We start from the raw sequence: 56,366 nt of genomic DNA on the forward strand, positions 1-56,366 counted from the left end.
CAGCCCGCAAAATCAACCAACTTCCCACCCAACTCAACATGCAAACCATGCAAAGGCGTGCGCTTAATATCCGTCATTTCAGGTACCTTTCGATCAGCGGGACTGGTCACGAACTACCATGACGGTGCAATGCGCATTGCGCACCACGCGTGCCAGGTTCGGACCAATTTCATAATTCGGGAAATCGCCCTTGGTCGACGCCATGACGATCAGGTCGAAGCCCTCTTTGTGAGCGAACTTCAGAATTTCGCGATAGACGCTGCCCTCTTGGACATGGACAGCTACGCCAGCAGCGCCACAATTGTCCAAAATGGTCTGAACCGCGTTACGCACATGTTCTCTGGCACCCGCGCCATAATTGGCAGGCAGGTTCGGAAGCTGGATGATCTCGGGGATGACGGCGACCGCGTGCAGTTCGGCACCGTAGAATTTCGCCTGTTCCAATGCGACCGGCAATGCCTGTTTCCAGGAACGGTCGTCAGAGTGATCAATCGGCAGCAGGATTTTCGTGGCCATCACGCCTCTCCTCGAGATAGGAATTCTGTTTCAAGTCGGGGGGCCGGAATGGCCCCCCGTAGGTTTTCAGTGCCCGGATTATTCGGCAGGCGTGCCGCCCGGCTCTTCGGACTTGCCACCGGAGGCAAAGAACTCTTTCGTCAATTTGAAGACGATTGGGCTCAGCAATGCCAAAGCGATTAGGTTCGGGATAGCCATCATGGCGTTCAGCGTATCTGCAAGCAGCCAGATAAAGCCCAGATCCGCGGTTGCGCCGAAGTAGATCATGATAATCCACAAGACGCGGTATGGCACCAAAGATTTCACACCCAACAGGAACTCGACGCATTTTTCGCCATAGAACGACCAACCGAGGATGGTGGTAAAGGCAAAGATCGACAGCGCGATGGCGATCAAGTAGCCACCAATGCCCGGCAACGACATTTCGAAGGCGGCCGAAGTCAACGCGGCACCGGATTCACCCGTGGTCCACGCACCTGAGGCGATGATTGCCAAACCGGTGATCGAGCAGACGATGATAGTGTCGATGAACGTTCCCAGCATCGCGATCAGGCCCTGGTTTACCGGACCTTTGGTTTCGGCTGCTGCGTGCGCGATCGGGGCGGAACCCAGACCGGCTTCGTTCGAGAAGACACCGCGCGCCACACCAAAGCGGATGGCGGCCCAAACGGCTGCGCCCGCAAAACCACCTTCGGCGGCCGAGGGTGTGAAGGCGTAGGTGAAGACCAACGACACAGCATTGCCGATTTCACCGATATTGATCAGCAGAACCAGCAGACCCGCGATGATATAGGCAATCGCCATGAACGGAACCAGTTTACCGGCAACGGCACCGATACGCGTGATACCACCCAGGATTACAGCGGCGGTCAGAACCATCAGCACCACACCGGTGACCGAGGTATTCAGGCCGAAATTGGCTTCGAGAACCTGTGCAACACCATTGGCTTGCACACCGTTGCCGATACCAAAGGCTGCAACTGCGCCGAACAGGGCAAATGCAACACCCAGCCAGGCCCATTTCGCACCCAGGCCGTTCTTGATGTAGTACATCGGACCACCGACAAAGTTGCCCAGCTCGTCCTTCTCACGGTATTTCACCGCCAGAACAGCCTCGGCATATTTGGTGGCCATGCCCACCAGGGCGGTCATCCACATCCAGAACAAAGCGCCCGGACCGCCCAGGAAGACAGCAGTAGCCACACCGGCGATGTTACCCGTACCAATGGTCGCCGACAGCGACGTCATCAGTGCGTTGAACGGGCTGATCTGCCCATCGCCCTGACTTTCTCGACCGGCAAACAGCAGCTTAAAGCCCGTGCCGATACGCAGGATCGGCATGAATTTCAGCCCCACCTGCAGGAAGAAGCCAACGCCAAGAATGAGGACCAGCATCAGCGGCCCCCACACGACGCCATTGATGGCCCCTACGATTGAATTTAACGCTTCCATGGTATTCCTCCCTAGCGCGTTTGGATTATGCCCCGGCAGCAATCGCCCGTTGGCGAGCTTGCTTGAGGGCGGCAAAGTCTTCGTCCGCGTGGAACGACGAACGGGTCAGCGGCGTGGCTGACACGTGCAGAAAGCCCTTTGAGCGTGCGATCTGCTCAAGCTGGGCGAATTCTTCCGGTGTCCAGAACCGTTCAATCGGGTGATGTTTTGCGGTCGGCTGCAGGTATTGCCCCACTGTCAGAAAATCGACATTCGCGGCGCGCAGGTCATCCATCACCTGCCGCACATCGCCAAGGCTTTCACCCAGCCCGACCATCAGGCCGGATTTGGTAAAGATCTCGGGGTTGGCGCGCTTGGCATCGTCCAACAGACGCAGCGAAGTGTAATACCGCGCGCCCGGACGCACTGTAGGATACAGATGCGGAACCGTTTCGAGATTGTGATTGAATACGTCGGGGGCGGCCGCAAATACCAGATCGGCCGCGTCCCCTTTGCCCAGAAAGTCGGGGGTCAGAACTTCTACCGTTGTGCCGGGATTCTGGTGGCGCACAGCACGGATGGTTTGGGCAATATGTTCAGCGCCGCCATCAGCCAGATCATCCCGGTCAACCGAGGTGATCACGACATGACGCAGGCCCAGCTTTTTCACCGCAACGGCCACACGGCCGGGTTCGAATTGGTCCAGAGCGTCGGGGCGGCCAGTGGCAACGTTGCAGAAGGAACAGCCGCGGGTACAGACCTCGCCCATGATCATCATGGTGGCGTGGCGCTTGGACCAGCATTCGCCGATATTTGGGCAAGCAGCCTCTTCGCAAACGGTAGCCAGATTATGGTCACGCATCAGGCGGCGGGTTTCGTAATACTCTGCGCTTTCAACCCGTTTCTTCCGAATCCATTTCGGTTTACGCGGAATGACACTGTCAGCCTTTTTGGCTTTTTCCGGGTGGCGAGGGCGAAGCTGGAAGGTCATCTGGCTGATCCTCGTTAAGCGTGAATCGCACGGCCCAGGGCGTCAAGGCAGGCCTCTTTGACCGCCTCGCCCATGGCAGGGTGCGCATGACAGGTTGCGGCAACTTCAGCAACTGTTGCGCCTTTGGTCATGGCCAGAACCAGCTCGGCAATCAGGTCGCCGCCATGCGCTCCGCAGATGTGCGCGCCGAGGATCTTGCCGCTGGGATCGGCCAGCACCTTGACCGCACCGTCGGTTTCGCCGGTCGAGCGCGCGCGCGAATTTGCCATGAAGGCGAACTTGCCGACCGCGTAGTCAGTGCCAGCCTCTTTCAGCGCCTCCTCGGTCAATCCTACCGAGGCAACTTCGGGGTCGGTATAAACCACGCCCGGAACAGTGTTGTAATCCACATGTCCAGCCTGACCGGCCAGTATTTCAACACAGGCGACGCCATCTTCTTCGGCCTTATGCGCCAGCATTGGCCCTGGCACACAATCGCCAATCGCATAGATACCGGGCACCGAGGTCTGGAACGCTCCATCGACCTCGATAAAACCGCGTTGGTTGATGGCAACGCCCAGATCTTCCAACCCCAGTCCGCGCGTCACAGGGCGGCGGCCTACAGCGATCAGGACCTTGTCGGCCTCGATCACTTCTTCCTTGTCCTTGCCAACCCGGTCCACGATCAGGGACAGGCCCGCGTCGGTTTTCCCGACCGATTTCAGCGCCCTGCCCAGTTGGAATTTCAGCCCGCGCTTTGACAGGGCGCGCTGTGCCAGCTTTGCGATCTCTCCATCAATGCCGGGCAGAACACGGTCGAGATATTCAACCACCGTGACTTTGGCACCCAGACGCGCCCAGACCTGACCCAGTTCCAATCCGATGACACCGGCACCGATCACCACCAGATGATCCGGCACGGTGTCCAGCGCAATCGCCCCGGTCGAGCTGAGGATATCTTGCTCGTCAATCTCAATCCCCGGCAGCGAGGTCGGCTCGGACCCGGTGGCGATCAGGATGTTCTTTGCCTCATGGATCGTGTCGCCGACCTGAACCTGCCCTGCAGCCGGAATACTGGCCCAACCTTCGATCAGGTCGATACCGTTCTTTTTGAACAGGAATCCGATCCCTTTGGTCAGGTCACCAACGATCTTGTCCTTGCGCCCCATCATCGTGCCGATGTCGATGCTGGCCCCCTCGACCTCAATGCCATGGGAGGAGAGATGGCTGATCTCGGCATATTTGGCCGAGGAGGTCAGCAACGCTTTGGAGGGTATGCACCCCACATTCAGACAGGTCCCGCCAAGAGCACCCCGCCCCTCGACGCAAGCGACATTCATGCCCAGCTGAGCGGCACGAATGGCCGCTACATATCCGCCGGGGCCACCGCCAATAACGATCAGGTCATAGGTGCTCATGATTTAACCTCAATAGATCGGATGGCTCGCGCACAGGGCGCGGACTTTTTCACGAGTTTCTTTTTCGACGGTCGCATCCCCGTCAGACGACTGAGCCAAAGCGTCCAGCACGTTGCCAATCAGATGACCGATCGTCGTAAACTCTTCGGGGCCAAATCCACGGCTGCATCCGGCAGCAGTGCCCAGACGAATACCACTGGTAATCGTTGGCTTTTGCGGATCGCCGGGAACACTGTTTTTGTTGCAAGTAAAACCTGCACGCTCAAGAGCGGCTTCGGCATCTTTGCCGGTCACGCCGATGGGGCGCAGATCGACCAACATCAGATGGTTCTCGGTTCCGCCAGAAACGATGTCACAGCCTCGCGCCATCATCACATTCGCCAAAGCCGCCGCGCTGTCGACTACGCGCTGCATGTAGGTTTTGAACTCAGGCTTCAAAGCTTCACCAAAGGCTACGGCCTTGCCCGCGATCACATGCATCAGCGGGCCACCCTGCAGACCCGGAAACACAGCCGAGTTGATCTTTTTGGCCAGTGTTTCATCATTGGTCAGGATGATCCCGCCGCGTGGTCCACGTAGGGTCTTATGAGTGGTCGACGTCACCACATGAGCGTGCCCAACAGGCGACGGATGCAGCCCAGTCGCCACCAGCCCCGCGATATGCGCCATATCTGCCAGCAGCCAGGCCCCAACCTTGTCAGCGATTGCCCGAAAGCGCGCAAAGTCGATTTTCTGCGAATAGGCCGATGCGCCCGCGATGATCAGCTTGGGCTTCTCAGCTTCTGCCAATGCCTCGACCTGATCATAATCAATCAGCCCGGCATCGTTCAGACCGTATTGCACCGGACGGAACCATTTGCCCGATTGCGCGGGTTTCGCGCCGTGGGTCAGGTGCCCGCCAGCATCCAGCGACATTCCCAGTATCGTGTCACCGGGGCTAAGCAGCGCCAGCTTGACCGCTCCATTCGCCTGAGCGCCGGAATGAGGTTGTACGTTTGCGTATTCGCACCCAAACAGTTTCTTCAACCGCTCGATAGCTTCGGATTCGACCTCGTCGACATATTCGCAGCCACCGTAATACCGGCGACCGGGATACCCTTCGGCGTATTTGTTGGTCAGCACAGACCCCTGCGCATCAATCACCGCCTGCGAGACGATGTTTTCAGATGCGATCAGTTCGATCTGATCCGCCTGACGGGCACCCTCACGGGAAATCGACGCAGAGATTACCGGATCGGCCTCAGCCAGCGACGTTTTAAACATGGTCTCCTCCCACGGTTCCGAATCCAAATTGCGAAACTTTGTTTCCTATAGTGGAATTTTCACCCTTAAGGCAACATTTTTCTTACAATGGTGAATTTGATTTTGATTGGAAATTATGCAAGCATCGATAAAACAGGGGGATTTCACGTGGCAGAAGAGAATTTAACGGATGTTTCCGGAATGGACGATCAGGACGAGGGTATGGCTCTGGGCCGCTCGATCCGCGACGCGCGCCGTGCAAAGGGCTGGACATTGGAAGAAGCCGGTCGTGCTGCCGGGATCGGTCGATCAACCCTGTCAAAAATCGAAAACAACCAGACAAAGCCCAGCTTTGATATTGTTCGGCGGCTCACACAGGCGCTTGACCTCAGTACACCGCAGCTGTTTCTACAGTCCGGTCAATCGGGTATATCAGGCCGTCGTGATTATACGCCCAAGGGCGACGGTGAGATCAAGGACACCTCCACATATATCCATGAGTTGCTGTGTTCAGAGCTGACCAGCAAACGGATGCTGCCCTATATCGCGACAATCAAGGCGCGCGACATTTCCGAATTTGAAAACTGGATTCGCCATTCTGGAGAAGAGTTCATGTTTGTCCTAAGCGGAGAGCTGACTTTTGTGTCGGAACACTACCGTCCGCTGCCGATGAAAGCCGGGGACTCGCTCTATTATGACAGTGGAATGGGGCACGGCTGTATTTCAACCAGTACCGAAGATGCCCGTGTGCTTTGGGTATCGCTGGAATAGCCCGCTAATAGAGTGACGTCACCCAACTTGCGAAAACCTGTACCTCGATGCGGTCTTCAGCGCCTTTGCGTTTAACCAGATAGTGTGAAGGTTGAATGGGCAGGCGGTAATCAAAGGGTGCCACCAGCAGACCCTGCTTAATGTACTCATGGGCAAAGCTCTCTAATACCATGGCCGCGCCCTGCCCCGCCGTGACGGCCTGCAAAGCCAAAAGTGACGAATCCATTCGAAGCGTTCTGGAGGGCGCGCCCAAATTGAGCGTGTATTGATCGGACAATCTCATCCAGTCATTCTCGGACCCTTTGATTGTGACGACCCGGCCCTGAGCCAGATTTTGAATGCTCAGATCTGCGCCAAAAGATGCCGCATAATCGGGATGGCAGACCGGCACCGCACATTCATGGCCCAGATGCGAGACGATCCCGTCATCCCAGTCACCATAGCCGAACCGGATATCAATATCGCTTTCTTCCTCGCCAAAGCGGTTCGCCCAGACGAATGTGGAGAGGTCCACTTTGATGTCAGGATGCAGGTCTTCAAACTCAGCCAGTCTTGGTGCGATTACCAGCCCCGCACATGAGATAGAGGCCCGTATTTTGACCACCCGCCTGCGGGAATTGGTGAAAAGGCCGCTGGTTGCGTCTCTTAACTCGGAAAACGTCTTTTGAACCGGCATCGCATAGGCCCGCCCGATTTCGGTCAGGGCAACCCCGCGCGGCAAGCGTTCGAACAGGGATACGTTTAGATGCTTCTCTAACAACCGTATCTGTTGACTGACGGCGGCTGATGTCAGCCCCAGCTCCTCTGCTGCCGCAGAGAAACTGTTGTGACGCGCGGCAACTTCAAAAGCCCGCAACCAGGTGACATGGGGCAGTTTCGCCATTTCTTACCTTCAATGAAAATTATGCCTAATGGGTAATATACATTGTTTGTATTGACAATCATTGCGTGCAAATCATGGGGCCAATTACCCAGAACGGTTCGAGATGACGCAGACCTTCGACTATATCATCGTGGGCGCCGGATCTGCCGGCTGCGTGCTGGCAAACAAGCTGAGCGCGTGTGGCAGCCATAAAGTATTGCTGATAGAAGCCGGTGGAACCGATCGCCGTTTCTGGATCAATGTACCGCTGGGATACGGCAAAACCTTCAACGATCCCAAGGTGAACTGGTGTTACTCTGCCCAGGCTGATCCAGGGTTGAACAACCGTCAGGCCTATTGGCCGCGCGGGCGGGTTATTGGCGGATCAAGCTCGATCAACGCCATGGCATATTTGCGAGGCCTCTCGCATGATTTTGATGACTGGGCCAAGGCAGGCGCAGAGGGTTGGAACTGGGAAACAGTACGCCAGACATATGAGGCGATCGAGACCCATGTCGAAAGAGGCCAAACACCTTCCTCCGAGGGCGGCCCCCTCGTGGTCAGCGATGTCAGTGAGGGCATGCACCCGTTTTCGCGCCACTTTCTGGAGGCCTCACGGCAGATGGGCTGGCATATTTCTGACAATCTGAACGGTCAGGACGCCGAAGGGATGATGAGGCTGCGCAGTACTGTCAAAAACGGCCGCCGCTGGTCATCAGCAGCCGCGTTCCTGCGCCCTGCCCTGAAACGCGGCAATCTGCGGGTGGTATCCAATGCTCTGGTGCAGAACGTCATTCTGGATCAAGGCAAAGCCACCGGTGTTCGCTATCGTGTCGGGGGTCAAATGGCCGAGGCCATGGCGACCCGTGAAGTTATCCTATCTGCTGGAGCCGTAAACTCGCCACAGCTCTTGCAGCTTTCGGGGATCGGGCCTGCGAACCTGTTGAAAAGGCACGGCATCAAAGTGCGCCATAACCTGTCGCAGGTTGGACAGGGATTGCAGGATCATCTTGGCATATCCCATTTCTTTCATGCGGCCGAGCCGACATTGAATAATACGCTTGGCAATCGGTTGGGACAGATGTTGTCCGGTATTCGTTATCTGTTGACCCGCAGCGGGCCACTCAGCGTCCCCATCAACCAGGTCAGCGGCTTTGTGCGTTCGGACGAAACCGCCGAATTTGCTGATATGCAAATCTATTGCAATCCGATGTCCTATAAGACCGACACCAAAGGACAGCCGGGCGTTGATACCGAAGCAGGCTTTCTTCTGTGCGCCCAGCCCTGCAGGCCGACAAGCAGAGGGGAGATCAACATCCGTTCGGCAGATCCCATGGATGCACCCGCCATCCAACCGAACTCTCTCTCCACAAACCATGACTGCGACATGGCTATCAAAGCGGGTCGGGTGTTACAGAAACTGGCGCAGACTGAGGCGATCCGCAGTGTTACGCGGACCAGGATAGAACCAGATGTTACGCGGATGAATGACGACCAGATGTTAGAGAATTTCCGCGCCAACGCCGGAACTATATTTCATCCAAGCTGTACATGTCGCATGGGGACATCGGGACAGGATTCAGTTCTGGATTCTCGACTGCGGGTTCATGGGGTGGCAGGCCTTAGGGTGGTCGACGCGTCCTCGTTTCCAAGCATCACCTCAGGCAACACCAATGCGCCTGTGATGATGCTGGCCGCGCGCGGCGCGGACCTCATTCTGGAAGATGCCACAAAGCGCATGAACGCTTGAAGCAGAGGGAAAGAAGACCATCTTACAGAATATTTGGCCTGGAAAGAGGCCTCATTCCCTGATCAGGAAAAATGCAACGCATAGACGTTGTTCAAATACTTCTGATCGTCGATCTGAAAGTGGGTCTCTCCAATGAACTCAAAACCCTTGGCCAGATAGAACTTGATGGCCGAGGCGTTTTCAGCATTGGTCATCAGCCAGACCAAATCTGCCCCCTGATCCCGGCAATGTTCCAGCGCGGCTGCCAAAAGACGACTTCCGATACCTTTTCCGTGATGGCGCGGCTGGACGTAGAATGTCGATATCTCCATGCCCCACCACCCGGAAACAGGGGCGATGCGTGCAGGGGAAACACGGATGAACCCGTCAATCCCCTGATTATTGTCGGACACCAGAACTAATTCATCCGGGTTTTGAATCTGTCCTAGGATTTTGCCTGGCGTAAATTCCGACAAGGCGAAATCCGCAAAAATCCCACTGACACCATGTTTGAGGTAGGTTCCGATCCAAACCTCAATCGAGATGGCAGCGATACTGGAGGCATCTGACTTTTCTGCAGTTCGCAATGCCAAGGCGCTTAAGTATTAAACAAGAAGTGCATCACATCGCCATCCTTGACGACATAGCCCTTGCCTTCGGCGCGCATCTTGCCTGCCTCTTTGGCGCCCTGCTCTCCATTTGCCGAAACATAGTCGTCATACGCGATCGTTTCAGCACGGATGAAACCCTTTTCGAAATCGCCATGGATGACGCCAGCTGCCTGCGGCGCGGCGGTGCCGGTGCGGATGGTCCAGGCGCGGGCCTCTTTCGGGCCGACGGTGAAATAGGTTTCCAGCTTCAGCAGGTCGTAGCCTGCGCGGATCAGACGGTCGAGACCTGGCTCTTCCAGCCCCATTTCCTCGAGGAACATCTGCGCTTCGTCCTCTTCCAGCAGGCTAATCTCTTCTTCGATCTTGGCACTGATAATGACGTGCGAGTTGCCTTGCGCTGCGGCCATTTCAGCCACACGGGCTGAATATTCATTGCCCTCGGCGGCCTCTTCTTCCGAGACATTGCAGACATAGAGAACCGGTTTGGTGGTCAGCAGTTGCAGCATTTTCCACGCCTTATCGTCTTCGTCGCTAACTTCGACCAGACGCGCGGGTTTGCCGTCTTCCAGCATGGCCTGCGCTTCGGCAAGCAAACGTTCCTGTTGCTGTGCCTCTTTGTCGTTGCCCTTCAGCTTGCGCACCAGATTGGCACGGCGCTTTTCGATACTTTCCAGATCGGCCAGCATCAGTTCGGTCTCAATCGTATCGGCATCCGCCACGGGATCGACGCGGCCATCGACATGGGTCACATCACCATCTTCGAAGCAGCGCAACACATGAGCGATGGCGTCAGTCTCACGGATGTTGGCCAGAAACTGGTTGCCCAACCCCTCGCCCTTTGACGCGCCCTTTACCAGGCCCGCGATATCCACAAATGTCATTCGCGTCGGGATGATCTGCTTTGAACTTGCAATCGCCGCCAGCTTGTCCAGCCGGTCATCGGGCACCGCCACATCGCCCACATTGGGTTCAATGGTGCAGAACGGGAAATTCGCCGCCTGAGCAGCCGCTGTCTTGGTCAGCGCATTGAAGAGAGTCGACTTGCCCACATTCGGCAAACCCACGATTCCCATTTTAAAGCCCATCTCGGCCTCCTGAAGCGATACGACGGCGTCTTCTATTCACGTCCGGGCAAATGCGCAACCCGGACGGCGGCAACAGGTCGAGTCCCAGTTGCAACATCACTTATCTGTTAATCAAACGTGTACTTCGAATACTTGATTTTGCCGCTGCCGCGTCACCAACTGACAGGGAGTTGAGAAAACCAAGAAGTACCGAGATGAAAACACTTTTCTTAATGAGCACTTTGCTGGCCACCACGACCATGGCACACGGGCAGTCCATCGTATTGGGAGCAGGATATGCGGATTTCACCCACACCAGCAGCAATGATCAGGCGGTCGTGTCACTGGAATATCAGCACAGCCCGTTTCACGAAGCCACGCGCCTCAGTGCTGGCTGGGGTGTGGCTCTGACGGTGGATGCAGAAGCCGACACGCATATTGGCGCCGGTTTGGTCGGTCTCTATACTATCTCTGACCGGTGGTTCGCAGAGGCCAGCGTGATACCTGGCTACTACAACGCCTCAAATGATGACAATGATCTCGGCGGAAATTTCCAGATCCGCAGCCTTTTCGGAATTGGATATGCCCTGGAAAATGGAAACAAGCTCTCGCTGGCCATCACCCATAATTCGAACGCGAGCACGGACAGTTTCAATCCCGGCGTCAACTCAGTGTTCATGCGTTATCACTACGGGTTCTGAAGCAATCTGACCCGGCGGGATTGATTTCCGGGCAAAGTTTCTGCACATCAGGTTCAAATCCGTATGCAAGGACCGCAGATGACCCGTATCGACGCCAAGTTCGCCGCCCTCAAGGCCGAGGGCAAAAAGGCCTTCGTATCCTACATCATGGCCGGTGACCCCGATTTCGACACTTCGCTTGAGATCGTCAGGGGCTTGCCCGGTGCCGGTGTCGACGTGATCGAACTTGGGCTGCCGTTCACCGACCCGATGGCGGATGGTCCGACCATCCAGGCAGCAGGACAACGCGCCCTAGAGGGCGGGATGACCCTGCAACGCACACTGGATCTTGCACGTGCTTTTCGGGAAACGGATGATACAACGCCTATTGTGCTAATGGGGTATTACAATCCCATCTACAGCCGCGGTGTGGAAAGGTTTCTGGCGGACGCTACTGAGGCTGGCATCGACGGCCTGATCGTCGTTGACCTGCCCCCCGAAGAAGATGACGAACTTTGTCTGCCTGCACAGGCGGCTGGATTGAACTTTATCCGCCTCGCCACGCCGACAACGGATGACAAACGGCTTCCGCGCGTTCTTCAGAACACTTCAGGATTTGTGTATTACGTCTCGATCACGGGGATCACAGGCGCAGCCGAAGCCCAGGCCACGAATGTAGGCCCCGAGGTCTCTCGTATCAAATCCGCCACGGATTTGCCAGTGATCGTGGGCTTTGGAATCAATACCCCGGAAAAATCGCGGGCAATCGCAACTGTTGCCGATGGCGCTGTGGTAGGCTCGGCCATTGTCAGCCAGATCGCCGCCGGGAAGTCGGTTGGTGAAGTTCTGGATTTTGTCAAATCGCTGGCAGATGGGGCACATTCGGCCTGATCCAACGACCAGTTTCGCAATCTTGACCGCAGTCGGCGCAACCCGGCTGCGGTTTTTCTATTGCACCTAACGTTGCGCACAGAAACGTGGCGTTGCGAGGCTTTCGAAAAATTGGTAAAGAAAAAGGACCAATCTTTCGAAAGCCGCATCTCATGCCCGTCATCACCAATATCCAAGACCTCAAACACATCTATGAACGACGCGTCCCACGCATGTTCTTTGACTATGCCGAAAGCGGCAGCTGGACCGAGCAGACCTTTCGCGATAACAGCTCGGATTTCGAAGATATCCGCCTGCGCCAGCGAGTAGCGGTTGATATGACCGGGCGCACGACGGCGTCGCAGATGATCGGACAGGATGTTACCATGCCTGTTGCCCTTGCCCCCGTTGGTCTGACCGGCATGCAGCACGCGGATGGTGAGATCAAAGCCGCCAAAGCAGCCGAGGCTTTTGGCGTCCCCTTTACCCTGTCCACGATGTCAATCAATTCTATCGAGGAGGTGGCCGAGAACACCACTGCGCCCTTCTGGTTCCAACTCTACACCATGAAGGACCAGGACTATGTCTCTCGACTGATCCAACGCGCCAAGGATGCAAAATGTTCGGCCCTTGTGATCACCCTGGACTTGCAAATACTCGGGCAGCGCCACAAGGACCTAAAGAATGGTCTGTCCGCGCCGCCAAAGCTGACGCCCAAGACCATCGCCAATCTGATGACAAAATGGGCCTGGGGCATCGACATGTTAGGCGCCAAACGGCGGAACTTCGGCAATATTGTTGGCCATGTTGATAATATCACTGATACAAGATCGCTGGGCACATGGACGGCGGAACAATTCGACCCCAGCCTGGATTGGGGCAAGGTTGAAAAGCTGATGAACCAATGGGGCGGCAAGGTGATCCTCAAAGGTATCCTGGATTCCGAGGATGCCAAGATGGCCGCCAAGCTGGGCGCCGATGCCATCGTGGTTTCAAACCACGGCGGACGCCAGTTGGACGGGGCGCTCAGTTCCATTCGTGTCCTGCCCGAGATTATGGACGCTGTCGGGAACGACATCGAAGTGCATCTGGACAGTGGCATCCGATCTGGCCAGGACGTTCTGAAAGCTCTGGCACTTGGCGCGAAGGGCACCTTTATCGGGCGCGCCTTTGTTTACGGTCTTGGCGCAATGGGCCAGAAAGGCGTGACCACGGCACTTGAGATCATTCAGAAAGAACTTGATACGACCATGGCGCTTTGCGGTGAACGCAATGTGAGCGATCTGGGCCGGCACAATTTGCTTGTCCCGAAAGACTTCGGAGGGAGCTGGACAGATTGATCGCGCGCATGGGGGCTCTGTCCTTGTCGCCGTTTGGCCGCCTCCCCCGAGATATTTAGAGCCAGTTGAAGAAAGGATTCCCTGCTTCATCTGGCCGAAAATACCTCGGAGCGCGAGACAGAGCCTCGCAAAATAGACGAGCTGCAAAAACCCCTTTCCAAACTCAATGAATCAAGCTAAGGACGCGGCTTCACGCGGGTATACAGCCTTGGAGGATACCCGCCCTAACATTGGAGAAATATCATGGCTGGAGAGATTCCTGATCTCGTAGCTCTGGAACGGACGGGGACAGGCAAGGGCGCCGCTCGTCAGGCACGCCGCGACGGCATGGTTCCGGGCATTGTTTTTGGTGGCGACAAAGAGCCGCTGCCGATCCAGATCCCGTTCAACGAACTGTTCAAGCGCCTGAAAGCGGGCCGGTTCAAGTCGACATTGTGGAACCTGAAGGTTGAAGGCCAAGAAGACGTTCGCGTCATCTGCCGCGACGTTCAGCGTGACGTTGTCAAAGACCTGCCGACCCACCTGGACCTGATGCGCCTGCGTCGGACCACCAAGATCGCACTGTTTATTCCGGTTGATTTCATCAACGAGGAAGAGGCCCCCGGCATCAAGAAAGGCGGCGTTCTGACCGTTGTCCGTCCTGAGGTCGAGCTGATGTGTACCGCTGGTGAGATTCCTGAGAAGATCACCGTTGATCTGACCGGTCTGAACATCAACGACGTTGTCACCATCTCGTCGGTCGATCTGCCTGCTGGCACCAAGCCGACCATCGACCGTGACTTTGTGATCGCCAACATCTCGGCGCCAACCGGCCTGGCTACAAGCGATGACGAAGAGGGCGAAGAGGGTGATGTTGCACCCGATGAAGTCGAAGTCGTCGGAAGCGAAGAAGAATAAGGCCGGACCCAAAGTTTCGGTTTTTGTGACGGGGCCCCATTGGGGTCCCGTTTTCTTTTGCCCGTTGGGCTGGAAAATCGGCCCCAATCCGTGCCATCAACCAGTTGCGATATCGCGCTTGAGACAAGGACATGACGATGAAGCTGTTTGTCGGCCTGGGGAATCCAGGATCAAAATATGCTCGTAACCGGCACAATATCGGCTTTATGGCCGTTGACCGGATTGCCGAGGATTGCGGTTTTGGTCCTTGGAAATCCAAATTTCAGGCCGAAATCGCCGAAGGGCGGCTGGGTCATGAAAAGGTTTTGCTGATCAAGCCTCAGACCTTCATGAACCGGTCGGGCCAATCGGTGGGCGAGGCGATGCGGTTCTACAAACTGGATTCAACGGATGTCACCGTCTTTCACGATGAACTGGATTTGGCCCCCGGCAAGGTTCGCGTCAAAGCGGGCGGAGGCCATGCGGGCCATAACGGGCTACGCTCGATCCATGAACATATCAGCCCAGCCTATGATCGGGTGCGCCTTGGGGTCGGGCATCCGGGCCGCAAAGAATTGGTATCGCCTTATGTATTGGGTGATTTTGCAAAGGCCGACGCTGACTGGCTGGAAGATGTTCTGCGCGGCGTTGCAGATGGCGCGGGGCACCTGGCCAATGGTGACGGCGGTAAGTTCATGAATGCCGTTGCCCTGCGGACGGCGCCTCCGCGTTCGTCCAAATCGCCGTCCGAGCCGCCCAAACCAACCGCCCAGACCATGGCAGAACCTGCCGAGGACAACAGGTCGGCCATGCAGAAGCTGATGGACAAGTTCAAATAGCGCGCTCTGCTGTTGCCCCTACGTCCGGATTGCGGAATTTACCCGGGCAGGCTCCAATACCGGCAATCATGGGAGGCGACAGATGAGAGCTTTGTTTAAATGGGTACTGCGCATCGCGCTGATGCTTGTGCTGGCAGCCGCCGTTGTCGGATTCTGGAAACGCGAGGAGATTCAGCGCTTGATGGCGGTGAACTCGTTGTTTGCCCCCGAAAAGATCGTCCACAATTTCTCTCATATGGATGCCGCTTTCAAAACCGTCGATCTTCCGCGCGGGGATAGAGCCACTTGGGAATTGCCGTATGGGCCTGGGTTTGACCTGCCTGCAGACACGGATCAATGGATAGAAGACCGGGCAGTCACATCCTTGCTGGTGATGCAGCGCGGACAAATCCGGTTTGAGGAATATTATCTGGGCACCACGCCAGACGACCGGCGCATCTCGTGGTCGGTTGCCAAAAGCTATCTTTCTGCATTGTTCGGCATATTGCTGGACGAAGGCGCAATCGCCTCATTGGACGATCCTGTCGTGCAATATGTGCCCAAACTAAAAGGCACGGCCTATGATGGCACGACGATCCGCAACGTGTTGAACATGGCCAGCGGTGTGACCTTCAACGAGGATTATCTGGATTACAATTCTGACATCAACCGGATGGGTCGAGTGGTCGCCTTAGGCCGAGAACTGGACGATTTCGCCGCCTCGCTGCAGGACAGTTTCGCAACACCCGGAGAAACCTGGAAATACGTGTCAATCGACACCCATGTTATCGGTATGGTGGTCCGAGGAGCAACCGGTCGCAGCGTGGCCGAACTGCTTACAGAGCGCATTGTACAGCCGCTTGGGCTGGAGCGGGATGGCTATTACGTGACCGATGGGGCCGGAGTTGCCTTTGTTCTGGGGGGCTTGAATTTCACCACCCGCGACTATGCGCGTTTCGGTCAGATGATCCTGCAAAACGGGGTTCATGATGGGCAGCAACTGGTGCCCGCCGAATGGATCGCCGCTTCGGTCCTGCCCAGTGCCCCGACCGCATCGGGCAAGATCGGCTATGGATATCAGTGGTGGATTCCCGTGGGCGCGCATGAAGGCGAGTTCATGGCCCGCGGCGTCTATGGTCAGTACATCTATTTCGACCAGCCGCGCGGGGTGCTGATCGTGTCCACCGGGGCCGATCGCAAGTTTCGAGACCCTGGCGTGAATGAGATCAACATAGAAATGTTCCGCAGGATTGCGCAAAGCCTGTAAGATGCTCTTATGCAGAAACAGGAAAGCATAAATGTTCTGGGGGGCGTGCTCGCCCCTTGCTCCCGCGATCCGCTGACCGGGTTCTTTCGCGATGGCGCCTGCAATACCTGCCCCGAGGATCAGGGCAGCCACACGGTTTGCGCGGTAATGACGGTCGAGTTTCTGGCCTATTCGAAATATGTCGGCAATGACCTCAGCACGCCGCGCCCCGAGTTTAATTTTCCCGGGCTGCGTGCCGGTGACAGCTGGTGTCTATGTGCGGGTCGCTTCCTGCAAGCCCATGACGAAGGATGCGCACCCAAGGTTCATCTTGAGGCGACACATCAACGGGCGCTGGACATCGTGCCTCTGCGCATTCTCAACCAACACGCGGTTCAGGACTAGGCAGACCGGCCCGGGATCACCCGGACCGGCCCTTATTCGGGATCAATCCCGCAATTTCACAAGGTCAGACATCAGACCCTCGGTTCCGTTATGAACCGTCAGCCGCTCGACCTTGCCGGCGATGGTTTCCAGCGCTTCCAGCTCTTTCAGTCGCAGCATCACCGGGTTTTCCGCCATCACTTTCGCGGTGTTCAGCAAAGACCGCGTGGCGTTGGTTTCTTCCCTCCGCCGGATGACCTTGGCCTCGGCCTGTTTCTCGGCAGCGACCACGGCGGTCAGGATTTCGCGCATCTCGCCGGGCAGGATGACGTCTTTCAACGCGATCTCACCCACTTCGATGCCGATCCCGGCCATTTGTGCCCGCACCCGATCCGCAGCCTCGGTGTCAACGCCCACCTTCTCGGCAAGTAGCCGGTCAAGCGTCATCGACCCAAGGGTCTTCCGGAACGCCAGTTGCAGGGCCCGGTGCAGGGCCTGATCAAAATCCTTCACCGCCCCCATCGCCTTGACCGGATCGACGACCCGGTAATCGGCGCTGAGGTTGACCCGGATGGTCACCCGGTCCTTGGTCAGGATCTCTTGACCCGTAACCTCATGGGTTCGTTGCCGCAGGTCGATCTGCTTGACCTCGACGTTCCGGCCCACTTTCCAGAAGGCATGCGCGCCGGGGTTCAGCCGATCCACCAGCACGCCATCCACCGTCAGCAAACCGACATGCCCTTCGGCAATCTCGACCCGCGTCAAGTGGATCTGCAGCCCCACCCGAACCAGCCGCTGCGCGACCGTTTTGGGCACAACCATGGACTCGGTCAGCGCGTGTTGCTCAACGGCCCAGGGGCCGGCATCCTTCCAAACTAGCGCCCGTACTTCGGAGATCAGCACTCGAGCGGGCACGCCATCCCGAAGCAGAACCAGAACCTCGTCGGGCCCTGCCCGAAACTCGGTCAGGTGCGCCTCGGCCAGTTCGGGCCGGTTCTGCATCAGCGCCCGCTCATAGGGCGACACGAAAAAGAGAGCCTCCAGATCGTGCAGCTCGGTCAGCGCATCCCTGCGTGGCAGCCGGTGTTTCCCGGGGCCGAGGATGGTGTCAATTACTCCCTTGCGCAAAACCAGCATCCGCTGGGTCTCGGTCAGGGTCAGCCGTTGATGACCGGTCAGCCGGTCGATCAGATCTTGGAATAGTGTCATTTCATTTCTCCTTTTCGTCTCGCTCTATCGTCGTCGCAAAAGCGAACTCCTTTTCATGTTTTCAGTGGGTTGCACCCCGATTGGGTGACAGGTGTGAAGCCTTCGGATAAAGGCTGTGAAAGACCGGGCATCCCCCGCGCCGTGCCCTTTTGCGAGAGGGTCAGAGAGAGGGGCGCGGGACCAATGCGCCGCCTGTTCCCAAGGGATCAAGCGGGGCGCCAATCCGGCGACACCGTCATCTGCCCTCCGGCCCAAGACCAGAGCAGCGAAGACCCCTGCCCCGCCCGGCCAAAGCCTGACGTAGCGCGGTGCCACCCCTGCTGGGGAACACCCGGACCTTAATGATTTGGACCGTTTTCACGGACCGGCGTTGAAGGCCGGTGCTGACCTAACAGCGTTTGTTCAAATGGCGGGACTCGAACCCGCTACACATCGATTAACAGTCGATTGCTCTAACCAGAATGAGCTACATTTGGAGCTTTGGAAGGAGTCGAACCTCCGCTCACAGATTTGCCATCTGCCGCTCTTCCACCTGAGCTACAAAGCATGTACCAATCCCCGGTTTCGGCCCTGGCATACGGTTTCGGCAGCGCCGTCCGCACCGAGAGAGTGATCACCTCTGCTCGCTAGGGTTCGGCCCGTTTTGACCGGTAACGGCGGGTTTAGGCGAAGGGGCAGGATTCGCTCAATGATATTCTGAGAGGTGGAAATGCACCTGTGGCGGGTGCGCAACAAAATTACCCAGCTGCGCAACATTTGAAAAGCCGCAGGCCGGAAACCAAAGCGGCGCACCGTTCAAAGGCACACCGCTTTTGTCAGAAATTTCAAATTTTACCGCCTGGTCAATCGGCGCTGCGGCCTTCGGTATCCGACATGTCGAAGTTCAGATATTTCGCCACAGTCTGAACATCCTTGTCACCACGTCCACACATATTCATGCAGATCAGGTGATCCTTGGGCAGATCCGGCGCGATCTTCATCACATGAGCCAGCGCATGGCTAGGTTCAAGCGCCGGGATGATGCCTTCGGTTGCACAGCAAAGCTGGAACGCCTCAAGCGCCTCTTTGTCGGTGATCGACACATATTGCGCGCGGCCGATATCATTCAGCCATGAATGTTCAGGGCCAATGCCCGGGTAATCCAGACCAGCCGAGATCGAGTATCCTTCGAGGATTTGCCCGTCATCATCCTGCAGCAGATAGGTGCGGTTGCCATGCAGAACACCCGGGCGGCCGCCGGTCAGCGAGGCGCAATGTTCCATCTTGTCGTTCACGCCCTTACCACCGGCTTCGACACCGATGATGTTGACGGATTTATCATCCAGGAACGGATAGAACAGACCCATTGCGTTCGATCCACCACCGATGGCGGCGATGAGCGTGTCGGGTAAACGGCCCTCAGCCTTGTGCATCTGTTCCTTTGCTTCCTTGCCGATGATCGACTGAAAGTCGCGCACCATCGCCGGATACGGGTGCGGGCCAGCAACTGTACCGATGCAATAAAAAGTATCGCGCACGTTGGTCACCCAGTCACGTAACGCATCGTTCATCGCGTCTTTCAATGTGCCACGACCTGACGTCACAGGGATCACTTCGGCCCCCAGCAAGCGCATGCGGAACACGTTCGGGGCCTGTCGCTGCACATCATGCGCGCCCATATAGACCACGCATTTCAAACCGAACTTGGCGCAAACGGTGGCTGTGGCCACGCCATGCTGCCCTGCGCCGGTCTCAGCAATGATCCGGGTCTTGCCCATGCGCCGCGCCAGAATGATCTGGCCCAATACGTTATTGATCTTGTGCGCGCCGGTGTGGTTCAGCTCATCGCGCTTCAGATAGATTTTGGCGCCACCCAGATGCTCGGTCAGGCGCTCGGCATAATATAATGGTGAGGGGCGTCCCACATAGTTGGCCCACAGATCGTCCATCTCGGCCCAAAATGTGGCATCGTCCTTGGCCTTTTCATATTCCTCTTCCAGCGCCAGGATCAGCGGCATCAGCGTTTCGCTGACAAAACGCCCGCCGAAAATGCCGAAACGGCCCTGCTCGTCTGGGCCGGACATGAAGGAATTGAAAAGATCGTTGGCCATGGGTGTCTCCATCGTCGTACCCGTTGTTCATAGGAGGTAGCGGCGGGATTTGCCATGGCAAAACGCACATGGGAATCCTTAGATGTGATACCTCAGCCGGCCCGAATTGCAGCGTCTACAAACGCACGAACCATCGCGGCATCCTTGATGCCCGGTGCACTTTCCACGCCCGAGGCGACATCGACCTGACGCGCGCCCGTCATACGGATGGCCTTGGCCACATTGCCGGGGTTCAACCCACCGGCCAGCATCCAGGGCTTGCGCCAGTATTTGCGCCCAGCCAGCAAACGCCAGTCAAACGCCAGCCCGTTTCCACCCGGCAGAACCGAGCTCTTTGGCGCCTTGGCATCTATCAGCAACTGATCGGCAACATCGCTATAAGTATCAATGGCGGCCAGGTCTTCGGCATCTGCAACACCAACCACCTTGATAACAGGCAACCCATAGCGCGCCTTGATTTCCTGCACCCGCTCGACAGATTCTGAGCCATGCAGCTGCAACATGTCAAAAGGGGCGACTGCGGTGATACTGTCCAACAACTCATCCGTGGCGTTCACAACCAAGGCGACCTTTGCAACCCCAACGGGGACATGCTCGAACAAAGCTGCTGCCTGTTGAGGCGAAACATATCGAGGCGATTTCGGAAAGAAGTTGAAACCAAGATACCGTGCACCCGCATCAGCTGCTGCGCGCACGTGATCTGGTGCAGTCAGGCCGCAGATTTTAACCGATACATCCGACATTCCGGGCCTCAGCTGGCCTCATCCAACAGGGCGAGAACTTCGTCCTGTCCTTCGTTCTGCGCTTTCTTGAGCTTCTTGACCTCACGCTCAAGCTTGCGCACTTCACCTTTGCTGGCGGTAGCATCGCGGCGGTGCTTGTGCTCGCGCAGCCATTCCCAAAGAAAGCCAATGACCAGGCCAGCGACGATGCCACCCAGAACCACCACGAACAGCGGCAACGAGGCGCTGAAATTGAAGCCAAGCAAATCGGCTATAGCCGAGGGAATAAGCGTCAGCTCAACCGCTTCGCGGTTGGCCAGAGAGACTGAAATCAAGACGATCCCGAGGACCGCGAGAAAAGCATATCGAAGGTAGCGCATCATGGCCTAGGCTTTACCGTTCAACCGGTCCCTTAGCAACTTGCCAGTTTTGAAAAACGGAACACATTTTTCTTCGACCTGCACAGTTTCGCCGGTGCGCGGGTTACGACCCACACGGGCATCGCGCTGTTTCACTGAAAACGCCCCGAAGCCTCTCAGTTCAACCCGATCCCCTCGCGCCATCGCATCCGTTACTTCTTCGAACACGGTATTCACGATTCGCTCGACGTCACGCTGATAAAGATGCGGGTTCTCGTCGGCGATTTTCTGAATCAGTTCTGAACGGATCATGTGCGTTACCCTCCCAGGCGACCGGTTAACCATGCCTATTATTCTGAACAGTATAGGAAAAAACTGGGTTCGGGGGAACGTAAACTCTGCGGGCAAAGGCTGAAAATTACAGTTAAGTAACGCGAATTTTTGCCAGTTCATGTAATTTGCCCGACAAATGCATGAACCTAAGCCCCAATTAGCCTGAAAATGCGAACATGTTGATTCGCAACAAAAACGGCCCCGCGCTTTCACGCGGGGCCGCAAATTCGGCTTGGCAGAGGCTCGGACTTAGTCGCCCGACTTCAGCGCTGCACCCAGGATATCGCCCAGTGATGCGCCCGAGTCGGAAGAACCGTACTGTTCCACGGCCTCTTTCTCTTCGGCGATCTCACGTGCCTTGATCGACAGACCCAGACGACGGGTCTTGCTGTCGACATTGGTGACGCGGACGTCGACCTTGTTACCGACCGAGAAACGCTCGGGGCGCTGTTCGGCACGGTCACGGCTCAGGTCGGAACGACGGATGAACGACTTCATACCTTCGTACTCTACCTCGATGCCGCCATCTTCGATCGCGGTGACCTCAACGGTGATGATCGAGCCACGCTTCACGCCGCCCACGGCTTCGGCGAACTTGTCACCGCCCAGGGCTTTGATCGACAGCGAGATACGCTCTTTCTCGACATCCACTTCAGACACAACGGCCTGTACCACGTCGTTCTTGTGGTAGTTCTGGATGGCATCCTCGCCACGCTCGTCCCAGGACAGATCGCTGAGGTGAACCATGCCGTCGATGTCGCCTTCGAGGCCAATGAACAGACCGAATTCGGTGATGTTCTTGACTTCGCCTTCGACTTCGGTGCCCTCGGGGTGTGTTTCTGCAAACACTTCCCACGGGTTGCGCTGAGTCTGCTTCAGGCCCAGAGACACGCGACGCTTGGCGCCATCGATTTCCAGAACCATGACGTCGACTTCCTGGCTCGTCGAAACGATCTTGCCGGGGTGGACGTTTTTCTTGGTCCAGGACATCTCGGACACGTGCACCAGACCTTCGACACCGGCTTCCAGCTCGACGAACGCGCCGTAGTCGGTGATGTTGGTGACGCGACCCTGATGAACCGAGCTCAGCGGATACTTGGCTGCAACCAGATCCCACGGATCTTCCTGCAGCTGCTTCATGCCCAGGCTGATGCGGTGGGTCTCTTTGTTGATCTTGATGACTTGAACGTTGATGGTCTCGCCGATCGTCAGGATCTCGGACGGGTGGTTCACACGGCGCCATGCCATGTCGGTGACGTGCAGCAGGCCGTCAACGCCGCCCAGGTCAACAAACGCACCGTATTCGGTGATGTTCTTGACCACGCCTTCTACGGTCTGACCTTCGGTCAGGTTGCCGATAACCTCGGCGCGCTGTTCGGCACGCGATTCTTCCAGGATTGCGCGGCGCGAAACAACGATGTTGCCACGGCGACGGTCCATTTTCAGAATCTGGAACGGCTGCTTCAGACCCATCAGAGGGCCAGCGTCGCGTACGGGGCGCACGTCAACCTGCGAGCCGGGCAGGAACGCAACTGCACCACCCAGATCGACGGTGAAGCCACCTTTGACACGACCAAAGATTGCACCTTCGACGCGCTGGTCGTCGGCATATGCTTTTTCCAGACGGTCCCATGCCTCTTCACGGCGGGCCATCTCACGTGAGATGACAGCTTCGCCACGGGCGTTTTCTGCGGCGCGCAGGTAAACTTCAACCTCGTCGCCAACAGTGATTTCAGGGGCTTCGCCAGGATTTGCGAATTCTTTCAGATCAACGCGGCCTTCCATTTTGTAGCCGACGTCGATGATGGCTTGGCCGGCTTCGATCGCCAGAACCTTACCTTTGACAACAGAACCCTCTTCGGGCGTGTCCATTTCGAAGCTTTCATTAAGGAGGGCTTCGAATTCCTCCATGGTTGTATCAGCCATCTGGCAGTGTTTTCCTTTACATAACGTTTTTGCTGGCCGAGCGGTTGTCTCCGCCGGTCTTAGTGGATTGGTCAGACGACCTGACATATACCGCAAAACAAAGAGGGCCGGTTGGTCCGACCCTGCTCGTCTCATTGTTTTATGGCTCAAATCGCCTTGTCGACGCGCGCTCTATAACGGGTTCGCACTAGCGCTGCAAGTTTTACCGTGCATATCACAAAATAACACGCAAACCCCAGCCTTGCATGGCTGAGGTCGGGTCGATTTGCATTCTTCTTCAGCTCCGAAAGGACTGAGCGCCTAAAACAGTTGCAGATCTTTTGAGCCGCTTTGGATTTCGGCAAAATTCGGCATGTTCTGGACCGCCAATGGTGCCGGGGCCGCGCCCGGCATCGCGACGGTTGGCTTCGCTGCTGCGGCCTTTCCAAAGGCTGGGCGCTCTAGCTCGCCCCGGATATCGCGCAGCAGGGTTTTGTGATCAGGCATTGATCTGAGTATCTGCGCAAGATCCACTTTCGCGCCTTTCCACCACTGGAACCAGATCGGTTTCTTCAACGGCCGCAAGCGATCGCGGATGCCGGCGCCATAGCCCGTATCATAGACCTGCTTACCCAAAAGAACCGTTTGATAGACGCGGAAATCGAAAAGCGTTGCAAACTCGATATCTCGTTCCAAAGGCAGGCGGTGCTGCCACAGTTCAAGGTTCTCGGCCAGCCGATCCGGTATCTTCATTTCGGTCCGCGCGTCGATCCAATATTGATCATCCGTGCGGTTGCCCAAGCGGTAGTGCAGACAAATGAAATCCAGAACCTCGTCATAGAGCTTGTCCATTTGCTTGTTATATCTCGCCCGCAGCGACGGTTCGATGTCCCGCGTAGGCAGATGCTCGGCGAACCAGCGCACCGCATGATCAATCATGTGGATCGCTGTACTTTCCAGCGGTTCGATGAACCCTCCGGCCAGTCCGATCGCCACGCAATTCTTGACCCAGGCATTGCGCACTCGTCCGATACGCATCGGGATCACGCGCGGCGTCGCACCTTTGCCGCTGTCGCCCAGCCATTCGAGGTATTCATCCGCCGCCTGTTCATCCGTGCGATGCGCAGATGAGTAGACATAGCCCGTGCCCACACGGTTAAAGAGTGGCACCCGCCAGGTCCACCCTGCACCAAGTGCGGTGGACCGTGTGACGCTTTCAATTTTTTCTGGATCCGGGTGCTCGATCTGCAACGCCATGGCGCGGTCGTTGGGCAGATAGTCAGAATAATCCATGAAAGGCTCGCCCAGCGCCTTGTTGATAATCAAGCCGCGAAACCCGGTGCAATCCACGACCATCTCAATGTCATGGCGGCCTTTCTTTTCCAGCATCAGATGGCTGACATTGCCCTGCTCATCCAGCTCGACCGATTTCACCTCGTCCTGGATATGCTCAACGCCGCGCTTGGTGCAAACCCTGGTCAACATGCCTGCAAACTTCACAGCATCCAGATGATAGGCATAGCCGAACCGCTGCTCAAACTCTGGCTGACCCAGTGGCCGCCCACCTTTGCACAGGCGCGCCAGATCATCATGGGGCGAGATGGACTGCGTGAAATCCCTATCGCCATTGCCAAAGCGCAGGAAGTATTCTGCGGGCTCTAACCCCTCTAACAACTGGCCATGCGCAAAAGGGTTCACGTAATCAATGCGATTGCCTTTGGCGTCCTTGTTCCAATTACAAAACTTCACGCCCAGCTTGAACGAGGCGTTGGTCTCACGGAAGAAATCCCGCTCTGAAATGCCGGCCTGGCGCAGCGTGACCGGCATCCGTGGAACGGTGGCCTCGCCGACGCCCACAGTCGAGATATTGGGGCTTTCGATCAGGCAGATACGCGGGCGATCCTTGGGTGCTGACGTGCGTGAAAACACCATTTCCAGGATCAGCGCGGTCATCCAACCTGCCGTGCCGCCACCCACAATGGTGATCTTTCGCAAACGATTATTCATATTTTCTGTCCCTGTTGGTTTTGGGGTTTTTTAGCCGCCTGCCCTTTTTGATTTTGGGGCTTGTAAAGCAGCTTTCCCTTTTTGCCTGAGGGAAACTATAACAGCTTTCCTGCATCCAGCTAGGCACTATGACGGCCGAACCTGCATACATGTCGGGTCATCAGACCCGGCAACACAGGCCGCTCGCCACTGCGCGACTTTCTTTAGGATGGTGGATGCTGCGAGAAAGGAAATGCGCAAGTACCGGCCCTGCGTCAGATATCCTCGCCTTTTTTCAGAAGCTCTTCGATCAGAGCGCGCTGAAGATCATTGCTATCGCCGCCGCCAAATTCCGCAACTCCGCTGGAATACAAGGTGCCGTAGGTGTTGGCGATGTTCACCGTCTGGGCCAGCCCCGAGATCAACTGATCCCTTTCCAGCCGCGACAAGGGGTGGATGAACGCAGCCCACAAGGTGCCATTGGCAATCGCATATCGCGCATCCAGGGTACTGTCGAAATTCGCCTGCATCATCCGTTGCATGTCCTGAGCACTCAGATCTTCGACACTTTGGATCGACACCATGGCCCGCATCCGGTCCGCATTGACGTCGGTAATCACCAGAACGGGAACCTCCGCGATGGTAAGCTGAAAGCCCGGCCCAAGAGGCTCTGTCTCGGGGTCAAGCGCAAACAATATCTTGCCCAAACGCTCGTAGGTCATTGGCGGTTCTGCCTCTTGCGCTGAAAGCGCACTGGCGAGAAAGGTAAAAATCAAAATCAGGCGGAACATCAATCACCTCCGGCAGATGTCGATACCAAGGTAATCGACGCCTCGGGCGCTGGCCAAACAAAGCTTAGTGAACAAAGTTGTGTTTGCTCTGGCAAACGGCCCTAGGGCAGAACTGGTTCGATGACCTCAATCGCGCGGGCAAGAGCCGCGTCAATGCTCAGGTCCGAGGTATCCAGTATGACCGCATCCCCAGCTGGCTTCATAGGTGCCGTGCTGCGTTCGGCATCCCGAGCGTCCCGCTCACGCACATCGGTCAACACCTGTGCGCGTGTAACCTCATGGCCGTTGGCGTCCAGTTCCAGAAACCGTCTCTCAGCGCGCACTTCGGCGCTGGCGGTGACAAACAGTTTCACCTCGGCCCGCGGGCAAATAACGGTTCCGATATCACGACCGTCCAACACCGCACCGCCCGCGCGGCGCGCAAAGGCGCGCTGAAAATCGACCAATGCAGCCCGCACCTCGGGGATAACTGCAACTTTTGAGGCCGCTTGCGCGATTTCAGCCGTGCGCAGATCACCCTGATCCAGGTCCTCGGCTGTCAGCGTTTGCGCGGCACTAACCGGGTCGGCACCTTCCAGCGTTCTGCGGCCAACCGCACGGTAAAGCAGGCCGGTATCGAGATGCGCAAACCCGAAATGGGCGGCAACGGCATTGGAAATTGTGCCCTTCCCCGCTGCTGCCGGGCCATCGATTGCTATGGTGAAACTGGCAACTGCCATCGCATTTACCGGTTGTTTCGCTGCAGCCGCGCACCAAGGCCAGCCATCAACGGTTCGAAGATCGGGAAAGACGTTGCGATCGGGCCGCCATCGTCGACCTCGACCGGATTTTTCGCCCCCATACCCATAACCATAAAGGACATCGCGATCCGGTGATCCAGAAAGCTCTCACAGGTGCCGCCGCCAGGAATATTGCCAATTCCCAGACCGTCCACCGACCACCAATCATCGCCCTCATCGACGGTGATACCATTGGCGCGCAGCCCTCGGGCCATCGCATCAATGCGGTCGCTTTCCTTGACGCGCAGCTCTTTCACGCCGCCCATCATCGTGGTGCCCGTGGCATTTGCCGCGACCACAGACAGAACAGGATATTCGTCAATCATCGACGCCGCCCGTTCCGGAGGAACCGAGATTCCCTTCATATCGGGCGAATAGCGCGCGCGCAGATCGGCAACCGGTTCGCCGCCCTCTTCACGTTCATTCTCATAGGTCAGGTCAGCACCCATCTCACGCAGAGTGGTAAACAGACCCGCGCGTGTCGGGTTCAGGCCGATGCCCGGAACCAGAACATCAGACCCGGGGGTGATCAGCGCCGCACAGACCGGGAAGGCCGCGCTGGAGGGATCACGGGGGACCGCGATCACCTGCGGCTTCAATTCGGGCCGCCCGGTCAGGGTGATAACGCGCCCCTCATCGGTATCCTCGACTGTGATTTCGGCACCAAACCCAGCCAGCATCCGCTCGGAATGGTCGCGGGTCGCTTCGGCCTCAATCACCACGGTCTTGCCCGGTGCGTTCAGACCTGCCAACAAAACGGCAGATTTCACCTGTGCAGAGGGAACAGGAACCTCGTACTTTACTGGGACAGGGTCTGCTGCACCCACAATCGTCATAGGTAGGCGCCCCTCGGTGCGTCCTACAGATTGCGCACCAAACAACGCCAGAGGATCGGTTACCCGCGCCATAGGGCGTTTGTTGAGGCTGGCATCCCCCGTGAATGTCGCGGAGATAGCAGAGGTCGCCATCGCGCCCATGATCAACCGAACGCCGGTGCCCGAGTTGCCGCAGTCAATGACCTGATCGGGTTCGGCAAAGCCACCGACGCCCACACCATGGACTGACCATTCGCCACCCCCGTGATCCGTCACCTCAGCCCCAAATGCACGCATCGCCTTTGCGGTGTCCAGAACGTCCTCACCCTCCAACAGACCGGTGATCCGGGTTTCACCCACGGCCATCGCGCCCAGGATCAGCGATCGGTGCGAGATCGACTTGTCACCAGGCACCTCGGCCGTTCCGGTCAGCGGACCGCAAGGGTGCGAGGTCATCGGGATGGGCGTGCCGTGTCCGGACATGGGGGCTCCTGTTTTCGCTATCAGTTCCCAAGCCGATTAGCGAATTGGAGGCGCTTGGTCCAGCCGCAATCAGTCGTTGCGGCGGAAGGTCAGGTAATGCGGTGTCCGCCCTTCGCGCAGGGCCTTCTGCTCATAGCGCGTGGAAATCCAGTCTTCCCAAGGCTCACGCCAATCGGTGGGGCGTTCCGCCAACCATTCGAAACCAGCGCCCGGCACCTCTTCCAACGTTTGGCGGACATAGTCGGGAATATCTGTTGCAACGCGAAAGATCGCGCCCGGTTTCAACGACCGCGCCAACGGCTCCAGATGCTCTGGGGTCACGAACCGACGGCGGTGATGCCGGGTTTTGGGCCAGGGATCGGGGTACAGAAGAAAGGCGCGTGATATGCTGGCTTCGGGCAAGACATCAAAAAGATCGCGCGCATCGCCGGGATGCACCGCCAGATTCTCGACCCCAGCCTTGCGAATCTTGCCCAACAACATGGCAACACCGTTGATATAGGGTTCAGCCCCAATGATGCCGATATCCGGATTGCTGGCCGCCTGATGCACCAGATGCTCGCCGCCGCCAAAGCCGATCTCAAGCCAGACATCCTTGCCACCGAACAGTTCCTTCAGATCCAGCGGATTGCGTTCAGGATTGCTCTCCCAGTCCACAGCACCCGGAGACAGCGCATCGAGGTCTTCGCTCAGATACGTCTTTTGGCTTTGCTTCAGGGTCTTGCCTTTGAACCGGCCATAAAAGTTTCTGCGGGGGCGTTGGGGTGTCTGGGTGCTCATGGCGGTGCCCATACTGCGGGGACGGCTCAGAGGCAAGGGGCGGCGGCAGAGCAGAATAGCCGCCGCCTCTCATACATTTCCCAAGAAATAGGCGCGCCCGCAAGGGCGCACCTATTAATACCAGTCAGATCAAACCGCCGCTTTCAACGCGTCTGCTAGATCTGTGCGCTCCCAGCTGAAACCCCCATCCGCTTCCGGCTGGCGACCAAAATGGCCATAGGCTGCTGTGCGCTGATAGATCGGCTTGTTCAGCTCCAGATGCTGACGGATGCCACGTGGGGTCAGGTCCATCACCTGGCTGACGGCTTTTTCAATCCGATCATCCGCGATCTGCCCCGTGCCATGCGTGTCCGCATAGATCGACAGAGGCCGGGAAACGCCAATGGCATAGCTCAGCTGGATCGTGCAACGCTCGGCCATTCCTGCGGCCACGACATTCTTAGCCAGATAACGCGCGGCATAAGCCGCCGAACGGTCTACCTTGGTCGGGTCTTTGCCCGAAAACGCTCCGCCACCATGAGGCGCTGCACCACCATAAGTGTCCACGATGATCTTACGACCGGTCAGACCCGCATCGCCATCCGGACCGCCAATGACGAACTTGCCGGTGGGGTTCACGTGCCAATCGGTCTGATCGGTCAGCCAACCCTCGGGCAAGGTTTCGGTGATATACGGCTCAACAATGGCGCGAATATCGGCCGAGCTCAGCGTCTCATCCAGATGCTGGGTTGACAGAACGATCGAGCTGACGCCAACCGGCTTGCTATCCTGGTAGATCACTGACAGCTGCGATTTCGCATCCGGGCCCAGCGCAGGCTCGGTCCCGTTCTTGCGCACCTCGGCCAGACGGCGCAGGATTGCATGGGAATACTGGATCGGCGCAGGCATAAGCGCGGGTGTCTCGGTGGTGGCATAGCCGAACATGATGCCCTGATCGCCAGCACCTTCGTCCTTGTCACCCGACGCATCTACGCCCTGCGCAATATGTGCAGATTGCTCATGCAGCAGGTTCGTAACTTCTACCGTCTCGTGGTGGAACTTATCCTGCTCATAGCCGATATCCTTGATACAGGCGCGGGCGATCTCGTCGATGCGGCCCATATAGTCATGCAGCTTGTCCTGATCAGACAGCCCCACTTCGCCGCCGATCACCACGCGATCCGTTGTCGCAAAGGTCTCGCACGCAACGCGTGCCTCGGGTTCTTCGTTCAGAAATGCGTCAAGTACAGCATCGGAAATACGGTCACAAACCTTATCCGGATGCCCTTCGGAAACGGATTCCGAAGTAAAGGTATAGTTCTGTCGGGACATACAAGTGCTCCATTAAGATTACCCCGTCACGCCAGGAAGCCGTTGTGATGGGCACAAGAGGGGATAAGCCCCCCGAAACTGAGGGTCAATGCGAAATCATAGGTTTCGCCGCCGCAGCCGGTACCATAACAGGCTAAACAGCACCAATAACACGGCAAAGACAGGATTATCCCCCATTCGGGAATAAGCCGTCGGAGAATGAGGCGCCGGAAGTCCGGCATCAATATAGCCCGCCTGCCCAAGCGGCAGGGCCTCGGTGATCCGGCCAAGCGGGTCAATCATGGCGGAGACGCCGGTATTGGCCGAACGCATCATGGGCAGCCCCTGCTCGATGGCGCGCATCTGTGCCTGAGCCAGGTGCTGATACGGTCCCGAGCGCGTTCCGAACCACGCATCATTGGTGATTTGCAGAAGGAAATCAGCGCGCCCCGGCGCGGATAGGACATCCTGGGTGAACACAGCTTCGTAGCAGATCAACGGCAGCGCTTTACCCAATGGGCCTGCATCCAGCAGCGCCGCCCCCGACCCGGCGCTGAACCCATGTCCGGTGGTTGCAGCCATGCCATAGATCCCGAACCGCGCCATCACGTCGCCAAACGGAACATATTCGCCAAAAGGCGCCAGATGATGTTTGTCGTACAGCCCCTGCTGAGCCCCATCCACATCAAGGTAGATCATCGAGTTGTAGATACGCGGCCCGTCGCCTCGTTGAATTCCCAGAACAACCGGCGTGCCTTGCGCCGCCTCGGCGATGGCATCCAAATACGGCTGCGCGCTGCCCAGCCAGGCGGGAACCGAGGTTTCAGGCCAAACGATCAGGTCTGGCTGTGGTTCGGCGGCAGTAAACTCGATCTGACGTGCGAAGAAAAGAGGTGCAAACTCTGGATCCCATTTCTGATGTTGCAACGCATTGGGCTGAACCAAGCGAACGATATGTCCCGTTTCGACCACAGCGGGCCGCGTCCCCGCATAGCCCAAAGCCAATGCGACCGATGCCACACTGATGCCCAAGGGTACGAATACTCCGGAACGCAGCGCCAAAGCCGCCCCTAGTGGCAGTGTCGCCACCAAGGTCAGCGCCCCAAGCCCGTAAGGCCCAAAAAGTGACAGTAGCTGCGCAACAGGGGTCTCGACCCAGACCTGCGCCAGCCCGGCCCAGGGGAACCCGGTCAGAACATAACCGCGGGCACATTCCGCCAACGAGATTGCCAAGGCGAGAAACAACGCCTGTGAAACCCCGCGCGCGCCGGGCCTGCGTGCAACCCAGAATGCCAGCGCCCAGAACAGCGCCAAACCACCAGCCATGAAGACCAAAGCAAACGGAGCCATCCAAGCGTGACGATCGGCGTCCACCAGAAACGGCTCGACAATCCAGCTGAGTGCATGGGCGAAATACCCGGTCCCAAACGCCCAACCGATCCACGCCGCACGCGCACGTGTCTCGGTGCTCTGAAATATCGGTGCGACCAACACCAACGCCAATACAGAAGCCACCCAATACCCAAAGGGAGCCAGACCAAATGCAGCCAGTCCTCCCAACAAACCAGAAAGGACAAATCTAAGCCAAATGGGCCAAGCCCGTATCAGGCTCATGCAACGATATCCGGCAGCATGACACGCAGCCGTTTGATGCGCCGCGGATCCGCATCAATCACCTCAAATTCAGGCCCTTCCGGATGCAGAACAACCTCTCCTCGTGCCGGAACCCGTCCGGACAACATGAAGACCAACCCGCCAAGCGTGTCGATCTCTTCCTCATCGACATCCTCGTGGCTGGTCAAGGAACGCCCGATCTCGGCTTCGAAATCTTCAAGGGGAATCCGCGCCTGCACCACATAACATCCAGGTTTTTCCTGAACCCAAAGTTGGCTTTCATCCGCATCATGTTCGTCCGCGATCTCACCAACAACCTGTTCGATCAGGTCTTCGATCGTCAGCAACCCGTCGACACCACCATATTCGTCGATCACCAATGCCATGTGGCGGCGCTCGGTTTGCATTTTGGTCATCAGCACACCGATCGGCATCGACGGCGGCACGAACAGCAATGTCCGCAACATCGACACCAGATCAAACTCAGTCGAGCCGCCGTTGAACCCGTGCGTCAACGCGAAATCTTTCAGGTGGATAAAGCCCAAAGGCGTATCCAGCGTTCCTTCATAAACAGGTATCCTGGACAGACCGCTTTCCCGGAAAACCTGGGCCAGCTCATCTTTGGATATCGTCGACGGTACTGACACGATCTCGACCGTGGGAATCGCCACATCCTCGACCCGCATCCGGCGCAGATTAATCATGCCGCGAGGTTGAGCCGGATCGACCTCTTGCCCATTGACCTCAGAAGCCGAGTCTTCACTCTGCGTTGAGAACGCATCCACTATTCGAGAGAAAAGTCCTGGTCTCTCAGTGACATTTTCGTTGCCGTCCTTCGGTTGCGCGCCCTGCGCCGCCATAGAACTGCCGTCTGTTTCGCCCATTTTCCCATTCCAAATGATAAGCCGAAAGGCTCGCTCTAAGCATTATATGGGTCATCAATACCCAGTTTGCCAAGTATCTCCACCTCAACACCCTCCATCAGCGTGGCGTCGAGATCACGAATGTGATCATAACCCAGCAAATGCAACAGGCCGTGAACGATCAGATGTGTGACATGATCATCCATGTTTTTCCCTGCCTCCGCCGCCTCGCGGGCACAAGTATCATAAGAAATCGCGATATCGCCCAGAGCAATTTCCCCTGAGAAATCGGGTTCAGGGAGTATCGGAGTCTGCCCGGCGGAGTCCGCAGCCAAATCTTCGGCTGGCCAGCTAAGCACATTGGTCGGTGACGCCTTTTCGCGGAATTCCGTGTTCAACTGGGCGATCCGTGCATCGTCGCATCCCAGCAGGCTAACCTCACACAGGTCCGCATCAAGATCGAAATGATCCAAAACCGCCCTTGTGGCGCGCTCTGCCAAAAACTCGAGCCCGTCCCAGCGCGTGTCTTCAACCGATAGTTCCAGGTTCATGCCACCATGTCCAAAATCCCGATACCGGGACCCAGAAGATCAACCCGTTTCACGGCCCGTATCGGCCTCATACGCTTCGATGATCGCGGCGACAAGTGGGTGCCGGACAACATCCTTGGAGGTGAAATAGTTGAAGCTGATATTTGGTATCGTGCTCAACAGCCGTTCTGCATCCGCCAATCCCGACTGAACCCCGCGCGGCAGGTCAACCTGTGACCGGTCGCCTGTTATGACCATGCGGCTGCCTTCGCCCAAACGGGTCAGGAACATTTTCATCTGCATGGTCGTGGCGTTCTGCGCCTCATCCAGCACAACGAAGGCGTTCGCGAGCGTACGGCCACGCATGAACGCCAGAGGTGCAATCTCGATGCGCTTTTCCTCGATCAGTTTGGCCAGTTGTTTCCCGGGCAAAAAATCATTCAGCGCATCATAGAGCGGCTGCATATAGGGATCGACCTTGTCCTTCATGTCGCCAGGTAGATATCCCAGCTTTTCGCCCGCTTCGACGGCGGGACGACTAAGGATGATGCGGTCGACATGCCCGCCGATAAACATCGATACGCCAACGGCCACGGCCAGATAGGTCTTCCCCGTGCCCGCCGGACCTATGCCAAAGGCCAGCTCATTGTTGAACAAGGACTGAACATAGACTTTCTGGGCGTCAGTACGCGGCTCGACCAGCTTTTTGCGGGTTTTGATCTCAACCGAACCACCCTTGAACATCTCAAGCTGATCGCCATCCCGGCTGCCGGTTCCTGTTTCCGACCCGCCCATGCGAAGTTCGCGGTCTACATCCGCTGCTTCTACGTCACGACCACCTTCCAGGCGGGTATACAGCGCTTGCAGAACTTCGATCGCCTGTTTTTGGGATTCGTCGTCACCCATGACAACCAGTTGGTTGCCACGGCGCACAATCTGTACGGTCAGCTTCTGTTCGATTTCGGTCAGGTTGCGGTCATATTCGCCGCAAAGATCTATCAATAACCGATTGTCTGGAAATTCAACAAACGCTTCCCGCTGGGGCGTTTCATTTTGCGGTGGGTTCAGGGCGCCAATGGCCAATCCGCTCTCCTGTCTGGGCGTTTCACCCCAAGCGTAGACAACATTTCTTGGTGGGCGCAAGCCAGAGATTCAAATTTTCCGTACAGAATGGTAAAACCGCCGATCAAGTTGGAGGCAACGCGAACGTTCTAAACAGGCAAACCTAGAACTGATAGTTCAGGCCAAACCGCAAACCACGGTAACGGGGCGTCGATTTGGTCGTAAACCCGTTGTCAAATTCGACGGTTTCAGAATCGAACCGGACGTATTCATATTCCCCAGTGATCGACCAGTTCTCATTCAATTTGTGCTCGGCGCCAATGCTGGCCGAGAACCCTTTTCGACTGTCTTTATCCTGAAAGGACTGGGTTGTTGCCCCGGATGTAATCGAACTGGTCGTGGTTATATCGCCATGCACGTAACCAACGGAAATAAAGTATAACACTCTGCCACTTGGGTTTGTCAGACCGTTCCGAAAGCGAATTGAGATGACATCCGAAATCTCTGAACCGCCATTGACGACCGAGGTTCCGATCTGCGTCGACACTTCATCGTCCAGAGATCCGAAATCATAGCCCAACTCGACCCCATAGACGTAGTCACGCCCGCCTTTTGCGGGCAGAAGACCGCGCCAACCGCCCCGAATACCACCGTAACTGCCGGTGAGGTCCAATTCGCCGACAGCGAACGTATCTGTAGGCGTCGTCAGGCCAAAGCGGTCCGAGCCGCTGGTCGAATAGCCGGCTGTCAAACCCAGATAGAAGGCGCTGACATCGCTGCCATACCGTGCTGACGATATTACCGGCGGTTCAGATAAATCCGGATCCAGATTCCCTGCAGCAGCGGAATTGAGTACCAGAAACAACGCGGCCATTGCGGGAAGAGCAACCCTGATATTAGGCCCTGCACTAAATCTCAAAAGTTTCACTCGCACCCTCCGTCATCCCGATCCGACACCAGGATCAGCACTGATATGCCGTTTCAGGAGGCGTTAGCCTAGGCCCCGAAAAAACCTGACTTTTCTCGGAACATAATTCCAAGTGATAAATCAAGGGTAAATCTTGGAAACAAATACCAGCGATGGTATCCGCATCACAGATAAAGGACGGGTCAGAGCAACTGCCCCGCCAGAGAATTCGCACCTGATCCGGTGATCAAAACGTCCCGCAACGCACCAATCTCCACATCCGCGTCAGAGACGTGAACCGAATGAAGATATTCAGATTTTCCCACTATCTGTCCCGGCAACCGGCCGGTTTTTTCGAACAGAACGCGGACTTTGCGTCCAACCATGGCATCCTGAATTTCGCGCTGATGACGCGTGATCAATCCCTGCAGCCGCTGTAGGCGGTCATCCGCCACCCCAGGATCAACCTGAGACCGCTCGGCTGCGGGCGTTCCCGGGCGCGTCGAATACTTGAACGAATAGGCATAGCCGTATTTGACCTGCTCGACCAAATCCATGGTGGCCTGAAAATCTTGGTCGGTTTCTTCAGGGAACCCAACGATGAAATCACCAGACATGACAATATCCGGACGCGCAGCGCGGATACGCTCGATCAGACGCAAATAGCTTTCGGCTGTGTGACTGCGGTTCATTCGCTTCAGAATGCGATCCGAACCCGACTGGACCGGTAAATGAAGATAGGGCATCAGTTTTTCGCAGGTGCCGTGCGCCTCGATCAGGTCGTCGGCCATGTCATTCGGGTGCGACGTGGTAAAGCGGATGCGCTCTAGCCCGTCGACCTTGTTCAACTCCCAGATCAGTCCCGCCAGCGACATGTCGCCGTTCGGTCCAGCACCGTGATAGGCGTTGACGTTCTGACCCAGCAGAGTGATCTCGCGCACGCCACGTTCGACCAGATCCTGTGCCTCGCGGACGATACGGTCCACCGGACGGCTGACTTCGGCGCCTCGGGTATAGGGCACCACGCAGAAGGCGCAGAATTTATCGCAGCCTTCCTGAACCGTCAGAAAAGCGGTGGGGCCACGCTTGGCCTTGGGACGATTCTTGAGCTTTTCGAACTTGTCCTCTTCGGGGAAATCCGTGTCCAGCGCCTTGGCGCCTTCGCGCGTCTTGGCTTCCATCTCAGGCAGACGGTGATAGCTTTGCGGGCCAACCACCAGATCGACCAGGGGCTGACGGCGCATGATTTCTTCGCCCTCGGCCTGCGCGACGCAGCCCGCGACCCCGATCTTGAGATCGGGTTTTTCGGCTTTCAACCCTTTGAAACGCCCCAGCTCGGAATAGACCTTTTCGGCTGCTTTTTCCCGGATGTGACAGGTGTTCAGCAGAATCATATCCGCGTCATCCGGGCTCTGGGTTTCGACATAGCCCTGCCCCCCCAGGGTCTCGGCCATACGCTCGCTGTCATAGACGTTCATCTGGCAACCATAGGTCTTGATGTACAGCTTTTTGGGTTCTGACATGGGGTTGGGCCTTTGCGTTCGCGGGATCGGCGTCATCTATACCCAACGAACGCCGCTTGCAATGCCAGCGCGATTACCCGATTTTGGCCGAAAACTCCAGTTGGACGGGGCCGGACAGGCAATGCAGTACGACAGTCTCACTTCTTTCCTTCAATCCGGCAAGGCCGCGTTGGCCAAAGGTCCGGTTGCGATGATCTTCGCCGAAGACGATGTCGAGATCGACGGCACCATCCGGCACCATCTGAACCTTGGCTTCAAATCACTGATCGTGTTTATGCCCGAGGCCTTTGCGCTGGATCCCAAACTGACCGAGCGCATCCACAGGGTGACGCTGACATGTGCACCCAGAACCGTTGTCTTTGACACGGTTAATCAGGTCATTCGGGCCGCCCCGGATCTTTGGATGTACTACTGCTATAATGCCGAATACCTGTTCTTTTCTTTCTGTGAAACGCGCACGATCGGAGAGTTGCTGGCTTTCCACACCGAAGAACGCCGGAACGCCATGCTAACCCATGTGATCGACCTGTATGCTGATGACTTGGGCGCGTTTCCAAATGGGGTTGCCCCAGACCAAGCCATGCTGGACAGCACCGGGTATTACGCACATGCCCGACACAATGCCGAAGGACACCCGCTGGAAAGACAGCTGGACATATCCGGCGGTTTGCGCTGGCGGTTCGAAGATCACATCCCCTATGAACGCCGCCGTATCGACAGAATCGGGCTGTTCAAATCGCGAAATGATCTGTTGTTACTGCCTGACCACACGTTCAATGAGCCCGAGTACAACACCTATTCCTGCCCATGGCACCACAATCTGACGGCGGCGATCTGTTCCTTCCGCGCAGCCAAGGCGCTCAAAAGCAACGCGGGGTCGACCTTCGACATCCCCAGCTTCCGCTGGCGCAACTCAGCTCGGTTCCAGTGGTCATCCCAGCAGCTGCTGGAACTGGGGCTCATCGAATCGGGGCAGTGGTTCTAGGCAGTTCAGCGTCGCAGCAGAACCGGGAACCAATCTTCCCGCAAACGCTGCCCGGGCTGCATGTCGTGGCCCGGAAACGGAGGCGAAGTGCGCCCCGGACGTTCCACATATCGCGCATCCTCCCCAACCAACCGCAAGGAAAAAGCACGGCGGCGGCTGTCAGACTGGTTTCCACGCGCGCCATGCAGCGTACGGTAGTTGAAGGCAACCGCGTCACCGGGTTCCATTTCGAATTCAACCACCCTCATACCTTCGGCATCGGGGTCGGGAATGGGGATGTACTGGCCTTCATCCGCGAAAAACCCTTCTTCCGAGACCCAACGCGTGGGCAGAACCTCTTTCTCCCATCTATGTGAACCTGCCACACAACGAAGGGTGGCCTGTGTCACCGGGTCCAATGGCGACCAGAAACTGATCGTCTGACGGCCCTCGACGAAATAGTATGGCCCATCCTGGTGCCACGGCGTTGCCATCGACGTGCCTGGTTCTTTCACCAGAACATGGTCATGGAACATTTGTACGGTTTGCGACTGCATCAGATCCGCTGCGACCTCGGCTGCCGGTGAATTGTGGATCACGTTCTGGAACTGTTCGATACGCGACCAGTTGCAGTAATCATCAAAGAACAGACCGGTTTCGCCCTGTTTTTGGTTGTCCGACGCATATGGTCCGGGTTCAGCCATATTGGCCGCGATGCCGTCACGCAGCGTATCCACGTAGTCGGCGAACAAACCTTTGATCAGAACCACGCCGTCCTGTTGGTATGTGTCAATCATCTCTTGCGTAACCAGGGGGTGTGCCATCTGCGCCTCCGTTCGAATTTAACCTGAATTTGCTCATGAAATTTTCATCTATTCAAATAATATCTTTGAAATGTATAGTTAACTTTATGTTATACGTTACCCTACGCCAATATGAATATGTCTGCGCCATCGGACGGCATGGCAGCCTGTCTGCTGCAGCGTTGCATCTAAATGTTTCGCAGCCAGCCCTGTCGAATGCGCTAACCCGGGTCGAAGACCAGTTGGGCTATCCGCTGTTTATCCGAAAGCGCGGAGCGGCTATGGCGCTGACACCGCAGGGACGTAGCTTTATTGAAAACGCCGAGGCCCTGCTGACACGTGCCGCACGTTTGGAAAATTCTGGAACAGACGGGACCGCAACCACGCGCCTGCGTCTGGGCTGTTTCGACGACCTCGCGCCTTTCCTGCTGGCAAAGGCTTTGCATAGCCTGCGACAGAACATGCCCGAAGTTGATATCACATATCGCGTAGACGAATTTCAGGGCCTGATTTCCGGCCTCGTCAATGGTGAGATCGACCTTGCCTTGACTTATGGCCTGACACTGGATGCGGCCTTTTCCACGACCACCTTGTTCACCAATCGACCAATCGCGGTTATGACAAAAGGCCACCCCTTGGCCAATCGGGCGCAGGTATCATTGCAGGATGTAATGGCCTACCCCCTGATACTATCGAACGAGGGACTATCTGCGCAGCATTTCCTGAGTCTCTTCCGTCAACTTGGGCAGAACCCCAATGTCGCACATCGGGCCGCGTCGCCCGAGATCCAACGCAGCCTCGCGGCGCATGGAGAAGGCGTTGCCATCAGCTATGCCAACATTCCTGCCAAGACCAGCTATGACGGGATGCCGTTGGTCAGCATACCTGTGTCAGATGAAATCGCAGCAGAACCCGTTGTTGTGGCACGGCATGGAACAGGCCCTATGGATCCGCATAGCGAAAAGGCACAGCACATCCTGACCGGACTGATGACGTAAGTTTACTTTTTACGCAGACGGATCACAACGTCGACTGACGCGATCTCAACCCCTTCAGGCGCGTCGGGCAGTCGCTGGATGACCAGCTGTTCGGACGGAGCATCGCTGAGCCGGCCCTCATCTTCCCAATAGAAATGCGGATGATCATGCGTGTTGGTGTCGAAATAGCTTTTCGATCCGTCAACGGTAATTTCTTGCAGAACCCCGGCATCGCAAAAGGCGCGCAACGTGTTGTAAACCGTCGCCAGAGAAACAGCATCTCCGTTCTGTTTGGCCGATTCAAACAGGCTTTCGGCGGTGACGTGGCGATGGCGGCCATCACCGACCAGCAGCTCTGCCAATGCTACGCGCTGACGCGTCGGACGCAATCCGGCGTGAACCAACCAACCTGTGGCTATGCTCTGGCAATCTGCTGTCATCAGTCCAATACCAATTTGTTGCTGTGGTATATATAAGTGCTGTAGTCAGGTAATTTCAAATGAATTTCATTCGCAGAGAATAATGTAAACACAACATGATGTAGGCCACTGCTCTTGCAGGACCTTGCATACGGGTGCTAGACGAGACCAAATTAGATGGAAAGACCCCTGGCAGGAGAGGCGCAGAATGGCCCAATTCCCAAGCAGCTTTGACAAGGACGATCTGCTGAAATGCGCCCGCGGCGAACTATTCGGCCCCGGGAACGCACAGTTGCCCGCCCCGCCGATGTTGATGATGGATCGGATCACCGAGATTTCGGCCAATGGTGGCGCCCATGGCAAAGGTCATATTCTTGCTGAATTCGACATTACGCCCGACCTTTGGTTCTTTGATTGCCATTTCCCCGGCAACCCGATCATGCCCGGCTGCTTGGGCCTGGACGGTTTGTGGCAGCTGACCGGATTCAACCTGGGCTGGCGCGGCTGGCAAGGGCGCGGCATGGCCGTTGGAGTGGGCGAGGTCAAGCTGACAGGTATGGTACGCCCGGACCGCAAGATGCTGACCTATAAAATCGACTTCAAGAAAGCGATCCAGACCCGCCGCCTGACTATGGGTGTCGCAGATGGTATCGTCGAAGCCGACGGTGAGATGATTTACGATGTCAAGGACATGAAAGTAGTTCTGTCCGAAGCCTGAGCCTGACCGGCCCCAAATAAGGAGCACGCACATGCGTCGAGTAGTTGTCACCGGCTTGGGAGTTGTCTCTTCCATCGGGAACAATGCCGAAGAGGTTCTGACCTCACTCAAGGCCGGCAAGTCCGGCATCGTGGCCAATGACCAGATGGTCGAACATGGCTTTCGTAGCCAGATCGCCGGGTCGCTCAAAATCGACGTTAGCGAACATGTGGACAAGCGCACCCTGCGCTTTATGGGTCCTGGAGCGGCCTATGCGCATATCGCGATGAGCCAGGCGATTGCCGATTCAGGATTGACCGAAGACCAGGTTGCCAACCCACGTACCGGCCTTGTCGCCGGATCGGGCGGACCGTCGACCAGCGCCATGCTGACGGCGCATCAGACCGTTCTGAAAAACGGGGCAACCAAGCGAATCGGTCCGTTTGCAGTTCCTAAATGCATGTGCTCAACCATTTCGGCCAACCTTGCGACCGCCTTCAAGATCAAGGGCATCAATTACTCGATCACTTCGGCCTGTTCGACCTCGTTGCATTGCATCGGCAATGCCGCAGAACAGATCATGATGGGCAAACAAGATGTAATGTTCGCGGGCGGCGGGGAAGAGCTGGACTGGACCTTGTCCTGTCTGTTCGATGCAATGGGTGCCATGTCGTCGAAATACAACGATACGCCCGAAAAAGCTTCTCGTGCATTCGACCAAGACCGCGACGGGTTCGTGATATCCGGCGGAGGCGGTATTGTCGTGCTGGAAGATCTGGAACACGCATTGGCACGCGGCGCCAAAATCTATGCTGAAGTGACGGGTTTTGCAGCAACCTCCGACGGTCACGACATGGTAGCCCCCTCTGGCGAAGGTGGCGAACGCGCCATGCGTCTGGCGCTGGACACCCTGCCCGAAGGCCGCAAGGTCGACTACATCAATGCCCATGGCACCTCGACCCCGGTCGGAGATGTCGGCGAAGTCGAAGCTGTACGCCGTATTTTTGGCGAGGGTAGCGTGCCGCCGATTTCCTCGACCAAGTCGATGACAGGCCATGCACAAGGTGCGGCTGGCGCGCTGGAGGCTATTTTCTGCCTTTTGATGCTGGAACATGATTTTATAACGCCGTCGATCAACGTCGACACGCTTGCCGAGGGCATCCAGCCCGGAGAAATTGCAACTCAGCTAGTTGAAAATGCAGGTTTGGACAGCGTCATGACCAACAGCTTCGGCTTTGGTGGGACGAACGGGTCCATGGTTCTTTCAAAGTATAACGGGTGAATGGAATGTCAGATCTAATGAAAGGCAAACGCGGCCTCGTTATGGGCGTGGCGAATGACCGTTCGATTGCATGGGGCATCGCAAAAGCCATGCACGAAGCGGGCGCCGAATTGGCATTCACCTATCAGGGCGAGGCATTCGGAAAGCGGCTGGAACCGCTGGCGCAGAGCCTTGGCAGCGATTTCATGGTCGATGCGGACGTCACCGATGACGAGTCGTTGGATCGCGCTTTTGACGAGCTTGCCCAGCGCTGGCCCACCATAGATTTTGTGGTCCACGCCGTCGCCTATTCCGACAAGTCAGAACTAACCGGACGGTTCCTGGACACCAGCCGGGCGAATTTCAAGAATTCGATGGATATTTCGGCCTATTCGCTGATCGAAGTGGCCCGCCGCGCCTATCCGATGATGAAAGAAAACGGCGGCACGATCCTGACGCTGACTTATCAGGGGTCTAACCGAGTTGTGCCCAACTACAACGTAATGGGTGTGGCCAAAGCTGCGCTAGAATCAGCGACCCGTTATCTGGCCAACGATCTTGGACCTGACGGAATCCGGGTGAACGCAATCTCTCCGGGTCCGATGAAAACTCTGGCCGGTGCGGCCATCGGTGGGGCCCGCAAAACCTTCAAGTTCTGCGACCAGAACGCACCGATGCGCAGCAATGCCACGCTTGAGGCTGTCGGCGGCACCGCGGTTTATCTGGCTTCGGATGCGGGGGCCTGCACCTCGGGCGAAGTTATTCGTGTTGATGGTGGCTTCCACGTTCTGGGAATGCCTCAACCGGACCATATGTGACCATTTCTTTCCCTGTCAGTGCCAAGATTTGACCATCTTTCGCAGGCAGGGATAGTTGCATGAACAAAGCAGAGCAAATCATCGCCAGCAGCAAGCGGGTTTCCCGCCGAAAACCGGGTTTTCTGGGGTTTAGGGGCCGCGTCGCCTTGATGACCCTAACAATGCTGCTGATGCTGTTTGTATTCTTCACTCAGCCGCATGTACGCGAGATCTTTGCATCATGGACCAGCCTGTTTTCAGGCTGATCCAGATCACGAAACTCAATTCACCGAAACCACTTCGATTTCGAAAATCAGGTCCCTTCCGGCCAGAGGATGGTTCGCGTCTAGCGTGACGGTCACCTCATCAGCCTCGACAACAGTTACCGGCAATGCGTGCCCTTCGGGCGTTTGCATCTGCAACTGGGTGCCGGGTTCAAGCGGGATGTCGTCCGGAATACCTTCGCGTGGTATGCTCTGACGCATTTCGGGATTGATCGGCCCATAAGCATCAACGCAGGCGATCTCGACACGTTTTTTGTCCCCGGCCACCAGACCAGGCATTGCACTGTCCAATCCGGGAATAATCTGCCCGGACCCCACCTCGAATTCCAGTGGATCGCGCCCTTGTGAACTGTCAAAGACATTCCCGTCCTGCAACGTACCGGTATAGTGGATGCGAACTGTGTCGCCCTGTTTTATCGCTGTCATTTTGGCCTCCGGCCGATAGAAAATTGAGCGGTCAAACCTAGGCAATGAAGCAACATTGTAAACCCTTAGCACTTTTGCAAACCTGCACCGAATGAACGGAGGGGAATTGATGCCGATCACAACCTGCATTTTTGATGCATACGGCACGTTGTTCGATGTGGCCGCAGCCGCAAGGCAAGCTGCATCAGAACCCGGCTTTGAGGCGTTACAGCAGAAATGGCCGGATCTGGCCAATCACTGGCGCCTGAAACAGTTGCAATACACCTGGCTGCGTGCGGTGGCCGATGCACATGCAGATTTCTGGGACGTCACGCAAGACGGTCTGGATTGGGCACTAGAGGCAACGGGGCTGGACCAGCACCCGGCCCTACGCCAGCGCCTGCTTGATCTCTACTGGGAATTGCAGGCCTATCCCGAGGTTCCCGAAATGCTGGCCACCCTGAAGGCCGGCGGGATGCAGACTGCGATCTTGTCGAACGGATCACCGCCGATGCTGGATGGTGCGGTTCAATCCGCAGGGATAAGCGGCGTTCTGGATGATATTCTGTCGGTCGAAAGCGTCGGCGTCTTCAAACCGCATGCCAAGGTTTATGATCTGGTCGCGCAGAGCTTCGGCTGCGAGCGCGACGAAGTCTTGTTCGTCAGCTCAAATGGCTGGGACGCAGCGGGGGCCAGTGGCTATGGTTTCGTCACCGCCTGGGTCAACCGAGCGAACGAACCAATGGATCGGTTGCCATGGCAGCCAACGCATGTACTGTCCGACCTGACATCCATTCCGGAACTTGCAGGACTCTGATGCCATTTTTTTCGACCAACGACGGCAAACGCCTCTATTTCGAAGACACCGGCAGCGGCAGGCCGGTCCTGTGTCTGGCAGGCCTTACCCGAAACAGCCGGGATTTCTCATTTCTTGCCCCGCACATGACCGATTGGCGGATGATCGCGATGGATTATCGCGGGCGCGGGCAATCCGAGCATGACTCGGATCACGGGAACTATAGCCTGTTACGCGAATCTCAAGACGTGATTGATCTGCTGGATCATCTTGGCCTGGATCAGGTGACCGTGATTGGGACCTCACGTGGAGGCCTGATCGCGATGACCTTGGCCACCACCCACCCAAAGCGGCTGGCGGCTGTTGTGCTCAATGATGTTGGTCCGGTCTTTAACCCATCGGGCATCGCCAAAATAATGGAATATGTCGGCAAGCAACCGGTCTCGAAAACCTATGACGAGGCAGCGCAGGCGCTTCAGCACGTGTTGGGCCCGCAGTTTCCAGGGATTTCACTGGAAAGATGGCGGCAGATGGCTGAATTTCAAAATCAGGAAACGACAGAGGGTTTGACCCTGCGCTATGATCCGGCCCTACGCACAGCGCTGCTGGAACAGGCCGCAGCCGGGGCAATCCCGGATATGTGGATGTTCTTCGAGGCCCTGCACGACATCCCAACGGGTGTCATTCGCGGTGAAAATTCCGATCTTCTGAGCACGCAGACATTGGCCGAGATGCAGAACCGGCATCCGGGGTTGATCTCGGCTACCGTGCCCGATCGCGGACACGTACCGTTTCTGGACGAACCTCAATCATTGGGCGTTATTCGCAAAGTACTGGACGCGGCATGAGCACACTTGAAATGATCGAAGCCGCAGCCCTGCGTCTGCAAGGGCACGTCAGAGAAACACCAATCCTGACCTCTCCGTTTTTGGATGAAATCGCGGGACGCCGCGTGTTGGTAAAACCGGAATGCCTGCAGCACACCGGCAGTTTCAAGTTTCGCGGGGCGTGGTCGGCCATTTCGGGCCTCAGTGAAGTAGACCGAAAGAAAGGTGTGATCGCCTATTCCTCGGGCAATCATGCTCAGGGCGTGGCTTATGCCGCCGCACAGCATGGTATTTCGGCTGTTATCATCATGCCTTCGGATGCCCCAAAGCTCAAAATCGACAACACGCGCGCTCTGGGGGCCGAGGTGGTTCTGTACGACCGCTCCAATGAAAGCCGCGAAGAAATCGGGGAGGCCGTGGCGGCCAAGCGTGGCTTGACCCTGATCCGGCCCTATGATGAACCGCTGGTGATAGCCGGGCAAGCCACAACCGGGCTGGAAATCGCGCGCCAGGCGGCTATGCTGGGCGTCGAACAGGCTGATGTGCTGGTCTGTTGCGGCGGCGGGGGGCTGACCTCGGGTATTGCGCTTGCGCTCGAGGGGCACGCACCCGGTCTGCGCGCTCGCCCCTGCGAGCCCGAAGGGTTTGACGACGTCAAACGCTCGTTGGCGCTGGGACGAATACAGAACAACGCGGCCACATCTGGCAATATCTGCGACGCCATTCTGACCCCGCAACCCGGCGATATCACCTTCCCGATCCTGCAACGGCTGTGCGGTCCCGGCCTGTCTGTGACCGAAGAAGAGGCGATGCGCGCCATGGCATTGGCCTTTCTGCGCCTGAAGATCGTGCTTGAACCGGGTGGTGCGGTTTCCCTGGCCGCAGCGTTGTTTCGCAGGTCCGAAATTCAAGGAGACGCCGTTATCATTGTCGCATCGGGTGGCAATGCGGACCCGGACGTCTTTGCCAAAGCTATGGAGTTCCTGACCTGACAATCGCCGTCGGTTCCGGCAGCGTGCCAGTTCAGCATGCAAAGACAGAGGATTTTTATGCAGATAGCTGACCTTGGGGATGTACAGCTCCATTACCGGATCGACGGCGACCCACAAGGCGCGCCGATCGTGTTCGCGAACTCGCTGGGCACCGATCTGCGCCTGTGGGATGCGATGCTGCCATACCTGCCTGATGGGCTGCGAGTCATTCGATACGACAAACGCGGGCATGGCCTGTCCTCGGCGCCTCAGGCGCCCTATTCGATGGGGGCGCTGATCCGCGATGCCGAAGGCCTTCTGGATCACCTAAAGGTCCGAGATTGCGTTTTTGTCGGTCTGTCCATCGGCGGGATGATCGCGCAAGGTCTGGCCGTCAAACGCCTGGATTTGATTCGCGGGCTGGTTCTGTCAAATACAGCGGCCAAAATAGCCACCCCGGCGATTTGGGCGGACCGTATGGAAGCCGTCCGGATCGGCGGCATCGAAATGTTAGCCGACTCAACTATGGAGCGCTGGTTCTGGCGGGCTTTCCACGCGTCGCCCCAGCACCTGCTATGGCGCAACATGATGGTGCGGCAACCTGTTGAAGGTTATCTGGGATGTTGCGCCGCCATTTCCGGAACCGATTTTTACACGCCGACAAGTGGCCTGCGTTTGCCGACTTTGGGCATTGCGGGCAGCGAGGATGGCTCTACCCCGCCGGATCTAGTAAAAGAAACCATTGATCTTATTCCTGGTGCCCGTTTCGAATTGATACGCAAAGCGGGCCATCTGCCCTGCGTCGAACAACCCATTGAATACGCGGCGCTACTAAAAGACTTTTTGACTGGCATCGGTCATATCTGAAGGAGCATTGCTTTGGCGGATTTTCTGTTGGTCCATGGCTCATGCCATGGTGCCTGGTGTTGGAGAGATTTGATCCCAGCACTTGAAACACGCGGCCATTCGGTCCGCGCAATTGATATGCCCAGCCACGGATCTGACCCGACGTCGATCGACCAGGTGACCCTGGACAGTTGCCGGAACGCCGTTCTGGCTGCGAGCAGATCGGATACGATCATCGTCGGCCATTCTTGGGGGGGATACCCCATTAGTGCCGCCGCCGAATTGAGACCGGATGCGATGCGCGGACTTGTTTTCCTGTCCGCCTACGTCCCCGAGAACGGATTGTCGATGGTCGAGATGCGCCGGAAATCACCGCGGCAAACAATAGTTGATGCCGTCGAAAAATCGACTGACGGGCTGTCCTATACGGTCAAACCCGATAGCGTGAAGGCCTTGTTTTACCACGACTGCCCGGAAGAGGTCCTGCTTTATGCGCTGGCTCGGCTTTGCCCGCAGGCCATTGCACCTCAGGAGGCACGGCTTACCCTGACAGAACATTTTCAGGATATGCCCAAAGCATATATCCGAACACTCGACGACCATACCATCCCGCCTGAATACCAGCACATCATGAGCCTCAGCATGCCCGAGGGAATGCGCCATTCCATCCAAAGCTCTCATTCGCCATTCTTTTCGCACCCTGAAGAACTGGCCGATCTATTGGACGACATCGCGCAGGGCTTTGATACTCTTGACTGATCTGCGAAATCTTGCGGCTTTCCTCTGAACCTGACCCCCGATAGGGTGCCCGAAACTTTCTTTGTCGGTTCCCATGCGCTTACCTTTCCTGTTTGTTCTTGCCACTGTCATGATTGATGCAATGGGGATTGGCCTTGTGCTGCCCATTATGCCCGAGCTCATTATTGATGTTCAGGGTGGTACGCTGGCCAGCGCGGCGATCTGGGGCGGCGTCCTAAGCACCGCTTTTGCAGCGATGCAATTTATCTTTGGACCGATCCTGGGCAACCTGTCTGACGCTTTCGGGCGCAGGGGGGTATTGTTGGTATCTCTGTTTGTTATGTCGTTGGACTATGTGGTCATGGCGCTTGCTGGCAGTATCTGGCTGTTACTTGCCGGTCGGATCGTCGGCGGGATCACAGCCGCAACTCATTCCACCGCCGCGGCGTTCATGGCGGATGTGTCGAAACCCCACGAAAAAGCTGCGAATTTCGGTCTGTTAGGGGCGGCATTCGGGGTTGGCTTTGTCCTGGGTCCGGTCATCGGCGGATTGCTCAGCGAATATGGAACCCGTGCGCCCTTCTGGGCTGCCGCAGCGCTTTCGGCGATAACATTCGGCGTCGGTTTGATAGTGATGCCTGAAACGGTGACCGATAAGAACCGGCGCCCGTTCAGCCTGCGCCGCGCTAACCCCGTGAATTCACTGCGTGCCATCGCGGCGCTGCCGGGGATCCGTCCGATGTTGTGGGTCTATTTCCTCTATTCTGTCTCAATCTATGTCTATCCGGCCATTTGGGCCTATTTCACCGCCGAGCGTTTTGGATGGTCACCCCAGATGATTGGTGTGTCGCTGGGTCTTTACGGAATTGGAATGGCCGCGGTTCAGGGCGGATTGATACGCCCTGCCACACGTTATCTCGGCGAACGCGTAACAATCCTTCTCGGGATGGTGTTCGAGATTGTCAGCTTTTTGCTTCTGGCTTTTCTGACCAATGGAATAATCGCGCTGATGCTGATCCCGATCACGGCTATCGGCGCAGTCGCAACCCCGGCAATCCAGGCTCTGGCCTCGCGCGCAACACCAGATTCGCAACAAGGAGAGCTTCAGGGCGTGCTAACTTCACTGCACGCGCTTTCCATGGTGATTTCCCCTCTGGTCATGAGCAGCGTATTTGCCTGGTTCGCAAAGCCCGGCACCGCCATCTATTTTCCCGGCGCGCCGTTTCTTCTGGCCATGTGCCTTATGATTGTCGGCCTTATCCTCTTTTACAGATCTCGCCCCATTTCTGCATAACAACGACATGACGATGACGGTTTCGGCCTTGCAGGTCATTCCGAACCGCGCCACCGTGATTAAAACCGAATACGAGGACATCATGCAATCCATCAAGGCGGCCATATGTCGGGCATTCGACAAACCCCTGGTCATAGAAGACGTGCTGATCGCCCCGCCCGCCGCCGGCGAAGTCGAGGTCACCCTAGATGCGGTTGCGATCTGCCATTCCGACATTTCTTTCGCCAGCGGCGCCTGGGGTGGATTCCTGCCCGCTGTATATGGCCATGAGGCCGCGGGTGTGATCACCGCAACGGGCGGCATGACCGAAGGGTTCGAGGTTGGCGATTCCGTCGTGGTGACGCTGATCCGTGCATGCGGTTCCTGCCCCTCCTGCGCGGGTGGCAAGCCAACCTTATGTGAAACACCCCACGACACTGTAAAAGGTCCGTTGCGCACCGCTGACGGGGGCCCGCTGGAGCAAGCAATGGCGTGCGGGGCTTTTGCCGAAAAAGTCGTGGTCAGCCACCGGCAGATCGTGAAAATCCCCGAGGACATGCCGAAGGATGTGGCCAGTCTGCTGTCTTGCGGGGTGATCACCGGTGTGGGCGCTGCCGTGAATGCAGCCGGTCTGCGCCCGGGTCAGGATGTCGTCGTGATCGGGGCCGGAGGCGTTGGCCTGAACGCCATACAAGGCGCACGGATTGCGGGTGCCCGGCGTATCGTTGCTGTCGACATGACCGAGGACAAACTGGCCATTGCAAAGGAATTTGGTGCAACCCACGGCGTTCTGGCCACTTTGGACGCACCATGGAAGGCAGCTTACCGCGCACTTGGCGGTCGAGGGGCCGATGCCGTGCTGATCACAGTCGGTGCAATCCCGGCCTATGACCAGGCCGTTCGCTATCTTGGCCGAGGCGGTAAGGCCATCATGATCGGGATGCCCCATTCCGGCGACATGGCAAGCTATGAACCTGTTGTCCTGGCCGCACTTGGTCAGGGGCTGATCGGGTCAAAGATGGGGGATGTGGTGATCCAACGTGATATTCCCTGGATGATCGACCTCTATGAACAGGGGCGGCTGAGGCTGGATGAACTGATCTCGGGCCGCTGGCCTTTGTCGCAAATCAACGAGGCGATTGCGGATACCAAAACCGGATCGGCCAAACGAAACGTCATCATGTTTGACAGGGCCTAAGCAGCCCCGGCTGGAGTATGTCCTATGAAACTGCAGGATCTCGATATCATTGTCACGGCCCCCCCTGCTCCGGGTTGGGGTGGCCGGTACTGGATACTGGTAAAGGTTACTACCGACACAGGCGTCACCGGTTGGGGCGAATGCTATGCCTCATCCATTGGACCTGAAGCTATGTGTCACGTAATCCGGGATGTCTTTGAACGGCATATGCTCGGCGAGAACCCCGAGAATATCGAGCTTATGTTCCGCCGCGTCTATTCCAGCGGCTTTACCCAGCGCCCCGACCTGACCGTAATGGGTGCGTTTTCAGGGTTGGAAATCGCGTGTTGGGACATTCTGGGTAAAGATCGCGACCGTCCGGTTTATGCGCTTTTGGGTGGGCTGGTTAATCAACGCATCCGGGCCTACACCTACCTTTACCCCCTGCCCCAGCATGACCTGGCCGACTTTTGGACTTCGCCCGACCAGGCCGCGGAATGTGCAGCTGAAATGGTGAGCCGCGGCTTCACGGCAGTAAAATTTGATCCCGCTGGTCCCTACACGATCCGTGGCGGGCATATGCCTGCTATGTCCGACATCTCGATGTCAGTTGCCTTTTGCAAAGCGATCCGTGAAGCGGTCGGCGACAGGGCCGACCTGTTGTTTGGCACCCACGGTCAGTTCAACACCGCAGGCGCAATCCGGCTGGGTCAGGCGCTGGAACCCTATTCACCGCTTTGGTTCGAAGAACCTACCCCACCTGACATGATCGAAGACATGGCCCGCGTCGCTCGCAACGTGCGAATACCCGTGGCAACCGGGGAACGCATGACCACCAAAGCCGAATTCGGTGCAGTTTTGCGCGCAGGTGCTGCAGAAATCCTGCAACCCGCCCTTGGGCGTGCAGGTGGGATATGGGAGATGAAGAAAGTCGCCGCCATGGCCGAGATATTCAACGCCCAGATGGCTCCGCATCTCTATGCTGGTCCAGTTGAATGGGCCGCCAATATCCATCTGGCAGCCTCAATCCCAAATCTGCTGTTGCTGGAAACCATTGATACGCCGTATCACGACGCTTTGATCAAAGGTTCACTGCGCGTTGAAAATGGCTTTGTCGTGGCACCGAATGCGCCAGGGTTGGGGATCGAAGTGAACGAAGATCTGGCCCGCTCACACCCCTATACCGGCGATGGGTTGCACCTTCAGATGCAGGAAGAACCTTGCGACTATGCCAACGGCAACGCCTTTCAGGGCGGTGCCCCTGCTTCAAAGGGGTGACAAGTACTGAAATTCTGAGTCATATTGCGCCAAAGCCAAGTTTGGAACCAATACGCACGTGACAGTTCAAGACCACGAAACACTGAATACGGACGAAACTCCGCCCGGCATGCAGGAAAGTGCCGCACGTGCCGCCGCGTACCTGAAGACGCTGGCGCATGAAGGTCGCCTGATGATTTTGTGCCATCTGGGTGATGGCGAGAAATCGGTTGGTGAGCTGGAAAAACTGCTGCAAATCCGGCAGGCCGCAGTCAGTCAGATGTTGGCACGCCTACGAGAAGAACAGCTGGTGTCGACACGGCGCGATGGCAAAACCATCTACTATTCCCTGCAGGACGGAAATACAGAGAAAGTCATCCAGTTGCTATACGACCTGTTCTGCAAACCTGAAGCCAACCCCTAGTTCGAAACATAGCCGGCGATCACCTGCATCAGCTTGAAAGCGGTTGCGGCATCGTTTTCGACCACGGCCAGGAATTCTTCCTCACCGATACGCAGACAAGACAGGTCGGTTTCCGCAATCATGCTCAGGGCGCGGGGTTCCTTTCGGATCAACCCCAACTCTCCGACCAATGCGCCGGAGCCAACCGTTGCGATCAGTTGATCGGGACCTTCTGATTGCGGCAAATACAGGCCTGCCTCGCCTTCCAAAACGACATAGGCCCCATCGGTGGGCTGGTCGTCTTTCAGGAACACCACCTCTCCCGGTTGGGCCTGGAACCAGCGCGCACCAAATGCCAGAAGGCGCAGCTGCCTGCGGTCAAGACCGGAAAACAGCGGCGTCTGTTCCAGCGCACGAAGCTTGCGCGCCAAATCGGCTGATGCTGCGCTATCTTCTTCCACGTCGGCGGGTCCTTCGTCTGAAACCACACGACCTTGCCTTATTTCTATGAACATGTCGAATACGTCAGGGTTTTCGTACTGATCGTTCAGATAAATCACCGTCGCATTTGGCAACAGGGCGCGCAGGTTTTTATAGACCGCAATCTGAGTTTCCATGTCATAGCTTGCCAAAGCATTATCCAGGATCAGAATGTCGGGTTTCTTGATCGTAGCCCGCGTAAAGGCCAAAGGTTCGGCGAAAACCGCAGGCAGGTTCTGCCCGCCCAGCGAGACCGGTACATCGTAAATCAGCTCGACCACCAAAGGTCGGGCACCGTTTTCAGAAAGGACATCAACGATCAGCTTACGTACCTCATCTGATCGCGCGCCGCCGATCTGGCTGACCTTACCGAACAAAGCGTTCTCCATCACGGTCAGACCGGGGGCAAACTCGGTTTCCTTCAGCGGCACGAAGACATCATTCAGATGTTGCAGCAGCTTTTCGGAGTGGCTTTGCCGCAATTCAAGTATGCGGTTTTTCAATTCATCCGTAAACGCGGGGCCAATCTGTTCTGCCGAGATGACAAACGGAACCGCCAGAAGGTTGGCCAGTTGCCCATCATCCAGACCGCTGACACCTTCGTTTCGGGTGCGCTCTACCAGTTCGACTGCAGCTTCGTAGACTTCGGCCTGCAGGCCAAGCTTGCGGAACAACGGGTGGTCCGTGCCGTCCAATCCAAAGATCTGGCGCAACATATCAATGACATCGCGCGTCAGGCTGACCAGGGTTTCGTCCAAGCCCAGCTCGCGTAGCTGCCCCAAAAACACGCCCTGACGGGTTAGTATTTCCTGAGTGACCGGAACGCAGGGTGTCGCGAAAAGCAGGTTTTCCGCGACCGGCAAGGCCGCATTATATGCATTGCGGTCAAAGATCAGAGCCTGCTGTTGCAGCCCAGCCTTGACCACCGCCTCCTGAACTTTGGGCCGTAGTTCAACCAGTTTTCTGACCAACTCGGGGTGCTCGTTGGCTTCGAATGTCTGTTCAGCACCGCGCTGAAACAGGGCAGCGCCCGAACCAAGACCGTCGATCAGTTGTAACCACCAGTCGCGCAGGTCTTCCACGGTGTTCAAACCAGCCAGCGACGGGTCCAGCCAATCAACTCTAAACGGGTCGGTACTGTTGCCCGCTCGTCTTGTTTCAGCAAAGCCGGGGTCGTCTGATTCTGTCGACAGAGGACGAAGACGCATCGGCATCATCACATTGTCGCCTAAAGTTCCCTGAAACATAACCGGTCGCGATGAGGCAAAACCGATCCGCGCAGCAATGACCCCCTGATGCAGCTTTGACAAATCTTCCTGCCCGACCGTTACCCTGCCGGAACTGGGCAGGATCTCTCGGGTCAGCAATTCCGAAACCGCGCGCCGGTCTTCTTCGCTGGGCGCAGCGATTCCGATGGTTTTACCGCCTGGGAATGTCAGATCGAGGTCGTCCAGAACCAGATTCCCATCCATGTCACGAACAGATGCATGTTTCAGAACAATATCCCCGTCCAGCCTGGGATGTTTGTCGGGCTCGCCCTCGAACAGGCTTTCGTCCTGCATTCCAGAGGGCGCAAAGCGTTCGATCACAACATCCCAGCGCAGGGACATATCCTGTGTCTGGTTGTAATATGTGAGCAACTCTTTCCAAGGCGAACTGAGATCCTTGTAAGCCGCCAAAGCCGCAACCAACGCCCCCAACGAGACCGAGCCCTGCAAGACCAGAATGCCGCCAACCAGATAAAACAGGAATGGGGTAAGCTGCGAAATGAAGTTGTTGATGAACTTCATAAAGAACTTTTTCTGGTAGATATCGAAGCGGATTTCAAACAACCGGCCCAGCTGATCCGAGATCATTGCCCGGCGATACCGCCAGCCACCATTTGCCCGCAGCGTTGACGCACCTGCTGCGTTTTCACCGATCTGTGCAGCCAGCACGCGCACTTCCTGGATGCGGCTTTTGTTCAACAGATTGATCTGGCGCTGCAGCTTTGGGATCAACCAGGCCTGTAACGGGATCAGGGAAACGGCAGCAAGCCCGAACCAAAAGCTCTGTAGGAACAGGAAGGACAGGATCGTGATCATCTGTCCCGCCTGCAATACCGGCTGGCTGATCGCATCGCCCATCAGCCCACCCATCGGCTCGCTTTCAGCGGTGATCATCGACACCATTTCGCCTTGGCTGACCCGTTCGAAATAGGGTTGCGGAAATCTCAAGGCGCGGCTGATCATCTGATACCGGAATCGGCGCAGCATCCGTTCGCTCAGGACGCCTTTCATGGTGTTGATGCGCATTTTCATCAAACCATGCGCCAGAACGGCGAGCAGAAACCCAATGCATAATATGATCAGAAAATTCGTTTGCGACAGGCTGTAGCCCAGCACATCAACAACAGGGGTCGCAGCCCCGATCGCGTCATTGATGATGCGCTTGGGCAGTTCCAGCGTCAGGTAAAGCAGCGGAAACAAAGACGTGGTTACGGCCAGCAAAATCAGCTGGTCGCGCTTTGAATATTTCCAGATAAAACGGAAAATCGTGCGTTCTATGGAACCTGCCCCTGCTGCGGATCACTGACCCGGTCTTTACGAAATTCTCGTAAATTCAACAGTCTGAATTTACCGCAATCAAGCCTGCAGACGCAAATAGTTTCCGAATTGAACAGATATTTGCCGAATGTGAACAAGTTCATTTGCGCAACCTCACATTAGCCCCTACTGTTCGCTTTAGGACGATATCGGGAGGAGTCTTTTGCCTGCCACATTAGGCACTGTGTTATTAATGCTCTGCTTATTGCAGATCAAACATATGTTTGCAGATTTTTACCTCCAGACGCCCAAGATGCTGTCAGGCCGGGGTGAGTATTTTCACTGGGGACGCGCGCAACATGCTGCTGTGCATGTTGTTGGTTCGGTATTGGTCTTTTTGGTTTTCGGCGCTCCGCTGCCGTTTATCCTGATCATTGCCGCGCTAGAGTGGATAGTTCATTTCAACATTGATTTTGCCAAAGCCAGCTATTCCGACAAAAAACAGCTTATGCCGACTCAGGCAGCCTTTTGGCGTGCAGCCGGGCTGGATCAGTGCATGCATAATCTGACCTATGTGGCAATGGTCTGGGCCTGGGCGACATTCGCGGCCTGAACCAGAATTACCACAGCAATTCAGAGCTGAGTGGCCGATGGATAGAGCGATAGCCACCGCTGGTCTATGGCATCGATCTTCTGCGGGTCGAACTCGGTCTCAACTTCCCAGTACCGGCCAGACTCCACGAAATACCCAAGATCCGACTCCGACCGTATGATCTCAGCCATCCCCGATGTAGAAGGCATCTCGACCGAAGACAAATCTTCGCTGCTGACCGAGGGGTAAACCAGTCGGCTTGGTCCTTCGGACAATCGCACTGTGCGACAGCCCTGCGCCGCAGCAAACAATCCTAGTCGCGCCGACTTCGCCTCGAGCAGTCGCAAGGTCACATCGGGTCGCAACGGATCTGCGGCTCCGTTGCCGTAGAAATGTGTCCGACCCTGTCCGGAATAGATCATATCGCAACCGCAATAAGCCAGAACCGAGGGCTGCAATGCAGACAAAGCCCAGTATCCGGCCGTAAAGGCCATCGTTCCCCCGGCATAGACAAATCCACCGAAACCGTTCTGTATCGGAACGTATTCATTTGCAGTGACTATACGCTGAATGTCACTGACAGATGTGGGCATGTTCTTGGTCGGGAAATCCTCGGGGTGGATCAGAAAATCCCAGTCTGCGCGGACCCGCCAGGCATTGTTGATAGCGACTATATGCGTGAACAGCGTACGCGCCCAGTCCCGCGCACGCAGCGCCGTGGGGGCGCTGCCGAGGATCAGAACCTTGTTCTTCGATTTGGTCATTATGCGTCCGGGCTCAACTTGATCCCTTGAATGCTAGTGCATCAGGACGCGTCGGCTAGCCCAAAACGGAAAAACTGCTTTCTTTGTTGATCGGGCGCTTGCGGGAATAGAAACCGACGTCGATTGTGCGTCCAATATAGGGCAGTTCAAATTGTAGCGGCGCACTGTCATGATCCGCGCCGTCTTCGCAATACCCGATCAGCGCCGTCATCATCTTGCCTGCAATCGGCGCGTTCTTGTA

57 protein-coding genes, 1 tRNA gene and 1 riboswitch (1 of these 59 running past the window's edge) are annotated in these 56,366 nt (G+C 56.8%); of the genes, 25 read left to right on the forward strand and 33 right to left on the reverse strand.

Annotated features, from left to right (window positions below; genetic code table 11):
* Positions 1–93: 93 nt before the first annotated feature.
* From AC2FJW_RS18225 to glyA, 5 genes are all read right to left on the reverse strand, one after another.
* Positions 94–516, reverse strand: a complete 423-nt coding sequence (locus tag AC2FJW_RS18225; protein WP_496698765.1) for a universal stress protein — start codon at positions 514–516, stop codon at positions 94–96.
* A gap of 78 nt (positions 517–594) precedes the next feature.
* Positions 595–1,968 carry an alanine/glycine:cation symporter family protein gene (locus AC2FJW_RS18230; protein WP_282022286.1) on the reverse strand — a complete coding sequence of 458 codons (1,374 nt, stop codon included), beginning with the start codon at positions 1,966–1,968 and terminating at the stop codon, positions 595–597.
* A gap of 25 nt (positions 1,969–1,993) precedes the next feature.
* The gene (gene lipA, locus AC2FJW_RS18235; protein WP_496750963.1) at positions 1,994–2,938 is read right to left on the reverse strand and encodes a lipoyl synthase; all 945 of its coding nucleotides are present in this window, start codon (positions 2,936–2,938) and stop codon (positions 1,994–1,996) included.
* A 14-nt stretch (positions 2,939–2,952) separates the two neighbouring features.
* A complete protein-coding gene (gene lpdA, locus AC2FJW_RS18240; RefSeq protein ID WP_496750964.1) occupies positions 2,953–4,335 on the reverse strand; it encodes a dihydrolipoyl dehydrogenase in 1,383 nt (460 codons plus the stop codon).
* A gap of 9 nt (positions 4,336–4,344) precedes the next feature.
* Positions 4,345–5,598, reverse strand: a complete 1,254-nt coding sequence (gene glyA / locus AC2FJW_RS18245) for a serine hydroxymethyltransferase (RefSeq protein ID WP_496692960.1) — start codon at positions 5,596–5,598, stop codon at positions 4,345–4,347.
* Positions 5,599–5,778: 180 nt separating this feature from the next.
* Here glyA and AC2FJW_RS18250 point away from each other — a divergent pair, with 180 nt between their 5' ends.
* The gene (locus AC2FJW_RS18250) at positions 5,779–6,348 is read left to right on the forward strand and encodes a helix-turn-helix domain-containing protein (protein ID WP_496698867.1); all 570 of its coding nucleotides are present in this window, start codon (positions 5,779–5,781) and stop codon (positions 6,346–6,348) included.
* A 4-nt stretch (positions 6,349–6,352) separates the two neighbouring features.
* Here the strand turns inward: AC2FJW_RS18250 and AC2FJW_RS18255 are convergent, their stop codons facing one another.
* Positions 6,353–7,231: a LysR substrate-binding domain-containing protein gene (locus AC2FJW_RS18255; RefSeq protein WP_496704111.1), complete on the reverse strand. Its 879-nt coding sequence runs from the start codon at positions 7,229–7,231 to the stop codon at positions 6,353–6,355.
* Positions 7,232–7,334: 103 nt separating this feature from the next.
* Between AC2FJW_RS18255 and AC2FJW_RS18260 the strand changes: the two genes are divergently transcribed.
* The gene (locus tag AC2FJW_RS18260) at positions 7,335–8,960 is read left to right on the forward strand and encodes a GMC family oxidoreductase (RefSeq protein WP_496750965.1); all 1,626 of its coding nucleotides are present in this window, start codon (positions 7,335–7,337) and stop codon (positions 8,958–8,960) included.
* 62 nt (positions 8,961–9,022) lie between these two features.
* Here the strand turns inward: AC2FJW_RS18260 and AC2FJW_RS18265 are convergent, their stop codons facing one another.
* Both AC2FJW_RS18265 and ychF read right to left on the reverse strand, forming a co-directional pair.
* Entirely contained in the window at positions 9,023–9,526 is a 504-nt protein-coding gene (locus tag AC2FJW_RS18265) for a GNAT family N-acetyltransferase (RefSeq protein WP_496698773.1), read from the reverse strand.
* An 11-nt stretch (positions 9,527–9,537) separates the two neighbouring features.
* Positions 9,538–10,635: a redox-regulated ATPase YchF gene (gene ychF / locus AC2FJW_RS18270; protein ID WP_281995894.1), complete on the reverse strand. Its 1,098-nt coding sequence runs from the start codon at positions 10,633–10,635 to the stop codon at positions 9,538–9,540.
* Between the two features lie 194 nt (positions 10,636–10,829).
* Here ychF and AC2FJW_RS18275 point away from each other — a divergent pair, with 194 nt between their 5' ends.
* The 7 genes from AC2FJW_RS18275 to AC2FJW_RS18305 all read left to right on the forward strand — a co-directional run bounded on the left by AC2FJW_RS18275 (position 10,830) and on the right by AC2FJW_RS18305 (position 16,849).
* Complete coding sequence (locus AC2FJW_RS18275; protein ID WP_496750967.1) at positions 10,830–11,315, forward strand: acyloxyacyl hydrolase; 486 nt, start codon at positions 10,830–10,832, stop codon at positions 11,313–11,315.
* Between the two features lie 78 nt (positions 11,316–11,393).
* Positions 11,394–12,185 carry a tryptophan synthase subunit alpha gene (trpA, locus tag AC2FJW_RS18280; protein ID WP_142639469.1) on the forward strand — a complete coding sequence of 264 codons (792 nt, stop codon included), beginning with the start codon at positions 11,394–11,396 and terminating at the stop codon, positions 12,183–12,185.
* A gap of 152 nt (positions 12,186–12,337) precedes the next feature.
* The gene (locus AC2FJW_RS18285; protein WP_496750968.1) at positions 12,338–13,504 is read left to right on the forward strand and encodes an alpha-hydroxy acid oxidase; all 1,167 of its coding nucleotides are present in this window, start codon (positions 12,338–12,340) and stop codon (positions 13,502–13,504) included.
* Between the two features lie 243 nt (positions 13,505–13,747).
* On the forward strand, positions 13,748–14,401 hold the full coding sequence (locus AC2FJW_RS18290; protein ID WP_142639464.1) for a 50S ribosomal protein L25/general stress protein Ctc: 654 nt from the start codon (positions 13,748–13,750) through the stop codon (positions 14,399–14,401).
* A gap of 137 nt (positions 14,402–14,538) precedes the next feature.
* Positions 14,539–15,219: an aminoacyl-tRNA hydrolase gene (gene pth, locus AC2FJW_RS18295; RefSeq protein ID WP_496698869.1), complete on the forward strand. Its 681-nt coding sequence runs from the start codon at positions 14,539–14,541 to the stop codon at positions 15,217–15,219.
* A gap of 82 nt (positions 15,220–15,301) precedes the next feature.
* A complete protein-coding gene (locus AC2FJW_RS18300; protein WP_496750970.1) occupies positions 15,302–16,465 on the forward strand; it encodes a serine hydrolase domain-containing protein in 1,164 nt (387 codons plus the stop codon).
* Positions 16,466–16,474: 9 nt separating this feature from the next.
* Complete coding sequence (locus AC2FJW_RS18305; RefSeq protein WP_142639459.1) at positions 16,475–16,849, forward strand: DUF2237 family protein; 375 nt, start codon at positions 16,475–16,477, stop codon at positions 16,847–16,849.
* A gap of 42 nt (positions 16,850–16,891) precedes the next feature.
* Here the strand turns inward: AC2FJW_RS18305 and AC2FJW_RS18310 are convergent, their stop codons facing one another.
* The 19 genes from AC2FJW_RS18310 to miaB all read right to left on the reverse strand — a co-directional run bounded on the left by AC2FJW_RS18310 (position 16,892) and on the right by miaB (position 36,869).
* On the reverse strand, positions 16,892–18,037 hold the full coding sequence (locus AC2FJW_RS18310) for a slipin family protein (RefSeq protein ID WP_496750972.1): 1,146 nt from the start codon (positions 18,035–18,037) through the stop codon (positions 16,892–16,894).
* A gap of 401 nt (positions 18,038–18,438) precedes the next feature.
* Positions 18,439–18,513, reverse strand: a tRNA-Asn gene (locus AC2FJW_RS18315).
* 366 nt (positions 18,514–18,879) lie between these two features.
* On the reverse strand, positions 18,880–20,127 hold the full coding sequence (gene trpB / locus AC2FJW_RS18320) for a tryptophan synthase subunit beta (protein ID WP_281973469.1): 1,248 nt from the start codon (positions 20,125–20,127) through the stop codon (positions 18,880–18,882).
* 92 nt (positions 20,128–20,219) lie between these two features.
* The gene (locus tag AC2FJW_RS18325) at positions 20,220–20,870 is read right to left on the reverse strand and encodes a phosphoribosylanthranilate isomerase (protein WP_496750974.1); all 651 of its coding nucleotides are present in this window, start codon (positions 20,868–20,870) and stop codon (positions 20,220–20,222) included.
* Between the two features lie 8 nt (positions 20,871–20,878).
* Entirely contained in the window at positions 20,879–21,229 is a 351-nt protein-coding gene (locus tag AC2FJW_RS18330) for a lipopolysaccharide assembly protein LapA domain-containing protein (protein ID WP_271951622.1), read from the reverse strand.
* Positions 21,230–21,235: 6 nt separating this feature from the next.
* Positions 21,236–21,520 carry an integration host factor subunit beta gene (gene ihfB / locus AC2FJW_RS18335; RefSeq protein ID WP_037310872.1) on the reverse strand — a complete coding sequence of 95 codons (285 nt, stop codon included), beginning with the start codon at positions 21,518–21,520 and terminating at the stop codon, positions 21,236–21,238.
* A gap of 270 nt (positions 21,521–21,790) precedes the next feature.
* A complete protein-coding gene (gene rpsA / locus AC2FJW_RS18340) occupies positions 21,791–23,467 on the reverse strand; it encodes a 30S ribosomal protein S1 (protein WP_142639449.1) in 1,677 nt (558 codons plus the stop codon).
* Positions 23,468–23,767: 300 nt separating this feature from the next.
* The gene (locus tag AC2FJW_RS18345; RefSeq protein WP_496750976.1) at positions 23,768–25,453 is read right to left on the reverse strand and encodes a tryptophan halogenase family protein; all 1,686 of its coding nucleotides are present in this window, start codon (positions 25,451–25,453) and stop codon (positions 23,768–23,770) included.
* Positions 25,454–25,707: 254 nt separating this feature from the next.
* A complete protein-coding gene (locus AC2FJW_RS18350) occupies positions 25,708–26,223 on the reverse strand; it encodes a hypothetical protein (protein ID WP_271951586.1) in 516 nt (171 codons plus the stop codon).
* Positions 26,224–26,324: 101 nt separating this feature from the next.
* Positions 26,325–26,942, reverse strand: coding sequence for a (d)CMP kinase (locus tag AC2FJW_RS18355; RefSeq protein ID WP_496750978.1), 618 nt, complete (start codon positions 26,940–26,942; stop codon positions 26,325–26,327).
* A gap of 5 nt (positions 26,943–26,947) precedes the next feature.
* The gene (gene aroA, locus AC2FJW_RS18360; protein WP_496750979.1) at positions 26,948–28,300 is read right to left on the reverse strand and encodes a 3-phosphoshikimate 1-carboxyvinyltransferase; all 1,353 of its coding nucleotides are present in this window, start codon (positions 28,298–28,300) and stop codon (positions 26,948–26,950) included.
* A gap of 69 nt (positions 28,301–28,369) precedes the next feature.
* The gene (trmB, locus tag AC2FJW_RS18365; RefSeq protein ID WP_496678946.1) at positions 28,370–29,080 is read right to left on the reverse strand and encodes a tRNA (guanine(46)-N(7))-methyltransferase TrmB; all 711 of its coding nucleotides are present in this window, start codon (positions 29,078–29,080) and stop codon (positions 28,370–28,372) included.
* Positions 29,081–29,209: 129 nt separating this feature from the next.
* Positions 29,210–30,391, reverse strand: a complete 1,182-nt coding sequence (metK, locus tag AC2FJW_RS18370; RefSeq protein WP_496750981.1) for a methionine adenosyltransferase — start codon at positions 30,389–30,391, stop codon at positions 29,210–29,212.
* 5 nt (positions 30,392–30,396) lie between these two features.
* A riboswitch (SAM-SAH riboswitch) is annotated at positions 30,397–30,445 on the reverse strand.
* Positions 30,446–30,487: 42 nt separating this feature from the next.
* Complete coding sequence (lnt, locus tag AC2FJW_RS18375) at positions 30,488–31,984, reverse strand: apolipoprotein N-acyltransferase (protein WP_496750982.1); 1,497 nt, start codon at positions 31,982–31,984, stop codon at positions 30,488–30,490.
* Complete coding sequence (locus tag AC2FJW_RS18380; RefSeq protein WP_142639432.1) at positions 31,981–32,868, reverse strand: hemolysin family protein; 888 nt, start codon at positions 32,866–32,868, stop codon at positions 31,981–31,983. The genes lnt and AC2FJW_RS18380 overlap by 4 nt, the downstream gene beginning before the upstream one ends.
* Before the next feature lie 35 nt (positions 32,869–32,903).
* Positions 32,904–33,398 carry an rRNA maturation RNase YbeY gene (gene ybeY, locus AC2FJW_RS18385; RefSeq protein WP_496750984.1) on the reverse strand — a complete coding sequence of 165 codons (495 nt, stop codon included), beginning with the start codon at positions 33,396–33,398 and terminating at the stop codon, positions 32,904–32,906.
* A gap of 39 nt (positions 33,399–33,437) precedes the next feature.
* Complete coding sequence (locus tag AC2FJW_RS18390) at positions 33,438–34,460, reverse strand: PhoH family protein (protein ID WP_142639428.1); 1,023 nt, start codon at positions 34,458–34,460, stop codon at positions 33,438–33,440.
* Between the two features lie 142 nt (positions 34,461–34,602).
* Complete coding sequence (locus AC2FJW_RS18395) at positions 34,603–35,367, reverse strand: outer membrane protein (protein WP_496698792.1); 765 nt, start codon at positions 35,365–35,367, stop codon at positions 34,603–34,605.
* 182 nt (positions 35,368–35,549) lie between these two features.
* Positions 35,550–36,869, reverse strand: coding sequence for a tRNA (N6-isopentenyl adenosine(37)-C2)-methylthiotransferase MiaB (miaB, locus tag AC2FJW_RS18400; protein WP_496750985.1), 1,320 nt, complete (start codon positions 36,867–36,869; stop codon positions 35,550–35,552).
* Positions 36,870–36,990: 121 nt separating this feature from the next.
* On the opposite strand from miaB, the gene AC2FJW_RS18405 reads away from it, so the two are divergent.
* Positions 36,991–37,854 (forward strand): hypothetical protein, encoded by an 864-nt coding sequence (locus tag AC2FJW_RS18405; RefSeq protein WP_496751032.1) that lies wholly within the window; start codon positions 36,991–36,993, stop codon positions 37,852–37,854.
* Between the two features lie 5 nt (positions 37,855–37,859).
* Here AC2FJW_RS18405 and AC2FJW_RS18410 read toward each other — a convergent pair whose 3' ends face one another.
* Positions 37,860–38,657: a phytanoyl-CoA dioxygenase family protein gene (locus AC2FJW_RS18410; RefSeq protein ID WP_142639425.1), complete on the reverse strand. Its 798-nt coding sequence runs from the start codon at positions 38,655–38,657 to the stop codon at positions 37,860–37,862.
* 86 nt (positions 38,658–38,743) lie between these two features.
* On the opposite strand from AC2FJW_RS18410, the gene AC2FJW_RS18415 reads away from it, so the two are divergent.
* Entirely contained in the window at positions 38,744–39,634 is an 891-nt protein-coding gene (locus AC2FJW_RS18415; protein WP_246097313.1) for a LysR family transcriptional regulator, read from the forward strand.
* A 2-nt stretch (positions 39,635–39,636) separates the two neighbouring features.
* On the opposite strand, the gene irrA is transcribed toward AC2FJW_RS18415, so the two are convergent.
* Positions 39,637–40,053: an iron response transcriptional regulator IrrA gene (gene irrA, locus AC2FJW_RS18420; RefSeq protein WP_142639421.1), complete on the reverse strand. Its 417-nt coding sequence runs from the start codon at positions 40,051–40,053 to the stop codon at positions 39,637–39,639.
* A gap of 187 nt (positions 40,054–40,240) precedes the next feature.
* On the opposite strand from irrA, the gene fabA reads away from it, so the two are divergent.
* The 4 genes from fabA to AC2FJW_RS18440 are packed head-to-tail and all read left to right on the forward strand — an operon-like array spanning position 40,241 to position 43,053.
* Positions 40,241–40,750: a bifunctional 3-hydroxydecanoyl-ACP dehydratase/trans-2-decenoyl-ACP isomerase gene (gene fabA, locus AC2FJW_RS18425; protein WP_496750987.1), complete on the forward strand. Its 510-nt coding sequence runs from the start codon at positions 40,241–40,243 to the stop codon at positions 40,748–40,750.
* Positions 40,751–40,781: 31 nt separating this feature from the next.
* Positions 40,782–42,011, forward strand: coding sequence for a beta-ketoacyl-ACP synthase I (fabB, locus tag AC2FJW_RS18430; RefSeq protein WP_496750989.1), 1,230 nt, complete (start codon positions 40,782–40,784; stop codon positions 42,009–42,011).
* Between the two features lie 5 nt (positions 42,012–42,016).
* On the forward strand, positions 42,017–42,808 hold the full coding sequence (locus tag AC2FJW_RS18435; RefSeq protein ID WP_142639415.1) for an enoyl-ACP reductase FabI: 792 nt from the start codon (positions 42,017–42,019) through the stop codon (positions 42,806–42,808).
* A 59-nt stretch (positions 42,809–42,867) separates the two neighbouring features.
* The gene (locus tag AC2FJW_RS18440; protein ID WP_142639413.1) at positions 42,868–43,053 is read left to right on the forward strand and encodes a hypothetical protein; all 186 of its coding nucleotides are present in this window, start codon (positions 42,868–42,870) and stop codon (positions 43,051–43,053) included.
* Positions 43,054–43,068: 15 nt separating this feature from the next.
* On the opposite strand, the gene AC2FJW_RS18445 is transcribed toward AC2FJW_RS18440, so the two are convergent.
* A complete protein-coding gene (locus AC2FJW_RS18445) occupies positions 43,069–43,497 on the reverse strand; it encodes an FKBP-type peptidyl-prolyl cis-trans isomerase (RefSeq protein WP_142639411.1) in 429 nt (142 codons plus the stop codon).
* A 109-nt stretch (positions 43,498–43,606) separates the two neighbouring features.
* On the opposite strand from AC2FJW_RS18445, the gene AC2FJW_RS18450 reads away from it, so the two are divergent.
* The 9 genes from AC2FJW_RS18450 to AC2FJW_RS18490 all read left to right on the forward strand — a co-directional run bounded on the left by AC2FJW_RS18450 (position 43,607) and on the right by AC2FJW_RS18490 (position 51,785).
* A complete protein-coding gene (locus AC2FJW_RS18450; RefSeq protein ID WP_496704095.1) occupies positions 43,607–44,293 on the forward strand; it encodes a haloacid dehalogenase type II in 687 nt (228 codons plus the stop codon).
* Complete coding sequence (locus AC2FJW_RS18455; protein WP_496750991.1) at positions 44,293–45,120, forward strand: alpha/beta fold hydrolase; 828 nt, start codon at positions 44,293–44,295, stop codon at positions 45,118–45,120. Before AC2FJW_RS18450 ends, AC2FJW_RS18455 begins: the two co-directional genes overlap by 1 nt.
* Entirely contained in the window at positions 45,117–46,091 is a 975-nt protein-coding gene (locus tag AC2FJW_RS18460) for a threonine ammonia-lyase (RefSeq protein ID WP_496750992.1), read from the forward strand. Before AC2FJW_RS18455 ends, AC2FJW_RS18460 begins: the two co-directional genes overlap by 4 nt.
* Positions 46,092–46,148: 57 nt before the next feature.
* A complete protein-coding gene (gene pcaD, locus AC2FJW_RS18465; protein ID WP_496750993.1) occupies positions 46,149–46,937 on the forward strand; it encodes a 3-oxoadipate enol-lactonase in 789 nt (262 codons plus the stop codon).
* Between the two features lie 12 nt (positions 46,938–46,949).
* Positions 46,950–47,675: an alpha/beta fold hydrolase gene (locus AC2FJW_RS18470; protein WP_496694537.1), complete on the forward strand. Its 726-nt coding sequence runs from the start codon at positions 46,950–46,952 to the stop codon at positions 47,673–47,675.
* 73 nt (positions 47,676–47,748) lie between these two features.
* A complete protein-coding gene (locus AC2FJW_RS18475) occupies positions 47,749–48,948 on the forward strand; it encodes a TCR/Tet family MFS transporter (protein WP_496692934.1) in 1,200 nt (399 codons plus the stop codon).
* Between the two features lie 82 nt (positions 48,949–49,030).
* Positions 49,031–50,125 carry a Zn-dependent alcohol dehydrogenase gene (locus AC2FJW_RS18480; RefSeq protein ID WP_496692966.1) on the forward strand — a complete coding sequence of 365 codons (1,095 nt, stop codon included), beginning with the start codon at positions 49,031–49,033 and terminating at the stop codon, positions 50,123–50,125.
* Between the two features lie 24 nt (positions 50,126–50,149).
* Complete coding sequence (locus AC2FJW_RS18485; protein WP_496750994.1) at positions 50,150–51,382, forward strand: mandelate racemase/muconate lactonizing enzyme family protein; 1,233 nt, start codon at positions 50,150–50,152, stop codon at positions 51,380–51,382.
* A gap of 109 nt (positions 51,383–51,491) precedes the next feature.
* Positions 51,492–51,785: an ArsR/SmtB family transcription factor gene (locus AC2FJW_RS18490; RefSeq protein ID WP_496692965.1), complete on the forward strand. Its 294-nt coding sequence runs from the start codon at positions 51,492–51,494 to the stop codon at positions 51,783–51,785.
* On the opposite strand, the gene AC2FJW_RS18495 is transcribed toward AC2FJW_RS18490, so the two are convergent.
* A complete protein-coding gene (locus tag AC2FJW_RS18495; protein ID WP_496692964.1) occupies positions 51,782–54,778 on the reverse strand; it encodes an ABC transporter transmembrane domain-containing protein in 2,997 nt (998 codons plus the stop codon). The genes AC2FJW_RS18490 and AC2FJW_RS18495 overlap by 4 nt on opposite strands.
* A gap of 244 nt (positions 54,779–55,022) precedes the next feature.
* Between AC2FJW_RS18495 and AC2FJW_RS18500 the strand changes: the two genes are divergently transcribed.
* Positions 55,023–55,382, forward strand: coding sequence for a DUF3307 domain-containing protein (locus tag AC2FJW_RS18500; RefSeq protein WP_496692932.1), 360 nt, complete (start codon positions 55,023–55,025; stop codon positions 55,380–55,382).
* A gap of 20 nt (positions 55,383–55,402) precedes the next feature.
* On the opposite strand, the gene AC2FJW_RS18505 is transcribed toward AC2FJW_RS18500, so the two are convergent.
* Both AC2FJW_RS18505 and AC2FJW_RS18510 read right to left on the reverse strand, forming a co-directional pair.
* Positions 55,403–56,125, reverse strand: a complete 723-nt coding sequence (locus tag AC2FJW_RS18505) for a hypothetical protein (RefSeq protein WP_496698811.1) — start codon at positions 56,123–56,125, stop codon at positions 55,403–55,405.
* 55 nt (positions 56,126–56,180) lie between these two features.
* Positions 56,181–56,366 carry the 3' portion of an NAD(P)/FAD-dependent oxidoreductase gene (locus AC2FJW_RS18510; protein WP_281995902.1) on the reverse strand. The gene runs 1,119 nt beyond the window's last position, so 186 of the gene's 1,305 nt are visible here — the last part of the coding sequence; its start codon lies beyond the right edge, outside the window — the gene reads right to left on this strand; it ends in the stop codon at positions 56,181–56,183.

Source organism: Ruegeria sp. CDSA020 (assembly GCF_059612345.1).

What these genes read in the sequence shown, in the direction of transcription:
- AC2FJW_RS18225 (WP_496698765.1), bottom strand. Translation starts at nt 516, where the DNA reads ATGGCCACGAAAATCCTGCTGCCGATTGATCACTCTGACGACCGTTCC.
- AC2FJW_RS18230 (WP_282022286.1), bottom strand. Translation starts at nt 1,968, where the DNA reads ATGGAAGCGTTAAATTCAATCGTAGGGGCCATCAATGGCGTCGTGTGG.
- lipA (WP_496750963.1), bottom strand. Translation starts at nt 2,938, where the DNA reads ATGACCTTCCAGCTTCGCCCTCGCCACCCGGAAAAAGCCAAAAAGGCT.
- lpdA (WP_496750964.1), bottom strand. Translation starts at nt 4,335, where the DNA reads ATGAGCACCTATGACCTGATCGTTATTGGCGGTGGCCCCGGCGGATAT.
- glyA (WP_496692960.1), bottom strand. Translation starts at nt 5,598, where the DNA reads ATGTTTAAAACGTCGCTGGCTGAGGCCGATCCGGTAATCTCTGCGTCG.
- AC2FJW_RS18250 (WP_496698867.1), top strand. Translation starts at nt 5,779, where the DNA reads ATGGACGATCAGGACGAGGGTATGGCTCTGGGCCGCTCGATCCGCGAC.
- AC2FJW_RS18255 (WP_496704111.1), bottom strand. Translation starts at nt 7,231, where the DNA reads ATGGCGAAACTGCCCCATGTCACCTGGTTGCGGGCTTTTGAAGTTGCC.
- AC2FJW_RS18260 (WP_496750965.1), top strand. Translation starts at nt 7,335, where the DNA reads ATGACGCAGACCTTCGACTATATCATCGTGGGCGCCGGATCTGCCGGC.
- ychF (WP_281995894.1), bottom strand. Translation starts at nt 10,635, where the DNA reads ATGGGCTTTAAAATGGGAATCGTGGGTTTGCCGAATGTGGGCAAGTCG.
- AC2FJW_RS18275 (WP_496750967.1), top strand. Translation starts at nt 10,830, where the DNA reads ATGAAAACACTTTTCTTAATGAGCACTTTGCTGGCCACCACGACCATG.
- trpA (WP_142639469.1), top strand. Translation starts at nt 11,394, where the DNA reads ATGACCCGTATCGACGCCAAGTTCGCCGCCCTCAAGGCCGAGGGCAAA.
- AC2FJW_RS18285 (WP_496750968.1), top strand. Translation starts at nt 12,338, where the DNA reads ATGCCCGTCATCACCAATATCCAAGACCTCAAACACATCTATGAACGA.
- AC2FJW_RS18290 (WP_142639464.1), top strand. Translation starts at nt 13,748, where the DNA reads ATGGCTGGAGAGATTCCTGATCTCGTAGCTCTGGAACGGACGGGGACA.
- pth (WP_496698869.1), top strand. Translation starts at nt 14,539, where the DNA reads ATGAAGCTGTTTGTCGGCCTGGGGAATCCAGGATCAAAATATGCTCGT.
- AC2FJW_RS18300 (WP_496750970.1), top strand. Translation starts at nt 15,302, where the DNA reads ATGAGAGCTTTGTTTAAATGGGTACTGCGCATCGCGCTGATGCTTGTG.
- AC2FJW_RS18305 (WP_142639459.1), top strand. Translation starts at nt 16,475, where the DNA reads ATGCAGAAACAGGAAAGCATAAATGTTCTGGGGGGCGTGCTCGCCCCT.
- AC2FJW_RS18310 (WP_496750972.1), bottom strand. Translation starts at nt 18,037, where the DNA reads ATGACACTATTCCAAGATCTGATCGACCGGCTGACCGGTCATCAACGG.
- trpB (WP_281973469.1), bottom strand. Translation starts at nt 20,127, where the DNA reads ATGGCCAACGATCTTTTCAATTCCTTCATGTCCGGCCCAGACGAGCAG.
- AC2FJW_RS18325 (WP_496750974.1), bottom strand. Translation starts at nt 20,870, where the DNA reads ATGTCGGATGTATCGGTTAAAATCTGCGGCCTGACTGCACCAGATCAC.
- AC2FJW_RS18330 (WP_271951622.1), bottom strand. Translation starts at nt 21,229, where the DNA reads ATGCGCTACCTTCGATATGCTTTTCTCGCGGTCCTCGGGATCGTCTTG.
- ihfB (WP_037310872.1), bottom strand. Translation starts at nt 21,520, where the DNA reads ATGATCCGTTCAGAACTGATTCAGAAAATCGCCGACGAGAACCCGCAT.
- rpsA (WP_142639449.1), bottom strand. Translation starts at nt 23,467, where the DNA reads ATGGCTGATACAACCATGGAGGAATTCGAAGCCCTCCTTAATGAAAGC.
- AC2FJW_RS18345 (WP_496750976.1), bottom strand. Translation starts at nt 25,453, where the DNA reads ATGAATAATCGTTTGCGAAAGATCACCATTGTGGGTGGCGGCACGGCA.
- AC2FJW_RS18350 (WP_271951586.1), bottom strand. Translation starts at nt 26,223, where the DNA reads ATGTTCCGCCTGATTTTGATTTTTACCTTTCTCGCCAGTGCGCTTTCA.
- AC2FJW_RS18355 (WP_496750978.1), bottom strand. Translation starts at nt 26,942, where the DNA reads ATGGCAGTTGCCAGTTTCACCATAGCAATCGATGGCCCGGCAGCAGCG.
- aroA (WP_496750979.1), bottom strand. Translation starts at nt 28,300, where the DNA reads ATGTCCGGACACGGCACGCCCATCCCGATGACCTCGCACCCTTGCGGT.
- trmB (WP_496678946.1), bottom strand. Translation starts at nt 29,080, where the DNA reads ATGAGCACCCAGACACCCCAACGCCCCCGCAGAAACTTTTATGGCCGG.
- metK (WP_496750981.1), bottom strand. Translation starts at nt 30,391, where the DNA reads ATGTCCCGACAGAACTATACCTTTACTTCGGAATCCGTTTCCGAAGGG.
- lnt (WP_496750982.1), bottom strand. Translation starts at nt 31,984, where the DNA reads ATGAGCCTGATACGGGCTTGGCCCATTTGGCTTAGATTTGTCCTTTCT.
- AC2FJW_RS18380 (WP_142639432.1), bottom strand. Translation starts at nt 32,868, where the DNA reads ATGGGCGAAACAGACGGCAGTTCTATGGCGGCGCAGGGCGCGCAACCG.
- ybeY (WP_496750984.1), bottom strand. Translation starts at nt 33,398, where the DNA reads ATGAACCTGGAACTATCGGTTGAAGACACGCGCTGGGACGGGCTCGAG.
- miaB (WP_496750985.1), bottom strand. Translation starts at nt 36,869, where the DNA reads ATGTCAGAACCCAAAAAGCTGTACATCAAGACCTATGGTTGCCAGATG.
- AC2FJW_RS18405 (WP_496751032.1), top strand. Translation starts at nt 36,991, where the DNA reads ATGCAGTACGACAGTCTCACTTCTTTCCTTCAATCCGGCAAGGCCGCG.
- AC2FJW_RS18410 (WP_142639425.1), bottom strand. Translation starts at nt 38,657, where the DNA reads ATGGCACACCCCCTGGTTACGCAAGAGATGATTGACACATACCAACAG.
- AC2FJW_RS18415 (WP_246097313.1), top strand. Translation starts at nt 38,744, where the DNA reads ATGTTATACGTTACCCTACGCCAATATGAATATGTCTGCGCCATCGGA.
- irrA (WP_142639421.1), bottom strand. Translation starts at nt 40,053, where the DNA reads ATGACAGCAGATTGCCAGAGCATAGCCACAGGTTGGTTGGTTCACGCC.
- fabA (WP_496750987.1), top strand. Translation starts at nt 40,241, where the DNA reads ATGGCCCAATTCCCAAGCAGCTTTGACAAGGACGATCTGCTGAAATGC.
- fabB (WP_496750989.1), top strand. Translation starts at nt 40,782, where the DNA reads ATGCGTCGAGTAGTTGTCACCGGCTTGGGAGTTGTCTCTTCCATCGGG.
- AC2FJW_RS18435 (WP_142639415.1), top strand. Translation starts at nt 42,017, where the DNA reads ATGTCAGATCTAATGAAAGGCAAACGCGGCCTCGTTATGGGCGTGGCG.
- AC2FJW_RS18440 (WP_142639413.1), top strand. Translation starts at nt 42,868, where the DNA reads ATGAACAAAGCAGAGCAAATCATCGCCAGCAGCAAGCGGGTTTCCCGC.
- AC2FJW_RS18445 (WP_142639411.1), bottom strand. Translation starts at nt 43,497, where the DNA reads ATGACAGCGATAAAACAGGGCGACACAGTTCGCATCCACTATACCGGT.
- AC2FJW_RS18450 (WP_496704095.1), top strand. Translation starts at nt 43,607, where the DNA reads ATGCCGATCACAACCTGCATTTTTGATGCATACGGCACGTTGTTCGAT.
- AC2FJW_RS18455 (WP_496750991.1), top strand. Translation starts at nt 44,293, where the DNA reads ATGCCATTTTTTTCGACCAACGACGGCAAACGCCTCTATTTCGAAGAC.
- AC2FJW_RS18460 (WP_496750992.1), top strand. Translation starts at nt 45,117, where the DNA reads ATGAGCACACTTGAAATGATCGAAGCCGCAGCCCTGCGTCTGCAAGGG.
- pcaD (WP_496750993.1), top strand. Translation starts at nt 46,149, where the DNA reads ATGCAGATAGCTGACCTTGGGGATGTACAGCTCCATTACCGGATCGAC.
- AC2FJW_RS18475 (WP_496692934.1), top strand. Translation starts at nt 47,749, where the DNA reads ATGCGCTTACCTTTCCTGTTTGTTCTTGCCACTGTCATGATTGATGCA.
- AC2FJW_RS18480 (WP_496692966.1), top strand. Translation starts at nt 49,031, where the DNA reads ATGCAATCCATCAAGGCGGCCATATGTCGGGCATTCGACAAACCCCTG.
- AC2FJW_RS18485 (WP_496750994.1), top strand. Translation starts at nt 50,150, where the DNA reads ATGAAACTGCAGGATCTCGATATCATTGTCACGGCCCCCCCTGCTCCG.
- AC2FJW_RS18490 (WP_496692965.1), top strand. Translation starts at nt 51,492, where the DNA reads ATGCAGGAAAGTGCCGCACGTGCCGCCGCGTACCTGAAGACGCTGGCG.
- AC2FJW_RS18500 (WP_496692932.1), top strand. Translation starts at nt 55,023, where the DNA reads ATGCTCTGCTTATTGCAGATCAAACATATGTTTGCAGATTTTTACCTC.
- AC2FJW_RS18505 (WP_496698811.1), bottom strand. Translation starts at nt 56,125, where the DNA reads ATGACCAAATCGAAGAACAAGGTTCTGATCCTCGGCAGCGCCCCCACG.